This is a genomic window from Flavobacterium reichenbachii (genome assembly GCF_002217435.1).
Taxonomy (GTDB): Bacteria; Bacteroidota; Bacteroidia; order Flavobacteriales; family Flavobacteriaceae; genus Flavobacterium; species Flavobacterium reichenbachii.
This window is the reverse complement of sequence record NZ_MUHF01000037.1, coordinates 55980-112401: the sequence shown is the minus strand read 5'-3', so window position 1 is coordinate 112401 and position 56422 is coordinate 55980. Positions and strand designations below refer to the sequence as shown.

The window sequence follows — 56422 nt, the reverse complement described above, 5'->3', positions numbered from 1 at the left end:
GAGCAACTGGAGCAACCGGAGCAGATGGTAAATCAGCGTTTGATACTTGGAAAGAACTTCCGGGTAATAATGGAAAAGATGGAGCAGCCTTTATAGCAAGTATAACAGGAGCAACTGGAGCTACAGGAGCAGATGGTATTGCAGGAGCAACCGGAGCTACAGGAGCAGATGGTGAATCAGCGTTTGATACTTGGAAAGAACTTCCTGGTAATAATGGAAAAGACGGAGCGGCTTTTATAGCAAGCATAACAGGGGCAACCGGAGCTACAGGAGCAGATGGTATTGCAGGAGCAACTGGAGCTACAGGAGCAGATGGTATTGCAGGAGCAATTGGAGCAACCGGAGCAGATGGTAAATCAGCGTTTGATACTTGGAAAGAACTTCCTGGCAATAATGGAAAAGACGGAGCAGCCTTTATAGCAAGCATAACAGGAGCAACTGGAGCAACCGGAGCAGATGGTAAATCAGCGTTTGATACTTGGAAAGAACTTCCGGGTAATAATGGAAAAGATGGAGCAGCCTTTATAGCAAGTATAACAGGAGCAACCGGAGCTACAGGAGCAGATGGTATTGGCGGAAAAACTGAAGCTGGAACAAATGTAATTATTGATGGAACTGGTACTATTGCCGACCCATATAAAGTAAATGTTGCTATTCCACAGCAGGAAATAGATGAATTTACTGTGAATACAGCAGCGCAAAGTACTTTTACGTTAACATTTACACCATCATCACAATCTAAGGTGAAGTTATACATCAATGGAGTTCGCATAGATAAAGATGCAATTTCTGTAGTGGGCAAGGTAGTTACTTACATTTCAGCTAATAATGGATCTTATGATTTAATAGTTAATGATAATATAATAATAGATTATTTAAAATAGTATTTAATATAATGGGGGCTGAAAAATGCTGTGCAGCTATAGATAGTATGACGGCCCCTATAATTATGATTTTAATAAATAAATCTTTTTAAAATAAGTATAAAAATGAAAAAAATATTAGGTATGTTATTATTAATCCAAAGTGGATTCATGATGGCGCAAACAGAAACAGTGGTTACTTCAAATGGGAAAAAAATACCTTTTGATCCAACTCAGACTGAACCTTGGTTTAAATCAGGTTCAACTACTGGAGCAAACAGTTTAACTAACGACACAAATGGACAAATCTATTTTAGAGGCTGGGTTGGAATTGGCGGAGGTACTTTTACAGCACCATCTGCATTGCCAAATGAAAAATTAAGAGTGAACGGTGCCATAACAACAACAAATTCATACTACGCAGATTATGTTTTTGAAGATTATTTCCAAGGATTTTCTGACATAAAAGCTGATTACAAATTTAAATCATTGTCAGATGTTGATGCGTTTATTAAAGAAAATAAGCATTTACCAGGAATCACTCCAATAAATGAATTGGAAAAGACAAACGAAGGTTATATGTTTAATGTTTCTGAATTATCAGTTCAGCTATTAGAGAAAACGGAAGAACTTTACCTGCACGCAATTGAGCAGAAAAAACAATTAGAAATTAAAGATAATGAAATAAAATCTTTAAATGAGCGTCTTGAGAAATTGGAAAAATTAGTTTTAAATAAAAAGTAATCAAAATATCTTATTGACAATCTATTATCAACAGATTGCAGATAATAATTTCTCCATCCTAAAAGGAAACTTTAAGGATATTTAAATCATATTAAATTAATAAAAAATCCCGATAAGTTTTATCGGGATTTTTTTTGTACAAAAAAAAGGAAATTAAATTCTAAAAGCCGTCGCATAATAAACTTTTAACTTCTGTTTACTAACACTCTCAATAACATATACGTAAATATGAAAACCAAACTTTAGTATCGCAATATGTTGGTTTTTAGATTTTAACGCTGCTTATTCCAGTGAAATATACTTTCTGTAAATGACCTTATTTTAATATTCAAATGACTTTTAAGGGGTAATTGACTTTTATTATAGAGATAATTTTGCACTATAAATAGAACTAAAAATTTCTATAATTATGAAAAAAAACAACTTATATAAAACAGTAAAAAAGTCTGGTTTAGCTTTTGTTATTATGTTTTGCACATCGCAAAATACTCACGCTCAGTTTTCTAATGAAGGAGATGTGCAAGTGAATAAAGCTACTATATTATCTATAAACATGGATTATAATAATAAAACCACCGGGAAATTTATTAATGATGGATTGGTGTATGCTTTTGAAAACTGGAATAATGATGGTAAAGTTTCTTATGATTCGACATTAGTAGGAAAAACTTTTTTCGTTGGTAAAGAAGAACAAATAATTGAAGGTACAAAAATTTCAGATTTTCAAAATGTACTTTTTGAAAATGGTAAGAATAAAGTGCCATTTCATTTGGGAGGAAAAATTTCTGTCCATAGTGTGGCTGAATTTAATAAAGGAATTATAAACGCTGACAGCTATGATGGTAAAGTTATTTTTAAAGAGAATGCAACTCATTTAAAAGCAAGTGATTTAAGTTTTGTAGATGGTAAAGTAGAAAAGCAAGGACAGAAAGAATTTGAATTTCCTGTTGGTGATTCATTGTATTTCAGGCCTTCTTACCATGCGGCAAGAGATAGCAGTAAAGTATATACAACACAATATTTTTATAAAAATTCTGCAAAGATTCATGATCATAATCTTAAGGAGGAATCCATATTATTTATAAATGACAAAGAATATTGGAATGTAACAAAGGACAGTAAAGGTGAAGCCAATAAGATCGTATTAAGCCTAACTATGCGTGAAGGAGTAACGCCGTCAGATTTTTTTACTCCAGACACACAAGTAGCAATTGTGCGCTGGGACGAATCTAAAGGAAAATGGATAAACGAAGGAGGTCTTGTGAGTGATGCTGCGACGGGAGAAACTTATTCTAATTTATTAACTTCTCAAGTTAGCGGTTATGGAATTTTTACAATGGCTATAGTAAAGAAAACTCCACCACCACCTGATGACTTAATAGTGTATAATGGTATTTCTCCAAATGGAGATGGTAAAAATGATAGTTTTCTTATTAAAGGGATTGATAAATATCCGGATAATGAAGTTGAGATTTATAACCGCTGGGGTGTAAAAGTTTATAGTGCAAAATCATACAATGAAAGTGATGTAATGTTTAGAGGTTATTCAGATGGTCGTGCAACGATAAACAGAGGAGAAAAACTTCCTACAGGAACTTATTTCTATATTCTGAAATATAGCAATGGTACCAAAGGTTTTGAAAAATCAGGTTATCTATATATAAATAATCAATAACTATCAAAAATTTTATAATAATAAAATAAATAGAAATAATGAAAAATTCTTTATATATATTGATGATATTGTTTGTAGGAATCTTTGAAGCTTCCGCTCAGCAAGAATCTCAGTATACACAATACATGTACAATACCATGACGATAAATCCGGGGTATACCGGTACGCGTTCGATACCAAGTATTTTTGGACTGTACAGAACACAATGGGTAGGGCTTGATGGAGCTCCAAAAACAGCTAACCTTTCTATTGATACTCCTATAAGCCAAAACGGGCAGGGCATAGGTCTTTCCATAACCAATGATAAGATTGGTCCTTCTGAAGAAACAAATCTTATGTTGAGTTATTCTTATCCAATTCAGCTTTCTGCCACTACAAAATTATCGTTAGGAGTGAGTGGAGGATTAAATTTTATCAATGTTGATTACAATAAACTTAATACATACGATCAAGACGATCCATTTTTGACTGGGACACTGTCAAAAATATCTCCAAATGTAGGAGCTGGAGCTTATTTTCATTCCGATAAGTGGTATGCAGGTTTATCTGTACCAATGCTTTTAGAAACTAAATTTGATAATGACGTAAGGGTATCTGTAGCCTCACAAAGAATGCATTTTTATGCAATGGGTGGATATGTGTTTGACATAAATGACAATTTGAAATTTAAGCCTGCAGCTATGATCAAATTGACTAATGGTGCACCCTTAGCAGTTGATTTATCAGCTAACTTTTTAATCAATGATAAACTGACTTTAGGAGCCGCTTACAGATGGGATGCTGCAGTTAGCGCAATGGCTGGTTTTCAGGTTACACAAGGAATGAATGTTGGATATGCTTATGATTATGATACTCAGGAAATTGGTAACTATAATTCTGGTTCGCACGAAATCTTCCTTCGTTTTGATTTGTTTTCTAATACTAAATATAGATTAGTTACTCCAAGATTCTTCTAATAATGATTAATACAAAATATGATGCTATATAAAAAAATAAATATTGTTTTTATTTTGCTGATGATCACTATAATGAATATCGGTAAAATACAAGCACAAGATAAAAAAATAGAGAAAGCAAATGAAGCTTACCAAAAGTTTGCTTTTATTGAGGCTGCAAAATTATACGAAGAATTAATTGCTAAAGGCAATAATTCTATTGAAGTTTATACTAAATTAGGTGACTGTTATTATTATAATGGTAAGTATCCGGAAGCAGTAAAATGCTATTCAAAAATAGTAAATTCATCAGTGACCCCAGAGTATTACTTTAGATATGCTCAGGCTTTAAACAACAGTCAGCAATATAAAGAGTCTGAAGCAATAATAAAAAAGTATTATGCAAAATCAGACAAGAAAGATTTGAGCAATGATTGGAATGAACAAAAGCTGTTGGACGCTATTCAAAAACAGTCTGGCCGATATACTTTTAGTGCAGTAGGGATTAATTCTCCTTTTTCGGATTTTGGCTCTTCTTTTTATGGTAAAGATAAAGTAATTTATACATCAGCAAAAGACACAGGTGTAATTATTAAACGCAAACACAGCTGGAACGACAAATCATTTTTAAAGCTTTACACTGCTGATATTAGTACAGATGGCGGTCTTCAAAATCCGGTTCTTCTAAAAGGTGAGGTAAATACGAGATATCATCAAAGTACCCCAACAATTACGAAAGATGGTAAAACAATGTTTTTTACCCGAAATAATTATATTGAAGGTAAATTGGGAGAAGACAAAAAAGGAACTACTTATTTAAAAATTTACTCTGCTCAAAATATTGATGGAGAGTGGAAAAATGTAAAAGAGCTGGGATATCCTGTAAATAGTGATGGATTTTCTTCTGCACATCCAGCACTTAGTGCTGATGAAAGTGAACTATATTTTGTTTCTGATCGAAATAATTCATTTGGTAATTCAGATCTTTATGTCGTTAGTCTTAATAAAAACGGCTATGTCGGAAATGATATAACTAAACTGGGTGATGAAATAAATACTCCCGGCAGAGAAACATATCCATTTGTTGATTCATCCGGAATATTGTATTTTTCTTCAGACGGGCATCCTGGACTAGGAGGACTTGATGTCTTTGCAGCGGTTAAAGATGAGAAAGGAATATATCATGTCGTAAATTTAGGTGATGGTGTAAATACAAGTTCAGATGATTTTGCTTATGGCATTCAAGGTGATACCAAAAAAGGTTATTTCTCATCAAATAGAGATGGAAATGATGATATTTATGGTTTTACAGAAAATAAACCTGTAACTTTTGATTTTAATTATCACCCAATAGTTTTTGGTACTTTGAAATTTACAACTGGACAGCCAATTGAAGGTATAGCAGTAGAAATTTATAATGCAGCAGATGAAATTGTAAATACAGTTTATAGTGGAAAAGATGGGAAATATACTGCTGAATTAGAATCTTATAAAGATTACAAATTAGTTTACAAAAAAACTGGTATAGCAGATAAGATTCAAATTGCACCACCGTTTAAACCTGTAGAGAAAAGAGAATATTCATTTGAATTTGTAAATGAAAGAGAAGTGATGGTAGATGGAGATTTAGTTACACTTAAGAATCAAGACGATCTGGTTAAATCGTTAAACTTAAAACCAATTTATTTTGATTACAATGGTTACAAAATTAGAGAATCCTCTAAAGCAGAGCTTGATAAAGTAGTTGAATTAATGAGAACCCGTTCTACAATTTCGGTAGTAGTCAATTCTCATACAGATAGCAGAGGACGTGATGACTTTAATATGAAACTCTCTGAAAATAGAGCTAAAGCAACAGTTGATTATATTGTAAGTCATGGTATTAGTGCGGAACGCGTTACTGGAATAGGATATGGTGAAACGCAATTACTTAACAAATGTTCAAATGGTGTGAATTGTTCTGAAGCAGAACATCAGCTTAATAGACGTTCTGAGTTTATTATCCATTTTAGTAATTAGAATAAAAAATAAAAAAAGAGAATTCAGTACTGAATTCTCTTTTTTTATTTAAGACCTTTTTAAGTAAGTGTTTTTGCATAAAATTAGAAATATTGTCCTCACTAAAATAGGATTAAAAATTTTTGAAGGTGTATTTTGAAAAGTATCTATTTTACAGCTTTCGAATGAGAAATGAAATTATTTTTTTAAATTTAAAATCATTACTAATATCTTTTAAAATCTTTTAAAATTACGCAATTATACCTTATTCTGTTAGTTTATAGATGAATTGGGGTAGTTTTTATGTCTCTAATTTCATGATCTTTGTATAGGTTTTTTCATAAGCCTTTCTAAGGCAAGAAATTTTTTATAACAGTTCTTTTTTAAGAGGAAACTTCGGTTTCCTCTTATTTTTTTACTTCAAAAGGACTTATTCAAAAGCCAATTTTTACTCTTCCGAGCTTTAATACATTTTAATTTTGTAAAATGTTATTCCATTCTAAAAATAATTTCAGATGTCAAAAATTTTATTTTTGACATGGATTATTACTTTCGATAGAATAAAAAAAGATGATAATAATAAAAACTACATTATTAAGAATTTATGATATGAGAAAAAAAATAAATAAAATTCCTCTTAACATCTTTATTTTAAGGGTTTTTACAAAATAAATCAATAAAATTATTTTATTCATAAAACCAAAACAATTATTACAGCGTAAATGAGCTTATAACTTAAAAATATTAATTATGAAAACTAGAAAATTTTTAGCAGCAGCATTTTTAGCCTTAGGATTTGCATTTACCTCAAACGCACAAAAAACTGTAATGGTTGGTGGAGCAGCAATGTATCCAGACAAAAATATTATTGAGAACGCTGTAAATTCAAAAGACCATACAACTTTGGTAGCAGCTGTAAAAGCGGCTGGATTAGTTGAAACATTACAAGGAAAAGGACCTTTTACAGTTTTCGCTCCTACAAATGCTGCATTTGACAAACTTCCTGCAGGGACTGTGGAGACATTACTTAAACCAGAAAATAAAAAGATGCTTCAAACTATCTTAACATATCATGTTGTAGCTGGAAAAATGAATGCTTCTGATATTGCAAAAGCAATTAAAATTGGTAAAGGAAAAGCAATTCTTAAAACAGTTAGCGGAGGTACTCTAACAGCTTGGATGAAAGGAAAAGACTTGTACATAAGCGATGAGAATGGTAACAAATCTAAAGTGACAATTGCAGATGTAAATCAGTCAAATGGTGTGATTCATGTAATTGATGCAGTATTACTACCAAAAAAGTAATCAAAATTAAATATCCTGCGATCAAAAAAAAGTCCTGTATTGCACAGGACTTTTTTTATAATTATATAATTATTTTTTAGCTGTAAGTGTTGATCCTGCCGAAGCTGCAATTACACATATTACGGCTAATATCTCATAAAAATTAAGTTTTTCCTGCAAGAATATAAAGGCACAAATAGAAGCCGCTGCTGGCTCTAGACTCATTAAAATGCTAAATGTTCTTGGCGGTAGCTGTCCTAGTGCTTTCATTTCTAACGTAAACGGAATTGCACTAGATAAAAGCGCCAAAGCAATTCCTAAACCAAATAACTTAGGCGTAAGATTGATTAAACCGTTTTCGTAAAAGCCAAAAGGTAGAATTAAAAGTGCTGCAAAAACCATTCCTGTTGATACAGCCTGACCATCGTTCATAATCTTTGATATTTTTCCGCCTAAAATAATATAAGCAGCCCAAAGTGCTCCTGCTAGAAGTGCAAACAGAACACCTAATGAATCAATCCGGGTATTTGACCATGGCGCAATCAAGACAATTCCAGCAGCAGCCAGAATAACCCAGCAGTAATCTATAAGACGTTTTGAGCCAAATATTGCTACCAATAAAGGACCAACAAATTCTAATGTAACAGCAAGCCCAATAGGAATTCTTTCGATTGCAAAATAGAAAATGAGATTCATTGCGCCTAAAGAAAGTCCGTAAGGAATAACAATTTTCCATTGTTGTCTTGTAATTTTAGAAAAATTTGGACGATAAGCCAGCAGAAGTATTAAAGCAGATATTCCGATTCTGATAGAAGCGGTTCCGGCTGCACCAAGTGCAGGAAATAAAGTTTTAGCAATTGCTGCCCCGCACTGTACACTTAAAATGGATAATAATACTGCAGGAACAGGAGGGATATTGAATATTTTGTTTTTCATAAAAGTTTTGGCTGAGAAACAAAACTACAAATAAGTAATCATAATATGTTATTATGATTAAGTAAGATTAAATATTTATTAATGATTACATTTTTCATCTGTAATCATTAATAAAATTTTAGTCAAGAGCGCGTTTGGTTACATAAGCACGATATCCAATGATGGCCATCTGCCATTTTTTTGCTTTAGCAATATCAAGACCTTGTTTGGTGAAACTAGGCAGGAGAATCTTATTAATTTTGGCTAAAATTTTGAACATATCAGTTGATTTTTTTCAAAGATAAAAAAAAGACCTTGCATATTAAGCAAAGTCTTTTTAGTATTATATTTTCCTGCAAATCTAAATTACAATAATTAAATTTTGATCACCGCCTTTTTCTATGTTTGAGGCATTGTCTGGAGCCTTGACCCAGCCCGATTTATTAATGACAAATTTAAACATGTTAACCTTATCTTTGCTAAAATGACTTTTAGGTACTGACAATTCAAAAGTATTTTTATTTTTTCGAACCATCTGATATTTTTGATCTTCGGGATTCCAATTATCAAAAGTTCCAGCCAGAGAAACACTTTTAACCAAATCAGGATTTAGCGTAGTATCGTGTTTATAAGTAAAAATTACAGCATCAGAAGTTAGTTTGTAACCGTAGATTCCCTTCTTGAGTTTTTTCTCTGTTAAAATATCCGATGCTAAACTTACGATTGCCGCTCCCAATTCATTTGATGTTTTTTCGTCACTAATGTTTACAATAACCGATATTCCTATTTTACGTTCGGGATATATAAGCATCATATTTTGTGTGCCAAAAGCCCCGCCATGTTTCCAAAAATTTTCTCCATTACCGTCAACCTGAACATAATCCCAGAAATAACCGTTCCAGGTTTGGTCACTGTTTAAAACATTGCGTTGTGATTCTGTAACAATTTTGTTTTTAGAACATTCGTAAGTAATAAATTTAGTCAAATCTTTCAGCGTTGATTTTATGCAGCCCGCAGCTCCCCATAAATTATCTGATAAATTTGGCATCAAAACATTTCTTCCATCATATCCATTGGCAATTACTGTATTTGGTTTGGCGTTGAGAATGGTGGAATTTAGACTTAATTTAGAAAAGATATTTTCTTGCAGCAATGTTTCATAACTCTTATGGTAAACGTTTTCTAAAATATGTGCTGTAAGATGAAGACTTCCATTGCTGTATTTAAACTTAGTACCAGGTAAGGTGTCTAATTTCATTTTCTTGAGATCTTCAAAAAAAAACGCTCTGCTGTATGAGTCATCCATTTTTTTGAAAGCAAGATAACTAGAATCATTACGATTCTTTCTTAGCTCTTCATTGTCAGGAAGATCGTGGCTGAATCCCGTTCTAAAAGAAACTAAATCTTTTATACGGATTGGATTTCCTTGATATTCTAAGTTCGGATAAGAGCCGGTAATATACTTTCTGATATCATCCTCAGGATTAATTTTTCCTTCCACAACAGCTTGGGCAGTTAATAATCCAGTAAATAATTTTGTTATAGAAGCTACTTCAAAAAGAGTATTGTCCGTGGCTGTATTGCCTTTTCCTTTGTCTATTTCTCCGTAATGTCTGGTATATGTTTTTCCATCTTTAACAATGCCAATAGATACAGAATTAGCTTTTGATTTTTGCGACAAAGCAGCAGCATTTTTATCCATAGACGCTATAATTTCCTGATCTGTAAGAGATCCGTTTTTTTGCTGTGAAAAAGCAAAAAGCGAAAAGCAAAGTAATGGGATTAAAATTTTCGTTCTCATTAGAATATATTTAGTACAACACATTGTTTTAAGACTTTACAGCAAGCAGCTTATTAATCTTTTCAATCATTTCTTTTGCATTTTTATTTTCTGGCAAAAGTGTTAACGCTTTTTGATAATTCTGTTTAGAAAGTTCCAATTGATTGTTGTTAAAATATCCCTCAGCAAGACTATCAAAAGCATTTCCAGATGCAGGATTTTCTCTGGCATTAAGTTCGAAAATTTTGATTGCATCCTGTAATCTGCCATGATTCATAAGCGTATTACCGATTGCATTAAGTCTATATTCAAAATTCCAGTCCGGATGATTATTTTTTACTGCAAGATAATTTTGTGTTGCTTTTTGGATTTTCAATGTCAAAAAATCATAATTTATTTTTTCATTTTTTAGAAAACGGTCATCAGCAAAATTTTTATCGACAATTCCAGCCACATGATTAATGACCTGCGACTGTATGTAAAGGTCAGCGTATTTATGACCGTTTGATAAAAATATAATAGTCATATCTCTGCCTGCAAATTTTCTAAACGCAGTTTCATTACCACCAGTAAATCCGAAAGAAGGAAGATTATTCAGCGTGTAAATTTCCCATCCGTATGCAAAATTACCTTTATAGTTTTTATACTGAAAAGGTTTCCACATTTCATTTTTGGTTTCGTTATTTAGATAAAAATTTTTATCAAGATTTTCGTTCCAGCGAATAAACTCAGGAAGAGAAATTACTAATCCGTTAGCAGAGTGAGCGTCGATGCCAAAATTTAGTGTACCTTTTTCGTATTTTTTAGTTTTAATATTATAAGTATATCGGATGCCTCCATTAGAAAAGATATCATTCGCATCTGATGAAAAACGAATACCAGATTTAACATCGGAAAATTGATTCTGCAAAATGTAATTATCAAAACTCAAACCCGTTATTTTTTCTATAATCTTAGTCAAAAATAAATAATTGGTCTGATTATAACGATAATCATCTCCTGTTGTAAACTCCATTGGCTTTGTCGCTAAAATTTCAATTCTTTTCTCATAAGGAAGAGTAATCGGAATATCTTCAAATGCCACGATATTTGGTAATCCAGAGGAGTGGGAAAGTAAATTTTTAACTTTTATATGCTGCCATTGTTTTGGAAGATTAAAAAGATATTTTGAAATGGAATCTTCTAACGTTAGTTTACCATTTTCAATCAATTGGAAAATGCCAACATTGGTCACTATTTTAGTTGTAGAAAAAATTCTAAAACCAGTGTTTTTATCCACTGGTTTATTTTCTTCTAAAGAAGCTTTTCCATAATATTTTTCATAAATGACTTTTCCTTCTTTGATTACTGCTAGTGCGGCGCCGGGAATTTCATTTACTTTAATTACTTCTTTAAGATATATATCAATTTTTTGTTCAATTTCTTTATCGTCAGTACTTAAATTTTGACAAAGACATAAATTAGAAACTAAAAACAATAAAGCTGTAAGCGTGATGATTTTCATATACTTCTAGCTTCTGCGGTTTTCTTCTTTCTGTTTTTTAAGAACTTCTTTTTGATATTGAATTCTTTGTTTTTCGACTTCTTTCATTTTTATTTCCTGTTGTCTCATCTGTTTTTCCTGCTGTCTCATCTGATTTTCATACTTCCTCATTTCGATTTCGTATTTTTTCATGTTTTTTGAATATTCGCTGTCAGATCCAAATTTTTGCTCCATATCTTGACCGAATTTCTCCATATCAGCATTATATTTTTCCATGGCTATTTCGTATTTCTCCATTTCTTTATCAAAAATAGCAGAACGTTTTTCCATGATTTCTTCTATCTCTTTTTCAAAGGAAGCCATGTCTGGCTCATAGTTTTCCATTTTTTTCTCAAATTCGGCCATTTCCTTATCGTATTTTTTTACAGCCGCTTTATCATTTGGATTAGCGGGAGGAACTGGTGGTTTTGGCATATTAGCATATGCAGATACTGGAACTTGCGGCATTGGTCCTTGTGGAAATACAGGCGGAGCAGGTGGATTAGGAGGCGTAATAGAATTTGGTACGTTTGGAGGACTGCTTACAATTTCCATATCATTTTGTAAAGCCTCTGGTTCATCTGGCTGTCCTTCTGTAATTAAATTGATTTTTTTGCTTCCGTCATTTTCAGTAGTAATGATTATACTGCATTCTTTGATGGCATTATTCCCTTCGATCTGAATGGTTTGAGCTTCTCCAGAACCTTTTTGAATCTCTACCAGAATGTTGATTAATTCATTCTTTGAATTCCTCTTAACTTCAGAAATAACAACGTCTACATTATGATTGGTTTTTAAGTTTTTTACAATTGCACTTAATTCCTGATCAGTAGTCGAAGAGTTTATTTTATAAACATCCTGAGATTTGGTTTGTTTTTCTACAATTTCTTTCTGAGATTGTTTTTTTTCTTGTGCTATTGTTTCCATTTGAAACAATAAAATGAAGGCTCCAAGCGCTGGAATTATAGCGGTGTACTTCCAGTAATTGCTGTTTTTTGATTGATTTTTGTTTAACATGACAATTCGTTTTTTGATTAATGATTGATAAAAATGATTGGTGATTGCAACACAATTTTCATGTGTTGTTATTTTTAAAAGTGTGTACTGATATACTTTTTTGTCAGCGATTTTTTTAGATGCCTCGCTGTCGGCAATGAATTCAAGGTTTTGGAGTATTGCTTTTTTGTAAAGCCAAATGACAGGATTAAACCAAAATAAAATGCAGAATACTCTGGAAATCAATACATCTATAGTATGATACTGGTCGCTGTGTACTTTTTCATGTTCAAGAATACTTTCTAATTCTGCTTGAGTATACATTGATGAGTTGTATACGATGTAATCAAAATAAGAAAATGGAGCAATATTTTCATTTATATCTATAAATTTAAAATCGGCCTGCTGTTCTATTGTTTTACCTTTTAATACTGAATTTAAGCTGTAAAAGTCTATAGCAAATTTCAGCATAAAAGCGGCAAATCCAATTATATAAACTGCTAATGAAACCATATTCCAGTCGATTCGAAAACTTTGAGGCTCAAAAGTCTGCGGTAAATAAGCTGGATTATTGTTATAGTGAAATACTGTATCTGCAACAGGAGCGGGATCAATCCAGACAATCTGTGTGTACACCACAAACGGAAGCAGTACAGACGTTAATAATCCTGCTAATAAAAACCATCTGCTACTGTTAAAGAATGTTTCTTTGCGCAGTAAAAAATAATAAGCAAAATAAAACATGGCAATTAATCCTGTAGATTTTGCGATATAAATGAAAAATGCTTCCATAGAATGTTATTTTATTTCTTTTGGGTTTTCGATCATAGCCAGGATTTCACGTAATTCGTCTGCAGAGATTTTTTCTTCTTTAGCAAAAAATGAAACCATACTTTTATAAGAGCTGTTAAAATAATTATCAATTGCAGTACTCATAAAGCCTTTTCTATAATCTTCTATACTTACAGTTGGAAAGTATTGATGCGTGTTTCCAAATGCACTGTGGCCTACATATCCCTTTTCTTCTAAATTTCGTACAATAGTAGAAAGTGTATTGTAATGAGGCTGTTCTTCGATAATCTCTGCCTGAATTTCTTTTACAAATGCTTTTTTAAGCTTCCATAAAATGTGCATGATTTCTTCTTCTTTGTTCGTCAGCTTCTGCATAACTTGTTTATCTTTAATTGATTTTATTTTTTGGTTGTAATAACAATTACACCATTTTCCCCCTGTTCTCCGTACTTAACTACTGCATTTGAACTGCTTATGACATCCATTGAAGAAATATCAAGGGATTCAAGGTCATCCATACCTACAGAAGCAGGCATAACAACACCATCTACAATTACCAATTGTTTACTATTATTGCTGGACTTTACCACAATTTTAGAATTTGGTTTGCTTGAAACTGAAACAGAAGTTGTTTCATTAGAGTCGCTGCCGTTTTGTACACTCAATGTCGTTACATTATTTGAGTTAGAATTGCTGTAAGTAGTTGTGTAACTGTTTTTATTAGTAACATCATCAGTTTTAGTGTTTTTTACTTTTTTAGTTTTGTTAGATTTTACTATTTTAACTTTTTGATCACCTTCTGCGGAATCATTAGTATTAAAGTCGATTTTTTTAGAACCATCGTCTTTGGTAATTACTACAATACCGTAGTCTTTTATAGCTTTTGAGCCGCCTAACTGCATTGCTTGTGCTTGATCTTTACCATTTTTTACAGAAATTTTAATTGCAGTGATTTCGTTTGCATCATTTCTTTTTACATCAGAAATTAATACATCAAGATTATGGTTAGCCTTCAATTTTTCTATAACCTCGGTAAGCTCTTTATCTGTTGTAGTTTTTTTAATTTTGTAAACATCTACAGATTTAATGTTTTCTTCAGCAATTTCTTTTTTTGATAATTGTTTTTCACGGGCAATAACTTCAACCTGAAACAAAAGTACAAAAGCGACAAGTGCTGGTACTACAGTGTAAAACTTCCAAGAATTTCTCTTTTTTGATTGATTTTTGTTTAACATAACGATTCGTTTTTTGATTAATGATTGATAGAAATGATTGGTAATGGCAACACAATTTTCATGTGTTGTTATTTTTAAAAGTGTGTATTGATACGCTTTTTTGTCAGATAATTTTTTAGATGCTTCGCTGTCGGCAATAAATTCAAGATTTTGTGTAATTGCTTTTTTATAGAGCCAGCTAATTGGGTTGAACCAAAAAAGGATACAGAAAATTCTCGAAATTAATATATCTATAGTATGATTTTGATCACTGTGCACTTTTTCATGTTCGATAATGCTTTCTAATTCTGCCTCTGTGTACATTGATGAGTTGTAGACGATATAATCAAAATAGGAGAAAGGAGCAATATTTTCATTTACATCAACAAATTTAAAATCGGCCTGCTGTTTAATTTTTTTTCCTTTTAAAACTGAATTAAGATTATAAAAATCCAGTGCAAATTTTATAAGGAGTAACAATAAACCAAGAGCATAAACACCAGCAGCAATATAGAACCAATTAATTTGAAAGTGCTCTTTTTTAATAATTTGAGGAATTATAGACTGAAAATTGGAATTTGCTGATACAGAATCTACCCACACAATTTTCTTATAAACTAACAGAGGCATTATTACAGCTGTCACTAAACCTGTAAGGAGAAAATATCTATTACTATTAAAAAAAGTTTCTTTGCGGAGAAGAAAGTAATATGCAGAATAAAACAGCACTAACAATCCGCTTGATTTTACAATATAAATGAAAAGTGTTTCCATAAATAACTATTTTTCTTCTTTTGGATTTTCGATCATTGCCAGAATTTCACGTAATTCTGCAGCAGAAATTTTTTCTTCTTTAGCAAAAAAAGAAACCATTCCTTTATAAGAACTATTAAAATAATTATCAATAGCAGAATTCATAAATCCCTTTCTGTAGTCTTCTATACTTACAATAGGGTAGTACTGGTGCGTGTTGCCAAATGCATTATGACTTACATATCCTTTCTCTTCAAGATTGCGTATAATTGTAGAAAGTGTGTTATAATGAGGCTGGTCTTCTGTGATTTCGGCTTGAACTTCTTTTACGAATGCTTTTTTAAGCTTCCATAAAATGTGCATGATTTCTTCTTCCTTGTTCGTGAGCTTTTGCATGTTTTCTAATTTTAATTCAAACCTACAACTATTTTTCTAGTTACGCAACTATAAATGTAGTTTTGTAACTATTTTTTTAGTTTACATCGAATTTTATGCAAGCAGAAAGATACTTCAATTTAATTAATAAGCTGAAGTATAGAAAGTTAAATAATTTTATTGAAGTCTAAGAAACATTTTCTGCCGCCAAAGCATTCTTGATCCAAAAGCAGGAGAGAGTAGCAATAATTCCGATAAAGGCCATAAAAAACCAGTTGGTTTGATAACCGAGCTGTGCTATAATTTCGAAGCCTACTTTTGAACTTACGATATGAGCCAGACTAAAACTCATGGTATAAAGCGCCATATATTGGCCTTCCTGACCACGCGGAGCACGGCTTAAAGCAAAAGCATTAGAAAAAGGAAAGGTAAGGATTTCGCCAAGAGATATGCATATCATGCTGATAACCAATATTCCAGCCCAAATATTAATAAGAAGTAAAAAGAAACTCAAAGACATAATAAAGGATCCGAGAATAATAATTTTAATTTTAGGAAAACCCTTCCTTTCCATAAAACCAACGGTAGGCATCTCAAGAGAAAATACTATAAGACCGTTTAATGTCATTATTAATCCAGTTTGCAGTTCGGTCAATCCGAATTTTTCATTATGATATAAAGGTAAAGTTGTAAAAAGCTGAAAGAATATCATTGCAGTAACAAAACTGACAAACAAGAAAACCCAAAAGATTTTATCATGAAAAACTGATTTTACCGCGGCAGCATTTTCTATTTTATCGTCATGAATAATTTTCTTTTTCTCTTTAACTAACAGAGCAAAAATCAGAATTGAAATTATGCAAGAAGAACCGTCAACCCAAAATAAACCAGAATAACCAATTCCCATAATGATAAGACCCCCTAAAGCCGGACCTGCTGCAAAGCCAAGGTTTATGGCAAGGCGAACCAAAGTAAGTGCACGAGTTCTGTTTTCTGGTTTGGCATAAGCGCCAAGTGAAACAAACATAGCCGGGCGAAACATATCGGCAATCGCCATTAATAAAAACATTGAGACACACAACGCCTCAAAAGTGGTTACAAATTGTATTAAAAACATCGAAACGCCACTTGTAAATAAACTAAAAACCATTATTTTATAAAACCCAATTTTATCAGATAATTTTCCTCCAAGCCAGGAACCAAGCATTGATCCTAAACCAAAAGCAACCATAATCCATCCGACTTGATTGTAAGTAAAATGAAGATCTTCTTTTAAATACTTGGATAAAAAAGGAAGTACCATCGTACCGGCACGATTGATAAATGTAACGATTGTAAGAATCCAAATTTCTCGTGAGAATCCCTTGAAATTGTTTGTGTAATGGTTTAAAGCGGTTTTGAGCATTATAAAAAAGATATTTTGCTGCTAAGTTAGGAAACTTTGTACGGTTAAGTGGTTGTCGTTTTGTTACTTTTGAACTATTTTTGCAGAAATTTTTAAGGATGAAAACAGTTACCACTCTTGTTTTATTACTAGCTTTTAGTTTTTGCTTTGCACAAAAGAAATTTAAGAAAAGCGATGCTCAAAATTTTCAGAAGAAAATAAATTCTGAATATGCAGATCCCAAGACAAGTCCGCTGATGGAGGAGGACTTAAAAGTCTTTAAAACTTTAGAATTTTACCCTATCAATAAAACCTTTTTTGTAAATGCTGTTCTTGAACTGGCAGTAAATGAAAAGGAGTTTGAAATGAAAACTACAGGAACAAGAACTCCAAAATATATAAAATACGGAACTCTCACCTTTAAAATCAATGGCGTTCCGTATCATCTGAATGTGTATAGAAATATTGAACTTTCTAAAAAGGCAGAATATAAAAATCACTTGTTTCTTCCCTTTTCTGATTTAACAAGCGGAAAAGAAAGCTATATAGGAGGAAGGTATATTGATTTGGAAATTCCTGAAGGCAATACTATTGCAGTCGATTTTAATCAGGCTTATAACCCGTATTGTGCTTACAACCATAAATATTCCTGTCCGATTGTGCCATTGGAAAATGATTTAAAAGTAGAAATAAAAGCAGGAGTTAAAACTTTCCATTAATGGATTTTTTTAATTTTCATACACATTATTTCACAAATCAGCCTGATGTTTTAGAGCTGGTAAATCAGTATCCGGATAAATTTGATGATTCAGTTCCATTTTATTCAATAGGTATTCATCCTTGGTATATAGAAAAAAGCCGACTCGATTCTGATTTAAAAATTATCGAAGAAAAACTATCTCGTGAAAATTGTCTCGCTATTGGAGAATGTGGTTTGGATAAACGAATTGAAGTACCGCTGGAACTGCAAATTACTGTTTTTGAAAAGCAGTTAGCTTTAGCTGAAAAATTCAAAAAACCTGTTGTAATTCATTGCGTTGCTGCTTTTCAGGAAATAACAGCTGTCAAAAAGAAAATGAAAATATCTGTGCCAATGATAATTCATGGATTTTCAAAAAATAAACAATTGGCCGAGCAGCTTATAAAAGAAGGATTTTATCTTTCGTTTGGAAAATACCTGATCAAAAATCCAGATTTAAAGTCTGTTTTTCAAGATATTCCCAACGACCGCTTTTTTTTGGAAACGGATACTATGGAAGAAAAAATATCTGAAGTTTATGATAAAGCATTAGAATATAAAAATATTAATATGAAAGAGTTACAGAGTATTATTTCAAGTAATTATCAAACGGTATTCAAAAAATAAAAACATCTCAAAAACTCAAATACAATAAATAAACAAAAGAATATATATGGCAGAGTGGACAGAAAGAGCCGAGCTTTTATTTACAAAAGAAGGATTAGAAAATTTACAAAACTCGAATGTTTTGGTAGTTGGTTTAGGTGGTGTTGGATCATTTGCAGCCGAGTTTTTAGCAAGAGCCGGAGTAGGAAGTATGACAATTGTAGATGGGGATGTAGTAGATATTACCAATATTAACAGACAACTTCCAGCACTGCATTCGACCGTAGGCGAAGCAAAAATCAAAATTGTCGGCGATCGTTTAATGGATATTAACCCTGAATTAAAACTAACCCGAGTACAGGAATTTCTTTCTCCTGAGCGTGCCTTTGAAATCGTTTCTTCAGATTTTGATTATGTTTTGGACTGTATTGACAGTATTACGCCAAAATTGAATTTGATAATGGCCGCAAAACGAAAAAGAGTAAAAATTATAAGCAGTATGGGTGCGGGAGGCAAGATGCTGGCTTCTAAAGTAAAGGTTACAGATATTTCTAAAACTATAAACTGTTATTTTTCTAAAACAATTAGAAGACGTCTGAAAGAAGTAAAAATTAATAAACTGAAAGTGGTTTTTTCTTCTGAAATTCAAGATGAAAAAAGTTTAAAACTAACTGATGGAAAAAATTTCAAAAAGTCTTTTTACGGAACAAACAGTTATATGCCGGGTTTATTTGGACTTCATGTCGCTGAAACTGTAATCCGTCACCTACTTAAGAAATAATGTTGTTTCAGGTTTACTTTATTTCAGGTTTCAAGTTCTGAAATTGTGTAAACAAAAAAGCACGAACTAACACACCTCTACAGAAAACCTTTGATCTTTGAGCCTTAAAACCTTAGTACCTTAAAAAAAATGATTAAAACAGTAATTTTTGATATGGACGGCGTTATTGTCGATACAGAACCCGTTCATCGTTATGCATATTACCTCCAATTTTCGGAATTAAATATTGAAGTTCCTGAAGAAATGTACACTTCCTTTACAGGATTTTCTACTCGAAATACTTTTCAGGCACTCAAAGGTTTTTTTCCTTCTGTAGAACAAGAAGTTGAAGATTTGATTCAGCGTAAGCGAAATATTTTTAATGATGCTTTTGATACCAAAGCGGACTTATATTTATTAGAAGGTGTCGAGGATTTGATTAAAGATTTATATGCTAGCGGTATACAGTTAATTTTAGCTTCTTCTGCATCAAAAGTAACAATTGAGCGTGTCTTTACACGTTTTAATCTGCATCAGTATTTTACAGATATTGTAAGCGGAGAAGATTTTCCTCAGTCCAAACCAAATCCCGCAATATTTCTGCATGCAGCTTCACTTTCAAAAGCACCAAAAGAAAATTGTATTGTTATCGAAGACAGCACCAATGGCGTTAAAGCGGCCAAAGCTGCCGGTATTTTTTGCATAGGATATAACAGTCATCATTCTAAATTGCAAGACTTGTCAGCCGCAGATTTGATAATTAATCATTTTAATGAGCTAAATGCTGAAAAAATATCACAGTTAGGTGTCTGAATTATATAAAAATTAACATTTGTTCGGTATTTGAATTTGTAATTTTGACAAAAAACAAAACAAACTGAGAGTATGAAAAAACTATTTATCGCATTAGCCATCATTTTGGCTTCTTATACTGTAGAAGCGCAAATAAAAACACCACAGGCGAGTCCTAAAGCTTATATAAAACAAACTGTTGGTTTAACAGATGTAGAAGTTACTTATTCCAGACCAGGTGCAAGAGGAAGAGCAGTTTTTGGAAATTTAGTTCCGTTTGGTAAATTATGGAGAACAGGTGCTAACGAAAATACAATCATTAATTTTAGTGATGACGTTATCATTGATGGTAAAACGTTAAAGAAAGGAAAATATTCAATTTATACTATCCCTAAAATTGAAAGCTGGGAAGTGATTTTTTATCTTTCTACTGACAATTGGGGATTACCAGAAAGCTGGAATGATGCTTATGTAGCTTTAAGAACTACTGTAAAAGAAGATGCTTTACCAACACCATTAGAGACATTTACTATAGGAATTAATGGTTTGGATCCAAATTTTGCTTATTTGGAAATGGCTTGGGAAAACTCTCATGTTTCTTTAAAATTTGAGGTTCCTACAGCAAAAACGGCAACAGCAAGTATTCAAAAGACTTTGGGAGGACCAACATCTAATGATTATTATGCAGCAGCACAATATTTATTTCAATCAAACGGGAATATCGAAACGGCTCGAATTTATGTAGATAAAGCATTAGATATGAGTACAGATAAACCTTATTTTATATCAAGATTAAAATCGTTGATTCAGGCAAAACAAGGTGATAAAAAAGGAGCTATAGAAACTGCAAAAGCTTCATTAGCCGCTTCTGAAGCAGCCAATAATCAGGATTATGTAAAAATGAACAAAGACAGTATTGCTGAGTGGAGCAGATAAGGTTTCAATTCTCAATAAAAAATACAAATTCCAAAGCTTTCGGCTTTGGATTTTTTTTTGCTTTGACTTGAATCAATTTATAAATAAATAGACAGACCTGTCTGTTTGTTTATTTAAATTAGTTATATTTGCTTTTATAATTATTGAGTTATGCAGCCAAAAGAGAGAATTTTAGAGAAGACATTTATTTTATTTCATAAGCAGGGTTATAACGCTACAGGCATTAATCAAATTATTGAAGAGGCAAAAGTTGCTAAAGCGAGTTTCTATCAGCATTTTAAATCGAAGGAAGATTTGTGTGTTGCCTTTTTAAACCAGCGTCACTTTTTTTGGTTTGAAGAACTGAAGAAATTTACAGATCATGAAGAAGACTTAAAATCAAAAGTTTTAGCATCGTTTGACTTCTTAATTTATATGAATAAAAATGAAAATTTCAGAGGATGCAGTTTTCTAAATATTCTATCAGAAATTCAATCGGATAACATCAAAATTCTAAATGTAATTCAAAGCCATAAAGGCGATCTGCGTTCATACTTTACCGATATTTTAAAAGATATTCTTTTATCGGATCATGTGTATTTACTTTTTGAAAGCTGTATTATCGAAAGCCAGCTTTTTAAATCGAATCAACTTATTGAACAAACAAAAAAAATTATTCAAACTTTAAATTTCTAATTATGGAACAAAAACTGCCACTGCCGCCTTTTACGTATGAAACAGCAATAGAAAAAATTCAATTAGCAGAAGATGCCTGGAACAGTCAGGATCCCGAGCGAGTTTCAAAAGCTTATACTCCAGACAGTGAATGGAGAAATAGAAATCAATTTGTAAACGGAAGGAAAGAAATTGTCTTGTTTTTGACTGAAAAATGGAAAAAAGAGAAAAATTATATACTAAAAAAAGAATATTGGGCACATACCGAAAATAGAATTGCAGTTCGATTTGAATATGAATATCAGGATATTGACGGAAATTGGTTTAGAGCTTACGGAAATGAAAACTGGGAATTTGACTCAAACGGTTTATTGCAAAAAAGATTTGCAAGCATAAATGATCTTTCGATAAAGGAAGAAGAAAGAAAGCTGCGATAGAATTTTGCAAAAATTATCAATTTAAACTAGGGGGTTCCGGTATTCTGATTGTCTTCTTTTTCTTTATAATTAATAAGTAAAAGGTAATGCCCCCTAAAATAATTAATAGAGCAATCTGAAGCTTCCCTAAACCATTATTGCCACTGTACATTGAATTGGCGATGGCAACTTTTGATTTCCCTTCGTTAACCTGAATTGCAGATAACAATTCTAAAGTTATCAAAGCGTTTTCACTGGACTGTGAGATCTCTTTCCAATTTTTATTTTTTGCATGTTTGTTAATTTCACGGCAGGAATTTAAGAAGGCTTCAAAATATAGTTTTTCTTTTGGTGTTAAAACAGTTTTAGAATATAGATTGTCAATAGTATGAATGATTTTTAAGGTACTTATAATTTCTTCTTTTTTAACAGTATCGCTCAAATCCAGTCTTTCTGCTTCTGCTTTAATGAAATGAAGTTCTTTAGAATATTGAAAAATATACTGGGTGACTACCAAACGGTCTTTGTAAATCGCATTAATATTTTCGTTGACGTTTTTAGAATTCTGCAGCGTATTAAAATTTGTCAAAATAATAATCAGCATTACAATCAGTAATATGAAAGCAGCTTTTGTTTTATTACTGTATTTTTTATGATCTTTCATTTTTTTAAGCTGTATAGCAGGTAGTTAAATCAAAGATAAATATTTTAGTGAATTGTAAATATATTTATTAAGCCGAGATTTTAATCCAGAATTATTTTATGAAATCTAAAATAATTCTTAAGGTTTCAGATTGCTGTTTTTCACGGGAAATTCTGGCAGAATTATCTCCAAACTGAAAACCATAATATCCAAATTGAGCATGGTTTGCACCATCTATTTTTACAAATTTTGCTGTATCAGGAAGTTTAGATTTATTTTTAAAAATTGTATGTTCATCAGCAACGCCATCATCGGAACCGTAGATTTTTAAAATCGGAGTTTTACTTTCGGCAAGAGAAAAATCTCTGGGATGTGTTGTTCCAATTAGGATCAATTTATTAATTAGTGAGGGATTTTCGTAAACAAATTGAGCGGCCATTTTTGCACCCTGCGAATGACCTGCTAAAATATAAGTTTTGGTTTTATCTGATAATAATTTAAGCTCAATAGGAAGTTTGTAGCCATTAGCAGCAAGCCTCCAGGGCATCTTAATTAAATATACTTTGATATTATTTTTTGAAATTTTCCTGCATAAAGGCACATATGCTTTTGGATCAACCATCGCGCCCGGATAGAAAATTAATACTTTAGAATAGGATATAGAAGGTTCGAATAAAAAGTAATTTTTGTCATTGTAAACTTTTATTCTATCGTCACTCTTAAAATTAAAGTCGGCAACTCCTTTTGACTGATAAGAATAAATTAACCACGCAGTAAAAGACATTGCTAAAAAGAACCAGACTCTTTTTAGTATTTTTATGATTCTATTTTTTTTTACCATTATCAATAATTAAATTAGAATTAAAAATAAAAGTAATTAAAATTTTGATAAATTATTGAATTGTAGGTGTTTAATTGTTTTTAGCTATTTCCTTGTTGTATAAATAAAAGACACATAAAAAAAGCTGTCAAAAATTAAATTTAAAATAGTACAGTAGAGTTTAGTGGGATTATTAAAATGACTTTTTATGCTGCTTTATTAATTTCAGCGTTTCTTCGTTAATAATTTTTGCAGCTCTTGATAAGAAAAACGGACTTACACATTCTGCATAATTTATATAAACCAGATGATCATCATCTTCTAAATTTTTATTTTCTTTAGCTGCTCTTTCATAGCTTTCCATTCCATCAATCATATAAACAGGATTTCCTTCCCTATAAAGTTGTGTTGCAATACCTCTTAATAAATCTTCACCTGCGGTTTGTACTTCTTTTTCGGGAAATGATAAAAGCAGCATACAATGGCTTAAATCACACACATCGGTTCTTTTGAATTTAGGATATTTTTCAAAAAAAATCGCACCTTGATTCAAATTTTCAAAACATTTAGTGTACAGCTTCTCTGAGATTGAATTACCCTGAAATATTGAATCTTGAGCATTTTGGCTATATACATGCAGGCAAAAACTAAATAGCAAAATTAAAACAAACCTTTGATTCATAAAATTACAGATTTTAATGAAAAATTAGAATAGATTGATTTAAAGAAAAATCTACGCTATTCTGCAATATCAACTTTTTGTTTCCTGAAAAATAATAACTGCATCAGTAAAGACAAAACAATAGTAAGGATGGCACCAATAAAATTAAGCCATAAATATCCTAGTTTTTCTTGTTCGTAAATCATATAATAATAAATACCAAAAATAGTAAGCTGACTAATTATAGCACTATAAAACATTGGTTTTGCCTGAACTCTGCGAAGATAAAATCCGACTAGAAAGATTCCCAAAACGGTTCCGTAGAAAATAGATCCAATAATATTTACAAGCTGAATTAAATTCTCAAATAATGTACCTACACATGCAAAAAGTATGGCTATAATTCCCCAGAAAAGAGTGAAAAATTTAGTAGCATTCAGATAATGTTTCTCTGATTTCTCTGTTTTTAGGTTTCTTTTATAAATATCAATTGCTGTAGTAGAGGCCAGCGCATTTAATCCAGAAGCTGTTGAAGACATTGCAGCCGAAAGAATAACAGCAAGCAGCAGTCCAATTAATCCTTTTGGCAAATAATGCAGGATAAAATGAAAAAAGACATAATCTTTGTCATTGGTTTCACTTGTACTGTCGGCTTTTGAGATAATTTCTTTGGCACGATCTCGTAAATCTTTTTCTTTATTAGACAAAGCAACCAATTCTTTGCGCAAGATAGGATTGTCATAATCCTGATTTAACTGATCAATATACAACAGGTTAATTACTTTTTTATCTTCAGAAAGTGTATTTAATTTTTTTTCTAAAGCATGATATTCTTCTTTAAAAGCAGATTTTTCTATTACAAGCTTATTATTTGGATTAAAATTTAAAGGAACCGGATTGAATTGAAAAAATACAAATACCATAACTCCCGTCAATAAAATAAAGAATTGCATAGGTACTTTTAAAAGTCCGTTCATAATAAGTCCCATCTGGCTTTCTCGAACTGATTTTCCAGATAAATAGCGCCCAACCTGTGATTGATCTGTTCCAAAATAAGCAAGAGCCAGAAAGAATCCTCCGGTAATACCACTCCAAAAAGTGTATTTTTCTTCTGGATCAAAAGAAAAATTTACAATATTCATTTTATCATTTGCACCAGCGATATGCAGAGCACTTGTAAAAGTCATATCGTTTGGGAGGTAATGTAAAATAAGGAAAAACGTAATGAGCATTCCAGACATAATAACAAACATCTGCTGCTTTTGTGTCACGTTTACTGCCTTTGTTCCCCCGGAAAAAGTATAAACAATAACCATTAATCCGATTATGATATTCATTATGGTAAGATTCCATCCCAAAAGAGCCGATAAAATAATAGCAGGAGCATAGATTGTCAATCCTGTTCCTAAACCTCTTTGAACCAAAAATAATATGGCAGCAAGTGATCGTGTTTTAACATCAAAACGTTTTTCCAGAAATTCATAAGCTGTAAATACTTTGTTTTTATGATAAAGCGGAATAAAAGTTACACAGATCACAATCATGGCAATCGGCAGTCCAAAATAGAATTGCACAAAACCCATTCCGTCATGATATGCCTGCCCGGGAGTTGATAAGAAAGTTATAGCACTGGCTTGTGTTGCCATTACAGAAAGTCCGACGGTATACCAAGGAGTTTCGTTATTTCCTAAAATAAAATCTTCGACGTTTTTGCTTCCCTTTGTTTTCCAAGATCCGTAGCCAACAATAAATAAAAGCGTGACAATTAATACGATCCAATCAAATAACTGCATAGGTTAAGAATATAATTGCATGATTAAGAAAAAAATCAGAATGTAAACTGCGTTGGCTACTAAAACATAAGTGTAGCTTTTTTTCCATTTTTTTGTTTTTTTTGCTTCCATTTTTATTGCTTTATTTCTTGTTTGGGAGCTTCAATTGGCTGTTTTAACGAGATCATATTTGATAACAATCTATAAGCACCAACAACACCTTCAGGAAGTTCTCTAAAAAAACTTAAACCAGTGTAAATGTAATATCCTTTTCCGTATGGTGCGACCAATAAAGCACCATTTTTTGCAGATTCTCCTTTGTCATGAGATGAGATAATAGGAGTGAAGGCAGAATCGTATTCATTTGGGTAATACAAACCCTGTTCTTGTGTCCATCCTTCAAAATCCTTTGAGGTAATTTTATTAGGAGTATTTAAAACCGGGTGATTTGGCGCCAGAAAAGTAACTTTTGCATTTTCTTCTGTTACACGATCATTTGAAATTTTTAAAGGATACGGCGCTAATTGATTCGTTACTGTTTTACCAAATGTATTGTACTGCACAATCATGTTTTTACCGCTTTTCACAAAATTAAAAAGTATATTTTGTTTGTTTGCAAGTGCGTTTACAGTGTTGTACGCACGAATTCCCGTAATTACTACGTTAAACGAATCTAATTTTTCGGGTGTAATTTCTTCTGGTTTTAAAATGGTTACTTTATATCCCATTTGCGCTAGACTTTCCGGAACTTCGTCACCAGCTCCCATAATATATGCAATGGCATCTCCAGAGGTTTTTAGATCAATTCTTATTGCTTTTGATTCCGCTGGTTTTAGCACCATTTGTTTGGTAATATGAGAGAAATCAATAACAGTTTCATCTTTGTCAAAACGTTTGTTATCAACTGTTGCAACCGCTCTTAAAACTGTTTCTTCTGGATTGACCGGCGGTGTAACTTCAAAATAAAAAATTTGATCATTTCCTTTTTTTGCCAAAGAAAATGCAATTTGTTTTGGAGATACCAGCCAGTTTTTTGGAACTTCAAGCTGTAAATTTCCTTCTACCGCATCTTTTCCTGCACGAACTTTTACAGGAACCATTTTACTTTTGATATCTCTGAATATTAAAACTTTTTCTAAAACAGAAGTAGTAACTTCGGGTACAATATCCAGAAAATTATACATTTCGCCTTTTACACCATCATTATATTTATAGACCACTGTACGCTCAAACGGAATTTCTATTGTATTAATCTTTACATTAAAAACAACTTTTACTTCTCTTATAATGTCTGGAATTCCGATGTTTTCCTGATTTAAAACAGTATACATTCCAACTGCTGCTTTTTCTTTTAACCAATAAGGCTGCGTATATTCGATATTTGCCGGAAGTTGTACTTGTAAGCTTATTTTTTGATCATCATTGTTTTTTAAAACAATATTCTGAGGTGTTTTTTTATTATCCGGTAAAGTAATCACGCTGGCCAGCTGCATTTCTATAGAAGTCCTGTTAATCGCTTCTAGGCTTAATTTAATTGTACTTCCGGGTGTAGCTTCTTGCTCGCTTGCCACCGCTTCCAGATATAAACCAGAACAAGAAGCAATAATATTTCTTACGGCTTCAGATTTTAAATTTTTCCAATGATCATCTTGCAAAGCTTCTATCATAGCATAAGCTTTTGCTAAATCTGGAATACTTGCAGACGGATCATTAAAGTTGTATTTTTCTATAATTTTATTGATTAAATCACCAATTGGTTTTCCGTTTTTAACACGGTTCCAACTGGTATCAATACCATCAAATAGATTATCACGGTCGTTTGGCTTATCACCATTGATTAATTCTAAAAATTCAGTTTCCAGACCTCTTACTCCTGTACTTCCAAAACCCTGCGATTGATGACGGCTTCTGCTTAAAGCTGCAATTTCCTGATTAGATTTTCCAATTCCGGTATAATAAACTCCGGTTTCCAATTTTGTAAATTTAGATTTATTGGCAGCATCAAATTTTTCCTGACTTCCATAAAACCACCACGAAGGATTAAAAAACTGGCGTTTTACCTGCCATGGTGTAACATACTTTAATTGTTCCGGATATATTTTAGGATCATTTGTCAAATTAAAACTCTCTATACTCAGCATAGCAGATGACGTGTGATGCCCGTGAGTAGTGCCGGGAGAACGATGATCAAATCGATTGATAATTACATCGGGCTGAAATTTTCTGATTGTCCAAACCACATCGGCTAGAACTTTATCTTTATCCCATATTTGTAAAGTTTCGTTTGGAGTTTTAGAAAAACCAAAATCATTGGCTCGAGAAAAAAATTGCTCGCCTCCATCTATTTTCCTTGCTTCAATAAGTTCCTGAGTTCTTATAACACCTAATAATTCACGCAATTGAGGACCAATTAAATTCTGCCCTCCGTCACCACGCGTAAGAGATAGATATCCCGTTCTAGCATTCATTTCGTTTGCGAGATAAGAAATCAAACGCGTATTTTCGTCGTCAGGATGAGCTGCAACATATAATACAGAACCCAAAAAATTTAATTTTTTTATCTGATTGTAAATTTCTACAGAACTTGGTTTAAGCGGCTGCTGTGCATAAGAAATAGAAATACCAATAAGAAATAGAAGAAAAGTTTTGATTTGATTTTTTCGCATAGGATTAACAAATATTTTTGAAAGAGGCTCAAAAATACTAATTAAATCCTTGAAGAGTATTTAAATGAATTGTTAATGTTTGTTAACAGCATATTTTAATAGAAAAAATAAAAAAAGCTGTCTCAAGGGACAGCTTTTTTTTAAGTGTGGTATTTCTTAGGATTACAGAATTATTTGTTTTTCTGTATTTTATATTTTTTAGAATAATATGTTCTTAAATATTTATAGCAAAAGTATTTTTGTAAGAAATTGGATGCAAATATAAGACATATTTATATTAAATTAAGGTAAAATTATTTTTTATTTTAATTTATTTTCTGTGTCTTTATAAGTACCTGTAATCGTAACATTACTATTTTTAATTACTTTACCATATATTGTTATAGAAGAATCATTTCCAATAAAGTTGATTTTTGCACCGCTGTTCAATCTCAAATCTCCCCAAATTACAACAGAACCTTCAACTTGAAGTGTTGCATTGTTTATGATAAGTTCTGTTGGATTTGCCAATTGGAATTTACCTTGAGAAAAACTTCCTCTCATATTAAAAGTACCACCGCTGTTTAAAGTCAGATTGTTCACGATCGCAATAGAACCGCAATGTGTTAAAACTGCACCAGAATTTACGATAGCCGAATTAATAGCAGTAGCTCCCTGGTATGATTTTACTTCATTAGAATTCAAAATTAAATCTCTGCCCTGATTGTATAATCCGTAAGATAAACAACTTGCAAATGTAGTATTTGGTTTTTCCATCTTAATGATTTTCAAACCACCTGTTCCGCTCGCTACATAAATGTAGTCACCGCTAGATTTTACATAGTTAGAAGAACCAGCAATTCCTAATGCTCCTAATAAGCTCAATTGAGAACCCGTTTGGTAAACATTCAAGCCTAATGCTCCGTTTGCCACAAATGCATAACCATCATTTACAGATACTGCATTTGTTACATTATCTTCTCCTGCAGCAGATACCGAAATTGTTTGTAATTTAGATCCGCTGTTGATGTCATAAATTCCTAATCCATTAGATCCTTCTGATACTAATAATTTTGTACCATCAACATCCATAGTTCTTTTAGCGCCGCTTACATCCGTAGAAGTTGTAAAACTTTTTTGTAATGCAAGTGTAGACTGGTTGTAAACATTAACTCCTTTTGTACCGCTTAAAGTCACAACTTTATCGCTTGTTAATGCAATTGAGCGTAAATCTGCAACAGCTGTTTTTGCTGAAGTTGTTTTGGTAGAAGTGTTCAATTTAAACAAACTTCCGTTATCACCTGTTACTGCAAAATAAGAAGAAGAGTTGGCAGCAACATCTGTTGTAACTCTGCTTTCTAAGTAATTGATTTTATATTTATCTGTAAGAAGACCAGAGCTTAACTCCATATTTATTACAATTGCGGGACTTGTAAGTAAAGGATCTTTATCTACATCTTTTGCAGCTCCTATAATTAAATTCCCGTTAGAGTAGGTAAGAGATGCTATATCTGTATTGGCAATTAAAGCCGAAGTAACTAATTTTGGTTTATAAGGATCAGAAACATCAATTACATCGATAGCTCCTGAGTAAACGTCTCCTCTCATGATATAAGATACATAAGCGTAATTTCCGTTTACCGCCACATGACTTGCCTGCAATGTTTTTCCGTTACTGTCTACCGGTGGTTTTATTTCGGCAATTTGAACTAAAGGAAAAGAAGTAGGAGCATTTGAAGCCGCTAACTTTTGAGTCGAAGAGTTATTTTCTATTGCAATTACTCCAGAATTTGTATAGTCAAGTCTTTGGTTTAAAGAAACTTGGTCTGTCGAAATTGTAATCCCGTTTATTGACTGATTATCAGTCGCATTATCATCGTTATTATCACAGCCTATTAATAAAGACAAAGCTAAAAATGAAAATAAATAAACACTTTTTCTCATGATATAATTTTTTGGTTTTAAAATTCGGTGCAAATGTAAGTTATTTTTATATTAAAAAAAGACATTTTTTGTTAATTGCAAAATAGAACTGATTGTTGTACAGTAACTTACATTATATTCATCGTTTTAACAGATTTTGCCAAAAATTTAGTAATAAAAAAAGAGAGTACCAAATATTTGATACTCTCTCTGCGTCGATAATATGCCCCCAAGCAAATTATCTTCTTCCATGATGATCACGATCGTGATGATCGTGACGATCGTCATGTCGATCGTGTTTGTTATGATGTCTGTTATCATAACGCTTATTATCTCTATGATCCCTGCGATGATCATTATATCCATATGCAGGTCTTGCTCTATAAGGTCTTTGCGGCGCACCGTGATATCCTTTATAATATGTTACTCTATGACGGTCAAAGTTTGCGTAAGGAGTTCTACCGTGATAATCGGTCAAGACTACTTTGTAACCTCCATACAAATCGTAATTTCTATATGGTCTTGGTAAGTATGTTGTTCTTACCCATCTTCCTCCTCCAAAATAAATAAACTGAGAGGCTCTTACATCATAATAAGCTTCAATATCCGGCAGGTAATAGTATTCCATATCAGAATATCCAGAAGGTCCCCAAGCTGGAGGTGTTCCTATATTAACGTTTACAGATACTTGAGCTTGTGTGGCGTTTGCAACCATCAGAAATAATCCTATAATTGCTATTTTTAGTGTTTTCATTTTTTTTGGATTTTAAATGTTAATCTGTTTCTTGTTTGTAGATATTCATATACTGTGCCAAAAAAAATAAAACTGTGTTTTTTGTCGAATAATCGATGTGTTTTGACGACAAAATTCAATGTAATGTTTTTGTAAACTTTTGGTTTTTAATTCATTTGTTAAATTGGTATATTCTAAGAAAAAAGATTATTTTTTTTCTATTGATAGTTGACAACTCTTGGTTTTGCAAGCTCAAAACTCTGCAAACCGTAGTCTGTGGTCTCAAAAGTATTTGTTTTAAAAAGATTATCTCCTTGCTGCGGAATACTTGGATAGTATGAAATTGAAAGCTGAAAGGAACTGAATACTAAATAATCATTACTTATTAATAATCCTAAAGTGACTTTAGAATACGCTTTATCCTTAAACATTGCATTATCCGGACCTCCTAATACAGCAATAGAATAATTAAAAAACGGATTCATACGGAAACCCCAAAGCGCGTGAGGTGCGTATGTTTGGGTCTGCAGCGACAAAACCATTTTACTGGTTCCGTACAAAGCACTATTAAATCCTGCAAGACCATTCTGCTCGTTAATATTCAATTCGTCTCCGATAATATTTTCTCGATTCATACCAACCACTACCTTCGGATTAATAAACTGTCTCAATTTCCATTTACCAATAGAAAATAGCTTTGTAAAGTAATTTGATTCAAGTAAAAAAGAAGTTTCATACGTTTTTGATTGATGAAAAAAGGTACCGCCTTCTAAATTAAAACTCAAAAATCCCCACCTGTAGTAGTTTCCAAAAGAAAACTGTCCGCCCACGTATGGCCGCCAAAAAGTGTTTTTATATTGATATCCGAAGGTGATACCATAAATTCTTCCTACAGGTACATCTTCTGTCTGTCCATTTCTAAAAATATAAGAATCTTTGATAAACTTTCGCGAATTAAGTCCAACACCGCTCAAAATCAATTTTTCATCAGAATAAAAGTGAGTAGGGTCGTAGAGTTCATCGGGCATTTCCGTATAATCTTTATTTAAGAAACGAGCAGTTACTACCAAATTGGTAATTCCCATTCTGTTATCTTCAAAAACTTTAGTCGCCTTTCCTGCCCAAAAATCCTGAAAATTATGTTTAAAAGGCTGAAATGAATAAGATGAATCCGGAGCCTGCAGACTGTCTCTTCTAAAAACCTGTCCAGCAGCTGCACCGCCGGCCCATTTAGTTAATGGAGAGTAAAAATCGCGCTCTATTTCTATACTTTTAGTATAGTTATTATCCAAATCCATTTCATAATGAAGTACCGCTCCTATATAAGTGTTTTTAATATTAGGAACCGTATACGTAACGTTATTACCATTTGCTCCATCACTAAAACGATTGGTAAAGCGGTATTCCAGTTGTTGACCCGAACCAAAGAAATCTTTCTCTTTGATTCCGGTAGAAATCCTGCTGCCAGACACAGAAAATCGCGGAATTGTACTCCAGGAATCCAAAACACGTATAGTAACATCTACAGAATCAGCATTTTTTCCTACTGATTCATTAGAAATTCTAACAGCAGTTACATACCTCTGAGAACGTATTAAACGTTCAGATTCCTGAACTTTGTAACTGTCGTAAGGCACATTTCTTTTAAATAATAACAAATTATAAATAGCAATCTTTTTTGTTTTTAAATGAAGTCGATTTCCTGTGCGTTCTCCCCAATTCCTAGGCTGCAGCGTAGAATCTGTAACAGATTGCCCAAACGGATCGAGTGTAATAATATTTATTTTTCTAATTATTTTACCATCGTAACGTGTAGCATCTGTAGGTACAATAACTTCCTTTTTTTTGGGTTTGGCAGATCTAAAAAGAAGCTTATGAAGTGTCTGCGTAAATTTACTTTTCTTAGAATAATTTTTTATTTTGGTATAAACTGCCGCACTGTCTTTCTTTACAGGTTCTTTTTTTGTTTTTTTTACCTGCGCGGTAATACCTTGCAGACAAAAGCAGAGCAAAATCAAAATAAATATTTTTTTGTTAACACACATGGATAATATTTCTTCTAAGATGTTTTTTATTTAAGATATACAGATTAAACGGAATTTCTTGCAAATTGTTTTTAATTTTCAGCCTTTGCTCTACGGATTCTCCATGTAAATTTCCGGGGAACATGATTTCCCATCAAATAACCCCAGGCTTCGAGAGATTCAATACGATCAAATATAATTTTAAGAATGGCCAGCAGTGGAATTGCTAAAAACATTCCCGAAATTCCAGCAGCGGCTCCTCCTACAATTATTCCGATTATAGAAACAAACGCATTGATTTCTACTTTAGAATTAATAATCAGCGGTACAAGTAAATTATTATCTATAAGTTGTACGATCACATTTACAATTAGAATACTTATTATTATGGAAGTTTCTCCCGTGCCGGTCAGAGAGGCAAATAACGTAATAACACCAGCAATTGCAATTCCGATGTAAGGTATCAAATTAAGAATTCCTGTTATTAAACCTAACAATATAAAATATTTAACGCCTACAATATAAAGACCTAAACCTGTTAGAACTGAGACAATAATCATTTCTAAAATCAAACTTACGATATAGTTGTTTATAGAAACTTTTATTTGAGATAAAATGTCTTTTAACTTTGTGTGATCCTCCTTATTGACCAATTTTGCCAGAAAAAGTATAAAATGATCTTTATATATAAGGAACAAGAAAGTGTAGATTGGTATTATAGTACAATCTAAAAGCAAATCCGACAATGAAATGATAAATGATCCGATAGAAGCGTTAGAGTTTTTTACAGAATCTTTAGTTACTGTGTCCAGGTATTTTTTCTGTTCGCCAATACTTACATGAAAATTTTCATTTATAAATTTGTGAATTTCAATTATAAAAGCGTTGATATTTTTCTTGATTGTGTCAAAATCACTGGCAATATCTTTGACCTGATAGGATATAAATACTAATATGCCAACAATAAATGCTGCAAATAATAAAACACAAAATGCGGCTGCAATGTGGCGGGGAAATTTAAGTTTTACTTTTAAAAAAGAAAATATTGGAAGTAATAAAACAGCAAATAGAAATGCCATCAATACTGGAGTAATTATATCCTTTCCTAAACAGAAAATAAATGCAAAACAAATTAAAATTAATAAAGAAAAGCAAAGTTTTGCATAAAAAGGTAATTGTATAGGTCTTATCATTTCTTGAAGATTTTAGCTCAAATTATAAAACAAATATTACACTTTTTAGGAATATTTTTGTTTTAGCTTTTCTTCAATACTTTATAAAATTCCCATTCACTAGTCAAAAAACTCGCGATCTTCAAATTTAGAAGGCATTATGGAGATACCTTTTTGCAATAATAAGTTGTTAGGAAAAATTGTTTTTTCTCCTTCTTTTGTTCTCAAAGTTACATGAAATGCACTAATGTCTTCAATTTCAGCTTCTATAGGAAAATCTTTGTCGTAGATTTTTATCGTATCACCAATCCTAAAAGGAAAAGAAAAAAATAAAATCATTCCAGACGTAATATTGCTCAAAATAGACCATTGAGCAAACATTGCAACACCAATTACAGTAGCAATAGAAGAAATGGTGATAAATATATCTTTAGTATCAACTCCCCAGATTACAATTAAACTAATAATCACCAGTATGTTCATAAATACATGAATGTACTTAATTACCAGATTAGTACGATGTTCAAATAAGTGACTGGATTTGGCAAAACTGCGAATCAATTTTGCAACGATCATTCTTAAAAACACTAATGCAATGAGTAGTATTATCGTTGCTAAAATTTCCTGACTGTATTGTTTAAAAGAAAACATAAATTATTTTTTTACACTAAAGTACTCAAATATTCATAAACTTTGGCAGTCGGAAGTCCCATAACATTGGTATAAGAGCCTTCTACTTTTGTAACAGCCATAAAACCAAACCATTCCTGAATTCCGTAAGCACCAGCTTTATCATAAGGTTTATAATTTTCTATATAATATAAAATAGCTTCATCAGATAAATTCCCGAAGGTAACTTTAGTAACATCATTTATAATAGTAGAGGAGGAGTTTGTTTTAAAACATACCGATGTAAAAACTTCATGAGTAGAATTAGACATCGATTGAATCATATTAAAAGCGTCTTCAGCATTTTTAGGCTTTCCAAGTGCTTTGTTCTGATGCCACACAATTGTGTCGCTGGTTACTAAGATTTCGTTTTCCTGCAATTCACCCTCAAAAGCGTCTGCCTTAAGCTGTGCCAGAAAATCTGTTATTTCAACCGCTTTTAAATCTGGCGGATATATTTCTTCAATATCTTTTAAGCGAATTTCAAAATCAAGATCTAAATCCTTAAAAAATTGCTGTCTGCGAGGAGATCCCGAAGCTAAGATTAATGTATATTTTTGGAGCTTTTGTTTAAGCATTGTATTTAATATTTAAAGTAATCACTAAAATAGATAAAATTCCGAATAACAAAATTAGTTTTAAAACAGTACTTAAATGATGAAAATCCTTTTGTGATTTTGCAGTAAAAATTTTGACTATAAAATATAACAAAGGCGCCAAAACAAAAGCAAAAGCATAAAAAGTAACAATAAGAAGATTGTTTTTAAAAAAGTAAGTATTGATATAAAGTAATGATACTATAAATGAAATTATTGCAAATCCCAAAGCAATTTTTGCAGCTCTGTTTTTTCCGATTGCAATTGGTAATGTATTCATTCCTTGGTTGTAATCTCCATCTACATCTTCAATATCTTTAACTATTTCTCTAATAAAATTTATCATAAAAGCAAAAAGTGCATAATCTAATAATATAGAGAAAAGTGCCGCCATCTGCGTTTGATTTTCTGAACTTGTTGCCGGAAAAATGTCAAAAATTCCAATAATCAAAACACTTATAGAAAGTAATGCTGCCACCACAAAATTACCCAGCACCATAATTTGTTTTAAGGTTGTGGAATAAAAATACAATAGAGCTGCTATTAAAATAAACAGCGAAGCAAAAGTTGGTCTTAAAATAATGTTTGATAAAACAAAACCAAGAGCAACTCCTGTTACATTTAGACCAATATAAATGTTGTAAGCCGTAGTTTCAGATATTCCTTTTCCTACTACAACATCATTTGGTTTATTGATAGAATCTGTTGCAACATCATAGATATTATTGATTACATAACCCGCAGCCGCAAGAAAAACAGTGCTGAGTACTAATAATCCGTATTGCCAATCGGCCAGCGCCAGAGGTACGTTTTGCTGTTTAAAAAAAGCATAACGAAATAAAAGCTGCATAAAAGCAAGCATTAATAAGTTCTTATATCTAATGAGTTTGAGGAATTTCATTTTTTTGAGGTTCTATAAATTAAGAAAATTTACAATTCACAATTAATAATTATCTAATCGTGTTTTCCATTAAAATACTCCATCCATTTTCCCTGTACTTTCATTACTTGTTCAATAACATCTCTTACAGCGCCTTTTCCGCCTTTTACATGCGAAATATAACGAGAGATATTTTTAATTTCCGGACTTGCATCTTGCGGACAGGTTGGCAGACCAACTAATTTCATTACATGATAATCGGGTATATCATCGCCCATATACAGTACATTTTCAGGCTTAATAGTATGAAGATCTGTATATTCATTAAAAGTTTTAACTTTATCAGGAGTTCCTAAATGGATATCTTTAATCCCTAAATTACGCAGACGAACACGCACACCTTCATTGCTTCCGCCAGAAATAACACATACATTATAACCACTTTCTATTGCAGCTTTCATGGCATAACCATCACGAATGTTCATTGTGCGAAGCATTTCTCCTTCGGTGGTTATAAAAACAGAACTGTCTGTAAGTACGCCGTCAACATCAAAAATAAAAGTGTTGATTTCATTCATTATTTCCTTATAACTTTTTGCCATTATGCTGTATAGATTGTGTTAGTATTTTATAAATATTTTTTTGATTTTCATCTTCCAAAAAATCCAAATGAGCTTCTATTGTGCTGCTGTCTTTACGAATAGCAGGTCCAGTCTGAGCCTCTGCAGGATCTAAAGTGTTGATTTTATCTGCAGTTTCCTGAATTAAAGGTTTTAAGACATCAAAAGGGACCTGGTTATCTGCGCAGATTTCCTGTCCAATATGATAAAGGTGATTGGTGAAATTATTCACGAAAACGGCCGCAACATGCAGTGCTTTACGCTGCTGCGAATTGATAGAGAAAACAGCCGTCGAAATACTTTTAGCAGCGGTTTCTAAAATTTTATAATCTGCCGTATTTTCAGCCTCCAGACAAATCGGAATAACAGAAAAATCAATATTTTTACTTTTAGAAAATGTCTGAAGCGGATAAAAAACACCACGGCGGTTTTTACTGTCCAGAATATCTATAGATGAAGTCCCTGAGGTATGCACAACCAATTGATTATTAAACGGAAGCTGCGATGCAACTTCGGCAATAGCATTGTCAGAAACCGCTATAATATATAAATCAGAAGGTTCTAAATTCTCGTATTGTGTTACGATTTTTTCCGGATCTGCTAAATAAAGCGGAATATCTTTCTTTCTCGAAAAAATCTGTTTAATCTCAACAAATTTACTTGCAGAAAAAGCTTTAATTAAATGCTGTCCTACATTTCCGGAACCAATAATTGTTATTTGAATCATACTCGCAAAATTAGCATTTTTTTTTAATGATGACAGACTTTGCGGTTAACTTGCATTTTATTATTATAAACGGATTGTTTTATTAAATTATAAAAAAACATTTCCTTTTTTAGTTTTTATTAACAAAAGACAAATATTGGAACTCAACATTTTTAAGTACTTTTGTGCCACTTTTATACAATGTAATTCCTCAAAAATGGATAAAAAAATATTCTCTTTTTTGTTTTCTACAAGATTAATGGCCGTTCTTTTTTTAACATTTGCTATAGCGATGGGTATTGGAACTTTTATCGAAAGCAAATACAATACTGATACTGCCAGAATCTTAATTTATAATACCAAGTGGTTCGAAGCGATAATGTTTATTTTTATGATTAATTTCTTCGGAAATATCAAACGTTATCAATTACTTAAAAAAGAAAAATGGGCTACTTTATTACTTCACCTTTCCTTTGTTTTTATCATTTTAGGAGCTTTTATTACACGTTATATTAGTTATGAAGGAATGATGCCGATTCGTGAAGGTATGGCAGAAAACCAAATTTATTCTGATAAAACATTTTTGACTGTTTTTGTAGATGGAGAATATAAAGGTGAAATGAAAAGGAGAGTTTTTGAAGAAAGCCTTTTAATGTCGCCTGTTACAAATAACGATTTTTCTATTTCAGGAAAATTTGACGAAACTCCTTTTGAAGTTACCTATTCTAATTATATAATGGGAGCCAAAGAAGTGGTAAAACAAGATCCAAACGGTACCGTTTATCTAAAACTGGTTGAAGCTGGTTCTGGCGGTCGTGAGGAACATTTCTTAAAAGATGGTGAAGTGCAAAATATTCATAATGTTTTATTTGCCCTAAATAAACAAACCGACGGAGCTATTAATATTAATACAACCGGCGAAAAATACACGATTCAGACTCCGTTCGAAGGGAATTTTATGAGAATGGCGGATAAATTTGAAGGAAAAGTTACCAAAGACAATGTACAGCCTCTTATGATGCGTTCTCTTTACAGCATTGGAGATATCAGAATCGTTTTTCCAGATCCTGCTATGAAAGGAAGCATAACTTATGAGTCCAGCAATGATTTTAAAGCTAAAAGTCACAGCGATGCTTTAGTTGTAAAAGTAAAAGCCGAAGGACAAGAAAAAGAAGTAACGCTTTTGGGATCAAAAGGTACTGTTGGAGAAGCTAAAACTGTAAAAATCGGGAATATCGAATATTCTTTATTCTACGGAAGTAAAGCGTACACGCTGCCATTTAAAGTAAAATTGAATGATTTTATTGCTGACAAATATCCGGGAACAGAAAAAAGTTATTCTGCTTTTAAAAGTAAAGTAACCGTTCAGGATTCTACAGAGACTTTTGATGCAGATATCTTTATGAATCACGTTTTAGATCATAAAGGATATCGTTTTTTCCAATCTTCATTTGATCCTGACGAAAAAGGTACTGTATTATCTGTAAACCATGATTTCTGGGGAACCAATATTACTTATTTGGGATATTTCTTGCTGTATATTGGCTTGATGGCTATTATGTTTACTAAACATTCTCGTTTTGGAGATTTGAAAAAGAAATTAGAAGGTATTCAGAAGAAAAAAGAAAAACTAATTACCATTTTAATTTTATTGATTGGTTTAAATGGTTTTGCACAGCAGACACCTCATGTACACGAACACGATCATGCACATACTGCAGATCCAAATGATCATACTAATCACGTTACAGCGCCGCCAAGTAAGAAACAATTAGATTCTTTACTAACTATTTATAAAGCACCAGAAGCGCACGCAGCAAAATTTGGACGTTTGATTATTCAGGATGCTGGAGGAAGAATGAAACCAATTAATACGTTTTCATCTGAATTACTTAGAAAAGTAAGCCATACTGATACTTATAATGGAATGAATTCTGATCAGGTTTTCTTATCCATGACGCAATATGCACAGGTTTGGATTCAGGTTCCATTAATTTATATCAATACTAAAAATGATAGTATTCGTAAAATTATCGGAATTGATTCTAAAGATAAATTTGCGCCGTTTGTAAAATTCTTTGATGAAAATGGAAACTATAAACTTTCACCTTATTTAGATACAGCTTATAAAGCTGCAAATCCAAATAGTTTTGAAAAAGATTTTATCGATACAGATAAAAAAGTAAACTTAATGGAATCTGCTTTAAGCGGAAGCATTTTGAAAATATTTCCGGTTCCAAATGATCCAAATAATAAATGGGTTTCTTATTTAGAGCGCGAAAATGTTGGATTTAAAGGAATGGATTCTACCTACGTAAAGCAAATTTTACCGCTATATTTTAGTGCTTTAAACAACGGTTCTATTTCTAAAGATTTTAGTACTGCAGATAATTTAGTAGAAAGTATCAACGGTTTCCAAAAGAAATTTGGAAGTAAAGTGCGTCCAAGTGAGCGAAAAATTGATCTTGAGATTGCTTACAATACGTATGATATTCTACCAAAGATGTCGTATTGGTATTCTATGGCAGGAATTTTTATGCTGATTTTTACATTATTCAATATTTTCTTTGATAAAAAGTTTTTACGCATAACAGTTAACGGTTTTCATATATTAATAGGAGTAATATTTGCATTTCATACCGTTGCCTTAATTGCACGCTGGTATATTTCGGGTCACGCACCTTGGAGTAATGCGTACGAAGCTATTGTTTATGTAGCTTGGGCAACTATGTTCTTTGGTTTAGCATTTGATAGAAAATCAAAACTAACCGTAGCTTCAGCGGCTTTTGTAACCTCTATGATTTTTATGGCTGCAAATTTAAACTGGATTGATCCCGAAATAGCAAATTTACAACCCGTTCTTAATTCTTATTGGTTAATGATTCACGTTGCAGTAATTGTAGCAAGTTATGGCCCAACTGCTTTAGGAATGATTCTAGGTTTTGTTGCTTTGATATTGATTTTCTTTACAAATGATAAAAACAAAGCTAAAATGGAGTTACATATAAAAGAAGTAACTTATATCAACGAAATGTCATTAACAATAGGTCTTATCATGCTGACTATTGGTAACTTCCTTGGAGGACAGTGGGCAAACGAAAGCTGGGGACGTTACTGGGGATGGGATCCAAAAGAAACCTGGGCATTAATCTCTATCATGGTTTATGCATTTGTAATTCACGCTCGTTTTGTTCCGGCTTTAAGAGGAAAATGGTTCTTTAATTTAATGAGTATGTTTGCTTTTATTTCAATTTTGTTCACTTATTATGGAGTAAATTTCCACTTAGTAGGTCTGCATTCTTACGCAAGCGGTGAAGCACATTCTCTTAATTGGATTTGGTATTCTTTAGGAACAATCGCTGTAATTGGTGCAATTACTTATCCGAGTTATCATAAACATTATAAAAAGAAAAAATAATAAAATTCATTTCAAAAAAAGGTTCCGCTTATGTTGAACCTTTTTTTTATTGATAGTATTTAGGAAATAAATTTAATTTTTGGGTGCAGATTTTTTAAAACCATTAGGATACATAATGGCTAGTAAAACACAAATTAATAAAAAATTGTATTCAACGCCATTTCTGCCGCCGCCAACTACAAACCACCCTTCCTTAAAATGTACCAAAGCAATTCCCATGATAAGAACAAAAATGGTCACAAATCCAGCTAATTTAATATACCTGTCAGCCAGGAGAAGAATTGCTGCTATTACGTGCGAAATTTTTATAGACCAGGCTAAAAAAACTCCAAAAGGAGCAAAGCCAATCTGATTGAGAAATAAATTTCCAAAGTCATTAATTCCGTTATTAAACATTCCGATGACCGAATGAGTAAGAAGAATAATCGCAGTTGCAATTCTTAATAGTAATGTTCCGTTCATAATATAACAGCTTTTATTTCGATTAAAAATAATAAAAAAACGCACATTAGCAATATAATGTGCGTTTTAAGAACTTGATTATTAAGTTTTAAACTTTTCCTAAAGTATATAATTGTTCCATTGTCGGAGTTAAACTTCCACCGGCAGGCTCAAGTGTAATTCCAAAAGCTTCTGCAGAATCCGTTTGACTTACAGCAAATATTTTTTGGGAATTTCCTTCAAAATTATCCAATAAACCAATGCTTGTTGGTGTAAGAACAGGACTCAGCTTTAAAGACCAAACCTGATAAACCATCCCTTTTGGCGGCGTCGGAAGTCCGGCAGCATCAATATAAGTCGTTTTGGTTTCTTTATTCCAATATACTTTTGCAAAAGACGTTGGAGAAACTGTCTGTCCACCAAGAGTTACACCAGTATTTTTGATATCTCTTACGATGCTTAAACTTTTTTCTGTTTGTTTATTCTGCTGTTGTAAATACGCAAAATTTCTTTCGGCTTTATTCTTTTCAGAACCAACAGTTGCAATCGCATCTTTTGTCTTAGTTAATTCCAGAGTTTGGTATCCAAGACCCAAAAGCAATAGCACAGCTGCAGCCCAGCCCACGTATTGTGATCTGTTAGATACTGGTTTCAGTTCTACTACTTTTCCGTGTTTAAGCTCTAGTCGGGCTTTAATTTTTTCAAAATTAGCTACTGAATGAAAAGGAGAGAAACTAGAAGATAAAGCGACAATTGCCTTCTCTATAGAAATAATTTCCTGATCAACCTCGGTGTTGTTTTTTGCTAATTCAGCTATTTCCAGATTTTCTTTTTCGGTTAATAAACCGTAAACGTACAATTCTAGAATTCCTGATTCTATATATTCGTTTGCTTCCATTAGATTTTTAAATAATTACGTAAATCGTTAATACAGTTTCTGTTTTGTGTTTTGATAGTTCCCAACGGAATTGCTAATTCTTCTGAAGCTTCTTGTTGGGTATATCCTTTAAAAAATAATAAATCAATTATCTCAATACATTTTGGTTTTAGTTTTTTTACAAATTCTTGAATTCCAATTGTATCAATTCTATTCGTCAACTTATTACTGTCATCTAACAGATTTACGAAATTATCTGAGGAAAGGTTTTTTTGGCTGTTATTAAAATTTTTAGATCTAAGCTTATCAATTGATGTATTCCTAGCAATATTAAGGATCCATGTATAAAATCTTCCTTTACTTTCATTATACGAATCGATATTTTTCCAGATTTTGACAAAAACTTCCTGCAAAACATCTTCTGCTTCTTCACGATTTTTAATCAATACATTGATAACTGAAAACAAACTTTTAGAGTACATATCGTACAAATGTGTAAAGGCTCTTTCGTCTTTTTTGTAAATTAAGACCAGTAATTCTTCTTGACTCATATATTAGGATTTAAGTTTTGAATAATTTTTGTTAAACATATTTTATTACCTGAGATAAAGATAATTTATTTTTTTGTGAAATTAACAAAATTTTTAACAGCCTTAAGCCTAGTAAAATAAGGCTTTTGAAAAAAAAGTATATTTTTTTTCATTTTTTTAAAACCGTAAGTAATTCTCTTACGTATATGACATTATAAGATAAAAGCTAATTTTTTGAAGAAGGCAGATGCCAAAAATGATTGTTAAACAATTCATCATTAAATTGAAATGTCATGAAATACATAAAAAGTTTAATATTAATTATTGGTTTAACAGGAGTGTTGGCCTTAACTAATTTTAATGAGAGCGATTTTATAAAATGTATTGAACAGAATCAATCATTCTTTCTGGAATAATAGATAAAATTTGAAATAATGAAATAGTTGATGTCCTCGGACTTCCAGCCAAAAATTTAATAAAGCTGCACAATCTAACGCGAGTTAAAGTTACACCATATAAAAGCCAATTGAAATTATAAAGAGTTAGTGTTAATTGTGTACTGGGGTAAAAAGAATTTTTGGCATAACCGAGGCGTCAGCTATAATTAAAAAATAAATGAGTCTAAAAAATTGAATATCTATTATAGGACTCACAATGATATAAAGCAGTATGCATAAAAATTAATTCATGGTTTGATTTGTTTGTATGGGGGGAAGCCTAACGTCTGATTAACGTTAGGCTTCATTTTTTTAACTAATCATTAATACAAAATAAAATAATCAAATGGGTTTTGTAAAACAGATTTTAACTAATTTTATAAAAAATTAAACAATGAAAAATATAGCAATTTTAGTTTGCAGCGCGTTATTTATGATCGCCTCGCAAGTTCAGGCTCAAACGAGTCATAAACCTAAAACAGAAGTCATGGCAAAACAAAACATTTACCAATTTAAAGTAGAAGATTTATCAGGAGACACTTTTGATTTTGCGTCTCTAAAAGGAAAAAAAATAATGATTGTAAATACGGCTTCTAAATGTGGCTTAACACCGCAGTACAAAGATCTTGAAGCTATATATAAAGAATATAAAGATAAGAATTTTGTAATAGTGGGTTTTCCAGCAAATAATTTTGCTTCTCAGGAACCTGGAACAAATGCAGAAATCGGAGCTTTCTGCCAGCAGAACTACGGAGTTAGTTTCCCTATGATGGGGAAGGTTTCTGTAAAAGGTGCCGATATGAGCGAAGTTTATAAATTTCTGACACAAAAATCAAAAAATGGTTTGGAAGATTCCGAAGTACAATGGAATTTTCAGAAATACCTAATCAACGAAAAAGGAGAATTAGTAAAAGTAATTCACCCAAAAACTTTGCCGACAGATCCGGAAATTATCAATTGGATCAAAAGCTAAACTTAGAACTGTCTAAACCAAAAAATCCACAATTGTATTTCAATTTGTGGATTTTTTTATTTATTGAATATCAAAATCTTATAAGTGCGATGATTCGAATTTACTTCAAGATTAATTGCATAAAAACCAAATCCAGCCAATGATCAAATTTATAACCAACCTCGCGAATAGTTCCTGTAGCCACAAATCCAAATTTTTCATGAAAAGCGATACTTCCGGCATTTTCTGCATCTATAGCACCAATCATAACGTGAAATCCTTGCTCTTTTGCCAAACGAATTAATTCTGTCAATAATTTTGATCCAATTCCCTTTCCAATTACATTATCCACTACATAAACAGAATGTTCTACTGTAAATTGATAGCCTATTTTTTCTCTAAATTGACCATAACTTCCAAATCCAACTACTTCGCCATCTAAATCGGCCACAACAATCGGTAAGTTTTTAGATTTTTTATCTTCAAACCATTTTGTCTGTACTTCAAGCGTCTGAATATCATAGCTGTAATTTGCCGTTGTATGTAGAATAGAATGATTTACAATTTCGAGTATTTTTTGCAAATCGTTTGTTGTTGCTGATCTAAGTATAAAGTTCATTTTTTTTATTGTTTTCTGCGAATTAATTAAATTGAAATTTAGGAATGGCCGTCAATAAAAATTTATTTTGCCAATTCTGAAAGTAAAGCATCTGCATCTTTTGTGTTCCAACCCATTTCTTTTCCAATTCCTTTAGCATCTTTAGCATATTTCAATGCTGTTTTTTTGTCTTTAATTTTATTGTAAAGTTTCGCCGTTAATAAATTTCCATCATAAGAATCATTTAACTCCAAAGAATGTTTAACCCACAAAATCGATTTTTTTAAACTTTCGGTATCACTAATATGTTTTAGATAAGTCTGACCAATGTCTTTTAGGAAACTAGCATCGTTCCAAACTAATTTTTCAGTGCCTTCTAGTGTAACTTTTTTATAAAACTGCCATTTTTCGGTTCTTTCTGCCAAAGTTAAATCAAATTTAAAAACCAAAGAATCAGTTTTCTGCAAACGAATTGATTTTGCAACTTCTCTTTGTTTATAATAGTTTATCGTATCCAGATTATCAACCAAAGGACGAAGTAGCTCATTTACAATACTTTCAATTTTGCGATCAATACGACTTTGCGAAGCCACAGCAGCAAATTCTTTCTGATGATTTAAAACGTATTGAAATTCTCTTGATTTTATATCCGTCACACCATTTGAAATTACGCGCCAATTGGCTTCGCTCACCAATTGTGCCTCAGATTGTGTATTAAGATAAATATGTGCTGCAGGCGATAAATCGGTTCTGTCTTTTCCTTTTTTAAGCGTATTCAGATAATTAAAAAATTGAGTCGAATTACTCGGATCTGCAAGAAATTGTTTTTCTAAATAGGGCAGCTGCAGTTTTGGATTGAGCGCATATTTAGCTTCATTCATGAATTCTGCTTTTTTCATTTCTCCTTTCAGAGCATATAAAAGTGTTTCATTAGAATCTAAAAATAAAAATGTCGGCAGCGATTTAGTGTTAAATTTATTCTTAAGGGCAATTCCTTCTTCTTTTTCAATATTTTTCCAAGTGCAGATATAGTTTTTATTGAGAAAATCAATTACAGCAGGATCACTAAAAACCTCGCTTTTCATCAAATTGCAATGCGGGCACCAATCTGCATAGAGCATTATAAAAATTGGTTTTCCTTGCAATTTTGCATTTTCTAAAACAGTTTTATAAGGAACATCAACTGGAGTAAATTGATTTTGAGCGTTTACGGTTTGTAATGACAGGATAAAAAACAAGAAATATAGAAAACGCATGCAAAGTGTATTTTTATTAATAATTCGCTTTTACAAATATATCTCCTTTTTCTAAAAACTCACTTAATATCTTGCCATTTATAAGTTAAATCAAGTCCGAAGTTTGTAACTTTGTAAGATAGAAAAGAAAATCTCAAATTTAGGATTTTCTTTAAAAAAAGTAATACTCATACGAATGGTTTACCCCAAAATACAGCTTGCACAAAGCATTATCGAAATTTTTTCAGCCCAAGGCATTACAAATATTATCATTTCTCCAGGATCAAGAAACGCACCATTAACAATAGGTTTTGCTCAAAATCCAAACTTTACCTGTTACAGTATTGCAGACGAAAGATGTGCTGCTTTCTTTGCTTTAGGAATTGCACAGCAGACCAAAAAGCCAACTGCAATTGTATGTACCTCGGGATCAGCATTGTTAAATTATTATCCTGCTGTTGCTGAAGCATTTTACAGCGAGATTCCGTTAATTGTAGTTTCTGCAGATCGTCCGCAGAGCAAAATTGACATTGGCGACGGACAAACAATCCGTCAGCAGAATGTTTATGAAAATCATTCTGTTTTCAATGCAAATTTAACCGAAGAAGCTTCTATTGAAAATGATTTAAAAATAAACAAAGCAATAGAAACCGCTGTTCTTAAAAAAGGTCCGGTACATATCAATGCGCCTTTTGAAGAACCTTTATATGAAACTGTTGATACACTTTCTGTAACTTCAAAAATTATTAATATAGAGGTTCCATTAGAAATAAAAACAATAGAAAACAGCGAAAAATTTGTTTCGCTTTGGAATACTGCAAAACGCAAATTGATTCTGGTTGGCGTAAATGAAGCCAATTCGATAGAACAGAAAATTATAGAATCTTTTGCTTCAGATCCATCTGTAGTAGTGCTTACAGAAACGACTTCAAATTTACATCATCCAAGTTTTATTAGCAGTATTGATACTTTAATTACTCCTTTTGAAGATCTTGATTTTAAAGACTTTCAGCCGGATATTTTAATCACTTTTGGTGGCATGATTGTTTCTAAAAGAATTAAGGCATTTTTGAGAAAGTATAAACCTGCAAATCATTGGCATATAGACACATTACGTGCTTATGATACATTTGGAGCTTTAAGTGAGCATTTTATTATGAAACCAAATGATTTTTTCAATGATTTACTGGCAAAAACTACTTTAACAGCAAGCGATTATTTTTCTAAAACTAATGCAGTTTACGATTTAAGAAAAGCAAGAAAACAAGAATATATCAATAAAATTCCTTTTTCAGATTTTAAGGTTTTTGAGAAAGTAATCGAATCACTGCCTAAAAATACCCAGCTGCAGATTAGCAACAGTTCGGCTATTCGTTATGCACAATTAATAGACATTGACGCTTCGATTGAAGTTTTTTGCAATCGTGGCACAAGCGGTATTGATGGAAGTACATCGACAGCAGTCGGATCAGCAACAGCAAGCTTAAAACAAAATATTTTTATAACTGGCGATATAAGCTTTTTGTACGACAGCAATGCCTTATGGAATTCTTATATTCCTAAAAATTTCAAAATCATTATAATTAATAATGGAGGAGGAGGAATCTTCAGAATTTTGCCCGGACACGAAGAAAAGCCCGTTTTTAATACTTATTTTGAAACTTCTCATGGCTTAACAGCAGAGCATTTGGCAAAAATGTATCAAATGAACTATTTCTCATCGTCTGATTTGATATCACTTGAAGAAAATCTTATAAACTTTTATAATACAAATGATGCACCATGCATTCTGGAAATTTTCACACCTACTTTTGAAAATGATGTGATCTTAAAGCAATATTTTAAAGAATTAGTCTAAATAAAGAGAAGGAAAAATACTGTTAAATTTTTGTAATTATCTTGAAGTTATTTAAATAAATTTCTAAGTTTGGTTAAAATATAAAACAACCAATGAAATTTTATTATGAGTAAAAGAGAAGAGTTAATTGAAAAGTATGCAGCAGATTTAAAGGACAAATGCGGTGTAACTCCTAATATGGATTTACTGACAAAAGTAACTATTGGCTGCGGTCCTGCAGTTTACAATCAGGATGCGTCTACTATTGCAGGTTCGCAGAAATCAGAACTGGACACGGTTAAAAATAATTTTTTAATCAAAAAACTAGGTTTAAAGGATAGTCCGGAATTAGATACTGCAATTGATGAAGCATTAGAGAAGTATGGTAAATCTAATAAGCACAAATACAGAGCAGTTGTATACTATTTATTGACAGTGCACTTTAAAAAAGAAAGTGTTTACAAATAAATTTTTGTAAAATTAAAAAGAAAAAGCGCCTAATTAGGCGCTTTTTTTGTTTGATAAATTATCTAATCGGAATAGGAAAAACCGGTAAACTTGCGTGTCCTAAAGCATCTACGGCTTGTACGGCAAAAAAGTAGTTATCTTTTGAGTACGGAATTTCGGCTTTGGTTTCCTTTACAAAAAAAACTTTTTCCCAATGTGATGATGACGTTTCTCTCATTAAAACCTGATATCCATATGTTTCTTTTCCTTCTGGAGCTTTCCATGAAATTGTAGAAGAGTTTGAAAGATTTTTAACTTCAATACCAACACTTTGAGGCGATTTTGGCGACCAGGCTAAATTGGACAAAACAGCCAAATTGGAACAGGTGTTTTTTCTTAGATAATCAAAATCCATAAATTCTGGAAGGTCTCCATATACAATGCCGTTCTCTGTTCTCAAATCCTGATGCTGCTGATTAAAGTTTTCATTCATTTCGCAAAAACGAACAGCGGTAAATCCGTTTTGACTGAAAGGAGTATGATCACCACCTCTTAAAAAACGATCATTTCTGTAAACCAATTTAACTTTCAACTGATCAACGTATTGCTCTGTAACGGTTTTAATATAACGCGCCAGCAATCTTGAAGGGCTGTCATTGTCACGGTTTATTGCTTTACGCATTTTGGCTTCGTCTTCTGTTTCTAAATAAGGAGTTGTCTCACTGAAAATTCTGATTTGTGTATTATCTCTTAAATTAGTGCCACTCGATAAACTATTGCCAATCATGTCATTATTAAGCATGGCAATAATATTCCATTTAGACTCTTTTGCAGTTTCTGCAAGATGTCTTGCTCCGTAAAGACCTTGTTCTTCTCCAGTTACAGCAACAAAAATAATTGTTGCAGGAAAAGATCTTTTACTCATGATTTTTGCCAATTCTATAACTGCCGCCACGCCAGAACCATCGTCATTGGCACCTGGAGCATCAGATTTTGTATTCATGACATCAGAAACGCGAGAATCCAAATGTCCGCTGATGATCAGTATTCGGTCATCATTAGGATCGGTTCCTTTTAAGGTTGCCATAACGTTTGCAACCTGGCTGTCTGCCGGAATTCTTTTACCATCTGCTTTTACGGTAAAATAATCAATTTTAGAAGTCAATCGTCCGTTAGACTCTAACGCATATTTATCAAATTCAGATTTTATCCATTCTTGTGCTGCACTTATTCCTCTTTTTTTATTTTTAGGATCACTTAAGGTATGTCTGGTTCCAAAAGAAACCAGTTTTCTTACGGTTGCTTCTAGGTTTTCGGATTTTACTTCGCTGATCATTTTCTTTATTTCTGGATCTTCACTTACCTGAGCAAAAGAAAATTGTGTAAAAAGCGAAATCAAAAAAATGGAATAAAAAATATATTTCTTCATTGGTTTTGGGTTAATTATATGTTCTCAAATTTAATCAAAAAATATCCATTTTTTTAAAATGAAAATTGCTCTTTTTTATATAAAACATTTTTTCTCTGACATTTTCAAACTTCGTACCTTTGCAGCTTAGAAACTAAGAAGCTTTTTTAAGCTTAGAAACTCGAAAGAATGATTGAAATAGGAAAATACAATAATCTAACTATATTACGTGATACCAAAGTTGGTTTGTTTTTAGGAAATCCGGAACAAGATCCAGAAGGGATTCACGACATTTTATTACCCAATAAATACGTCCCGAATGAATTTGAAATAGGCGAAGAACTAGTCGTATTTGTTTACTTAGACCACGAGCAGCGCCCAGTTGCAACAACCCTTGAACCTTATATTTTATTGAATGAATTTGCTCTTTTGCGAGTAAATTACATCAATCAGGTTGGTGCTTTTATGGATTGGGGAATGGAAAAAGATATTCTTGTTCCGTTTAAAGAACAGGCTCGCCCAATGGAAAAAGGAAAGCGTTATCTGGTTTACCTATATAAAGACGAAAAGACAAATCGTTTGGTGGCATCAAGTAAAACCAATCAGTTTTTAAACAATGATAATTTAACTGTCGAAAAAGGAGAAGAAGTAGATTTGATTGTTTCTCATATTACAGAAATCGGAATTAACGTAATTATCAACGAACAGCACAAAGGGCTTTTATATAAAGATGAAGTGTATGACGATGCGATAAGAACCGGTGACAGAATGCGTGGTTATATCAAAACTATTCGTCCTGATAATAAAATAGATGTTGCTTTGCAGATTCAAGGTTATCAAAGTATTGAGCCTAACGCAGAGAAGATTTTAGATGAATTAAGAGCCAATCGCGGTTTCCTTCGTTTAAATGATAATTCGCATCCTGAAGATATTAAAACCGTTTTAAAAATGAGTAAAAAGACTTTTAAAAAGGCAATTGGAGCTTTATACAAAGATAAACTCATTGAAATTAAAGAAGATGGAATTTATTTGGTAAAAGAAAATTAAATAAAAAACTCGTTAGCTGTCTAACGAGTTTTTTTGTGTAAATAATAATCTGCATTTTATTCTTGTTTTTGTCTATATATTTGAATTCGTCAATTATATTAAAATTGAAAAATGACAAAAAATCAAAAGAAATTAAAATCTGGTAAAAACATAATATTATGAGAAAAATAATCTTTTTAAGTTTCTTTCTTTTTACCGTATTGTCATGCACTAAAGATGAAAAAGATTTAAAACTTGAATTACTAACTAATGAAATTGTCTGTGTTGAAAATATAAATAAACACGATTATTTTGAAGCTTTTTATCAGCCAAATAAAGTGTATGACAGTCTTTCTAAAAACATTATTCATTATAAAATAACGAATATTTCAGATAAAAAATATTTCATAATGTTAAACCAAAATAACTTAGGAACTGTAGAGCGTGATTTTTATCGCGAAAGCTTGGGTAAAAAGAAATTTAGCACAAATGAAATTGGCTTTAGTTTATATAAAAATGATTCTGTTTTAGACGGTAATTCTACAAAAGTCGAAAATATGTGCGGCAATGGTTTGGAATTACTGAAAGTTGAAGAGTTGAATCACATTATAAAAGATTTTTTAGTAAAAAACAAAATCAACAATACATACGAATTAAGTATATAGACGACGTTTATGACTCTTCGCAAGGTTATTTTTTACAGCCGGGAGAAACTAAATATTTTACTTCTATTGTCAATTTACCTTATAGAACAGATCAAAAATGGTTTTCAAACATAGACAAGAAAAAGCCTAATCTAGGTTCGCTTTCTTTACGAAATGATTCCGTTTTTACAAAAAAGTGGATGAATGACGATGATAGAAAAAATTTAAAAGAGAACGGATATGTTTTATTTGATGGGATTGTTTATTCAAATAAAGTTTCAGTTAAATTAATACCAATTAAAAAATAACAAGAAAGGCTGCTCATTACAAGCAGCCTTTCTCTTTTTATTCTAGTTTTAAAAAAAATTGTAATTAAAAAAAAACAGAAATAAAATAATTCGAATCCATACAAGACGCAATAGCGTTAAAAATTTTTGAGATTACATCCTGATCTGGTATGTCTTTAAACAATTCATACATTCATTTCAAAAGCAAAAAATCAATCTCACGGCTGATCCATTGGTTTTATAAAATAACTTTTAGAAAGCTTCGTTAGGTATTTTTTTTCTCTTTTCCGTATTCATTCTGATACCAATTACAGAAACAATTCTAACATTTAACCTTAGGTGTTACTATCTCCTTTTTGAAGTTTTAACAAATGCATAAATCATTTGCTCATTATTAATAGGTTTACTAATAAAAACCGTAAAAAAATGAGCGACAAATTTTTTAAATTTTCTCAAAAAAAATCATTTTTTAGGTTAATAAATCAGTGAAAGAAAATCAATCTAAACCAACAAAATAAAATGTATATCGTTGATTTCTAGGATGTAAAATTACTTATTATTTTTTAAAACGAATGTTAAAAAATGTTATTTTTTGCCGCCATATGCCATTTGTTAACATTGGAGGTTATTTTCGTGCTGACTAAAATTAATTTAAGTAGGTAAAAATGTAAAAATGGTTTATTTTTACACTATAATTATTAAAATAAACAAATAGAAATGGATTGGATTACTGCCAGAGAATTTGAAGATATAACCTATAAAAAATGTAATGGAGTTGCCAGAATTGCATTTAACAGACCAAATGTTAGAAATGCTTTCCGCCCTAAAACAACATCCGAATTGTACCAGGCCTTTTACGATGCGCAAGAAGATACTTCTATTGGAGTAGTATTGCTTTCTGCAGAAGGACCGTCTACAAAAGATGGCGTTTATTCATTTTGCAGCGGCGGTGATCAAAATGCCCGCGGACATCAAGGTTATGTTGGAGAAGATGGTCAGCACCGTTTAAACATTCTCGAAGTACAGCGATTAATTCGTTTTATGCCAAAAGTGGTTATAGCAGTAGTTCCCGGATGGGCCGTTGGTGGCGGACATAGCCTGCACGTAGTCTGCGATATGACTTTAGCAAGTAAAGAACATGCAATTTTTAAACAAACTGATGCAGATGTAACAAGCTTTGACGGTGGTTACGGATCAGCTTATCTTGCTAAAATGGTAGGTCAGAAAAAAGCACGTGAGATTTTCTTTTTAGGTAGAAATTATTCCGCTCAAGAAGCAATGGATATGGGAATGGTAAATGCAGTAATTCCTCACGATGAACTAGAAGATACAGCTTACGAATGGGCACAGGAAATTCTTCAAAAATCGCCAACTTCTATAAAAATGCTAAAATTTGCCATGAATTTAACAGATGACGGAATGGTGGGGCAGCAAGTATTTGCGGGAGAAGCAACACGTTTGGCTTATATGACAGAAGAAGCAAAAGAAGGAAGAAATGCTTTTTTAGAAAAAAGAAAACCAAACTTCGGCGAAAACAAATGGCTGCCATAAAAAAGTTATAAAAATAGTTTCTAGTTTCAGGTTTCAAGTTACGAACCTGAAACTAGAAACCTGAAACAAAGATTAACTAAACAAAATATAATGAAACATTGGATTGAAGCCGCAAGATTGCGCACATTGCCTTTATCAGTTTCCGGAATTATAGTAGGAAGTATTTACGCACTTTCAAACCCAACAGAAGCCATCAATACACCCACCGAAGTATTCAGCTGGAAAATTTTTGGTTTTGCACTTTTAACAACATTAGGACTTCAGGTCTTATCAAATTTTGCCAACGATTACGGCGATGGCGTAAAAGGAACAGATAATGCAGATCGAGTAGGGCCGCAACGCGCTATTCAGAGTGGTGCAATCACACCGCAGGCAATGAAAAAAGCAATTATAATTACCTCTATTCTAACACTTTTATCAGCTGTAATACTAATTTACTTTGCATTTGGAAAAGATAATTTTGGTTATTCTATATTCTTTTTATTACTTGGAATTGCAGCAATTGCTTCAGCTATTCGTTACACGGTTGGAAATTCAGCTTACGGATATAGAGGATTTGGTGATATTTTTGTATTCGTATTCTTCGGATTAGTAAGTGTATTGGGAGTGAACTTTTTATATGCAAAAGAAATAGATCCACTTTTGATTTTGCCGGCAGTTTCTATTGGTTTGTTAAGCGTTGGAGTTTTAAACCTAAACAATATGCGCGACGAAGAATCAGATAGAAAATCTGGTAAAAACACAATCGTAGTGCAAATGGGAGGTGCTAAGGCTAAAATTTATCATTTTTCTCTAATCATTACAGCAATGATTTTAGTGGTAATTTTTGCCGTTTTAAGCGATTATAATTTTGACCAATATTTATTTTTATTGGCCTATATTCCGTTGACAAAACATTTAATTACAGTTTATAAAAACCAAAATCCTAAGCTTTTAGATCCAGAATTAAAAAAACTGGCTCTTAGCACATTTTTGCTTTCTATATTATTAACGGTATGTATGATTTCATTGATATCAGACATAATTGTTAATCTTTTTTTAGGCGGAAGATAAACTTACTTTAAACTTTAAAAATTTTAAAAAATGAAAATTACATTTTACGGACACGCATCTTTAGGGATTGAAGTTGGAGGGAAACACATTATTGTTGACCCATTTATTTCTGGAAATCCACAAGCAGCATCGATTGATATAAATACTTTAAAAGCAGATTATATTTTACTGACTCATGCACATGGAGATCACGTTTTAGACGTTGAAGCTATCGCTGAACGCACAAACGCTGTAATTGTTTCTAATGCTGAAATTACGAGCTATTACGCAAAAAAAGGTTTTAATGCACATCCTATGAATCATGGCGGAAGCTGGAAATTCGACTTCGGAAAAGTAAAATATGTAAATGCAATCCATTCAAGTTCGTTTCCTGATGGAACTTATGGCGGAAATCCTGGTGGATTTGTCATTGAAGGGGAACACAAAAACATCTATATCGCCGGTGATACAGCGCTTACAATGGATTTAAAATTAATTCCGCTCCGTACAAAACTAGACTTGGCCATTCTGCCTATTGGTAATAATTTTACGATGGATGTTGAGGATGCTATTATTGCGTCTGATTTTGTAGAATGTGATAAAATCCTTGGATATCATTTTGATACTTTTGGATACATAGAAATCAATCACGAAGAATCTATCCGTAAATTTTTTGATAAAGGAAAAGACTTAATGCTTCTTAAAATCGGAGAATCAATAGAATTGTAATTTATTTTAGAAGCTGATCCCGCTTTCGGCTATATCTTTTTTGAGGCGTTACCCCGAAAATTCGGGACGCCTCAAAAAAGGATACCGCCTCTATCGGGGCTATGAATTAAGTTTGCATAATATATTTAATATAATGAACGATACAAAATACATTTGTGAATGCTGTAATCAGGAACATTCAGAGTGGCCGGCTTTAACTTATATTTCACCCAATAATTATTCTTCCCTTTCAGATGAAGATAAAGAAGAAATTGCCGTAATCGACGAAGATTTTTGTGTTATCAAATATCCAGAAGCAACAGCTAGATTTATACGCTGCGTTCTAATTCAGGAAGTAAATGATCATTGCGAAGATTTAGAATACGGGCTATGGGTTTCTCTTAGTGAAAAAAGTTTTAATGATTATCTGGAAAATTTTGATAATGAAAATCACGAAACTCAGTATTTTGGATGGCTCAACAATAATGTCAGTGAATATAATTTTTCAGAAAGCATTCCGACAACAGTAGTAACTCAGAAAGGAAACAGCAGACCTGTCATTTTTCCTCATAAGGATTTTGATCATCCTTTTGTTAAAGATTTTTACGAAGGAATTACAAAAGCTGAAGCTGAAAAAAGAATTCAAAGTATGATTAGCGGAATTGAAAATAAATCATAAAATATGACTTTCAAAAAAATATTTTTATTCTTTTCTTTTATTTCTTTTTGCAGTTCATTTGCTCAAAAAGATGGTTATTGGGACAAAGAACGTTCAACAACAAAAGAAATTATTGTTTCTGCACGAGATCGAATTACCGTTTATACCGAAGATCTGCCAGTTGGAACAACAGAAATAGTTTATAGAATTACACTTTTAGACGAAAATCAGCAAATGTCAAACAGCTTGGTTTCTGTCCTTAAAGCTATTCCGGATCCTACAGGAATTAGTCAGGGTTCTGCCGGTGCTGTTTTTTTAATGTCAAAAATTTCCGGAGAT

Annotated in this window: 52 protein-coding genes and 1 pseudogene (1 of these 53 running past the window's edge); 24 read left to right on the top strand and 29 right to left on the bottom strand. The window is 32.1% G+C overall.

The genetic code is table 11. The annotated features are described in order from the left end of the window. From B0A68_RS24585 to B0A68_RS23525, 6 genes and pseudogenes are all read left to right on the top strand, one after another. A pseudogene (locus tag B0A68_RS24585) lies at nt 1-884 on the top strand (hypothetical protein); the annotation flags it as partial. 105 nt (nt 885-989) lie between these two features. Further along, nucleotides 990-1607, top strand: a complete 618-nt coding sequence (locus tag B0A68_RS23545) for a hypothetical protein (RefSeq protein WP_207763286.1) — start codon at nt 990-992, stop codon at nt 1605-1607. Between the two features lie 409 nt (nt 1608-2016). Continuing rightward, nucleotides 2017-3282, top strand: coding sequence for a gliding motility-associated C-terminal domain-containing protein (locus B0A68_RS23540; RefSeq protein ID WP_089069798.1), 1266 nt, complete (start codon nt 2017-2019; stop codon nt 3280-3282). Between the two features lie 38 nt (nt 3283-3320). Next, nucleotides 3321-4238, top strand: a complete 918-nt coding sequence (locus B0A68_RS23535) for a PorP/SprF family type IX secretion system membrane protein (RefSeq protein ID WP_089069797.1) — start codon at nt 3321-3323, stop codon at nt 4236-4238. 18 nt (nt 4239-4256) lie between these two features. Next, the gene (locus B0A68_RS23530; RefSeq protein ID WP_089069796.1) at nt 4257-6236 is read left to right on the top strand and encodes an OmpA family protein; all 1980 of its coding nucleotides are present in this window, start codon (nt 4257-4259) and stop codon (nt 6234-6236) included. Nucleotides 6237-6965: 729 nt separating this feature from the next. Further along, nucleotides 6966-7520: a fasciclin domain-containing protein gene (locus tag B0A68_RS23525; protein WP_089069795.1), complete on the top strand. Its 555-nt coding sequence runs from the start codon at nt 6966-6968 to the stop codon at nt 7518-7520. A gap of 69 nt (nt 7521-7589) precedes the next feature. Here the strand turns inward: B0A68_RS23525 and B0A68_RS23520 are convergent, their stop codons facing one another. From B0A68_RS23520 to B0A68_RS23480, 9 genes are all read right to left on the bottom strand, one after another. After that, nucleotides 7590-8435, bottom strand: a complete 846-nt coding sequence (locus B0A68_RS23520; RefSeq protein ID WP_089069794.1) for an EamA family transporter — start codon at nt 8433-8435, stop codon at nt 7590-7592. 118 nt (nt 8436-8553) lie between these two features. After that, a complete protein-coding gene (locus tag B0A68_RS23515) occupies nt 8554-8694 on the bottom strand; it encodes a hypothetical protein (RefSeq protein WP_035681328.1) in 141 nt (46 codons plus the stop codon). Between the two features lie 81 nt (nt 8695-8775). Then, nucleotides 8776-10215: a serine hydrolase gene (locus B0A68_RS23510; RefSeq protein ID WP_051892440.1), complete on the bottom strand. Its 1440-nt coding sequence runs from the start codon at nt 10213-10215 to the stop codon at nt 8776-8778. A gap of 28 nt (nt 10216-10243) precedes the next feature. Continuing rightward, on the bottom strand, nt 10244-11698 hold the full coding sequence (locus tag B0A68_RS23505) for a serine hydrolase domain-containing protein (protein ID WP_035681326.1): 1455 nt from the start codon (nt 11696-11698) through the stop codon (nt 10244-10246). Between the two features lie 6 nt (nt 11699-11704). Further along, nucleotides 11705-13504, bottom strand: a complete 1800-nt coding sequence (locus tag B0A68_RS23500) for a M56 family metallopeptidase (protein WP_035681323.1) — start codon at nt 13502-13504, stop codon at nt 11705-11707. A gap of 6 nt (nt 13505-13510) precedes the next feature. Continuing rightward, complete coding sequence (locus B0A68_RS23495) at nt 13511-13879, bottom strand: BlaI/MecI/CopY family transcriptional regulator (RefSeq protein ID WP_035681321.1); 369 nt, start codon at nt 13877-13879, stop codon at nt 13511-13513. Between the two features lie 23 nt (nt 13880-13902). Then, nucleotides 13903-15492, bottom strand: a complete 1590-nt coding sequence (locus tag B0A68_RS23490; protein WP_035681319.1) for a M56 family metallopeptidase — start codon at nt 15490-15492, stop codon at nt 13903-13905. Nucleotides 15493-15498: 6 nt separating this feature from the next. Beyond that, nucleotides 15499-15867 carry a BlaI/MecI/CopY family transcriptional regulator gene (locus tag B0A68_RS23485; RefSeq protein WP_035681317.1) on the bottom strand — a complete coding sequence of 123 codons (369 nt, stop codon included), beginning with the start codon at nt 15865-15867 and terminating at the stop codon, nt 15499-15501. Between the two features lie 166 nt (nt 15868-16033). Beyond that, nucleotides 16034-17251: an MDR family MFS transporter gene (locus B0A68_RS23480; RefSeq protein WP_035681314.1), complete on the bottom strand. Its 1218-nt coding sequence runs from the start codon at nt 17249-17251 to the stop codon at nt 16034-16036. A gap of 98 nt (nt 17252-17349) precedes the next feature. Between B0A68_RS23480 and B0A68_RS23475 the strand changes: the two genes are divergently transcribed. The 7 genes from B0A68_RS23475 to B0A68_RS23445 all read left to right on the top strand — a co-directional run bounded on the left by B0A68_RS23475 (nt 17350) and on the right by B0A68_RS23445 (nt 22154). Next, the gene (locus tag B0A68_RS23475) at nt 17350-17949 is read left to right on the top strand and encodes a DUF1684 domain-containing protein (RefSeq protein ID WP_035681312.1); all 600 of its coding nucleotides are present in this window, start codon (nt 17350-17352) and stop codon (nt 17947-17949) included. After that, a complete protein-coding gene (locus B0A68_RS23470; protein WP_035681310.1) occupies nt 17949-18596 on the top strand; it encodes a TatD family hydrolase in 648 nt (215 codons plus the stop codon). The genes B0A68_RS23475 and B0A68_RS23470 overlap by 1 nt, the downstream gene beginning before the upstream one ends. Nucleotides 18597-18642: 46 nt before the next feature. Further along, on the top strand, nt 18643-19356 hold the full coding sequence (locus B0A68_RS23465) for a tRNA threonylcarbamoyladenosine dehydratase (protein WP_035681307.1): 714 nt from the start codon (nt 18643-18645) through the stop codon (nt 19354-19356). 129 nt (nt 19357-19485) lie between these two features. Beyond that, the gene (locus tag B0A68_RS23460; protein ID WP_035681305.1) at nt 19486-20148 is read left to right on the top strand and encodes an HAD family hydrolase; all 663 of its coding nucleotides are present in this window, start codon (nt 19486-19488) and stop codon (nt 20146-20148) included. 72 nt (nt 20149-20220) lie between these two features. After that, nucleotides 20221-21063, top strand: coding sequence for a DUF2911 domain-containing protein (locus B0A68_RS23455; protein WP_035681303.1), 843 nt, complete (start codon nt 20221-20223; stop codon nt 21061-21063). A 150-nt stretch (nt 21064-21213) separates the two neighbouring features. Beyond that, nucleotides 21214-21738 carry a TetR/AcrR family transcriptional regulator gene (locus B0A68_RS23450; protein ID WP_035681300.1) on the top strand — a complete coding sequence of 175 codons (525 nt, stop codon included), beginning with the start codon at nt 21214-21216 and terminating at the stop codon, nt 21736-21738. Between the two features lie 2 nt (nt 21739-21740). After that, complete coding sequence (locus tag B0A68_RS23445) at nt 21741-22154, top strand: nuclear transport factor 2 family protein (protein ID WP_035681298.1); 414 nt, start codon at nt 21741-21743, stop codon at nt 22152-22154. Between the two features lie 16 nt (nt 22155-22170). On the opposite strand, the gene B0A68_RS23440 is transcribed toward B0A68_RS23445, so the two are convergent. The 14 genes from B0A68_RS23440 to B0A68_RS23375 all read right to left on the bottom strand — a co-directional run bounded on the left by B0A68_RS23440 (nt 22171) and on the right by B0A68_RS23375 (nt 38018). Further along, on the bottom strand, nt 22171-22797 hold the full coding sequence (locus tag B0A68_RS23440; RefSeq protein WP_035681296.1) for an MCP four helix bundle domain-containing protein: 627 nt from the start codon (nt 22795-22797) through the stop codon (nt 22171-22173). Between the two features lie 91 nt (nt 22798-22888). Then, on the bottom strand, nt 22889-23617 hold the full coding sequence (locus B0A68_RS23435) for an alpha/beta hydrolase (protein WP_051892439.1): 729 nt from the start codon (nt 23615-23617) through the stop codon (nt 22889-22891). 172 nt (nt 23618-23789) lie between these two features. Beyond that, a complete protein-coding gene (locus B0A68_RS23430; RefSeq protein WP_035681293.1) occupies nt 23790-24278 on the bottom strand; it encodes a hypothetical protein in 489 nt (162 codons plus the stop codon). A gap of 56 nt (nt 24279-24334) precedes the next feature. Further along, on the bottom strand, nt 24335-26050 hold the full coding sequence (locus B0A68_RS23425; RefSeq protein WP_035681292.1) for a sodium:solute symporter: 1716 nt from the start codon (nt 26048-26050) through the stop codon (nt 24335-24337). A 113-nt stretch (nt 26051-26163) separates the two neighbouring features. Further along, on the bottom strand, nt 26164-28695 hold the full coding sequence (locus B0A68_RS23420; RefSeq protein WP_035681291.1) for a PIG-L family deacetylase: 2532 nt from the start codon (nt 28693-28695) through the stop codon (nt 26164-26166). Nucleotides 28696-28995: 300 nt separating this feature from the next. Continuing rightward, nucleotides 28996-30618 (bottom strand): LVIVD repeat-containing protein, encoded by a 1623-nt coding sequence (locus B0A68_RS23415; RefSeq protein WP_035681290.1) that lies wholly within the window; start codon nt 30616-30618, stop codon nt 28996-28998. 217 nt (nt 30619-30835) lie between these two features. Next, on the bottom strand, nt 30836-31351 hold the full coding sequence (locus B0A68_RS23410) for a hypothetical protein (RefSeq protein ID WP_035681288.1): 516 nt from the start codon (nt 31349-31351) through the stop codon (nt 30836-30838). Between the two features lie 197 nt (nt 31352-31548). After that, on the bottom strand, nt 31549-33348 hold the full coding sequence (locus B0A68_RS23405) for a hypothetical protein (protein ID WP_316930959.1): 1800 nt from the start codon (nt 33346-33348) through the stop codon (nt 31549-31551). 98 nt (nt 33349-33446) lie between these two features. Further along, on the bottom strand, nt 33447-34547 hold the full coding sequence (locus B0A68_RS23400; RefSeq protein WP_035681284.1) for an AI-2E family transporter: 1101 nt from the start codon (nt 34545-34547) through the stop codon (nt 33447-33449). Between the two features lie 99 nt (nt 34548-34646). Then, nucleotides 34647-35177, bottom strand: coding sequence for a mechanosensitive ion channel domain-containing protein (locus B0A68_RS23395; RefSeq protein WP_035681283.1), 531 nt, complete (start codon nt 35175-35177; stop codon nt 34647-34649). Nucleotides 35178-35188: 11 nt separating this feature from the next. Then, the gene (locus B0A68_RS23390) at nt 35189-35773 is read right to left on the bottom strand and encodes a Maf-like protein (protein ID WP_035681281.1); all 585 of its coding nucleotides are present in this window, start codon (nt 35771-35773) and stop codon (nt 35189-35191) included. Further along, nucleotides 35766-36692: a geranylgeranylglycerol-phosphate geranylgeranyltransferase gene (locus tag B0A68_RS23385; protein ID WP_084678975.1), complete on the bottom strand. Its 927-nt coding sequence runs from the start codon at nt 36690-36692 to the stop codon at nt 35766-35768. The genes B0A68_RS23390 and B0A68_RS23385 overlap by 8 nt, the downstream gene beginning before the upstream one ends. 53 nt (nt 36693-36745) lie before the next feature. Further along, on the bottom strand, nt 36746-37273 hold the full coding sequence (locus B0A68_RS23380) for a KdsC family phosphatase (RefSeq protein WP_035681274.1): 528 nt from the start codon (nt 37271-37273) through the stop codon (nt 36746-36748). Next, nucleotides 37257-38018, bottom strand: a complete 762-nt coding sequence (locus tag B0A68_RS23375) for a Rossmann-like and DUF2520 domain-containing protein (protein WP_035681272.1) — start codon at nt 38016-38018, stop codon at nt 37257-37259. Before B0A68_RS23375 ends, B0A68_RS23380 begins: the two co-directional genes overlap by 17 nt. Nucleotides 38019-38214: 196 nt before the next feature. On the opposite strand from B0A68_RS23375, the gene ccsA reads away from it, so the two are divergent. Continuing rightward, nucleotides 38215-41415, top strand: a complete 3201-nt coding sequence (gene ccsA, locus B0A68_RS23370; RefSeq protein WP_035681270.1) for a cytochrome c biogenesis protein — start codon at nt 38215-38217, stop codon at nt 41413-41415. 72 nt (nt 41416-41487) lie between these two features. Here the strand turns inward: ccsA and B0A68_RS23365 are convergent, their stop codons facing one another. The 3 genes from B0A68_RS23365 to B0A68_RS23355 form a co-directional block, all read right to left on the bottom strand. Further along, nucleotides 41488-41877: a DoxX family protein gene (locus B0A68_RS23365; RefSeq protein ID WP_035681268.1), complete on the bottom strand. Its 390-nt coding sequence runs from the start codon at nt 41875-41877 to the stop codon at nt 41488-41490. A gap of 88 nt (nt 41878-41965) precedes the next feature. Next, nucleotides 41966-42754: an anti-sigma factor gene (locus B0A68_RS23360; RefSeq protein ID WP_035681266.1), complete on the bottom strand. Its 789-nt coding sequence runs from the start codon at nt 42752-42754 to the stop codon at nt 41966-41968. Then, a complete protein-coding gene (locus B0A68_RS23355) occupies nt 42754-43284 on the bottom strand; it encodes an RNA polymerase sigma factor (RefSeq protein ID WP_035681264.1) in 531 nt (176 codons plus the stop codon). The genes B0A68_RS23360 and B0A68_RS23355 overlap by 1 nt, the downstream gene beginning before the upstream one ends. A gap of 810 nt (nt 43285-44094) precedes the next feature. Here B0A68_RS23355 and B0A68_RS23350 point away from each other — a divergent pair. Beyond that, nucleotides 44095-44673, top strand: coding sequence for a glutathione peroxidase (locus B0A68_RS23350; protein ID WP_035681262.1), 579 nt, complete (start codon nt 44095-44097; stop codon nt 44671-44673). A gap of 100 nt (nt 44674-44773) precedes the next feature. Here the strand turns inward: B0A68_RS23350 and B0A68_RS23345 are convergent, their stop codons facing one another. Then, nucleotides 44774-45271, bottom strand: a complete 498-nt coding sequence (locus tag B0A68_RS23345; RefSeq protein ID WP_035681258.1) for a GNAT family N-acetyltransferase — start codon at nt 45269-45271, stop codon at nt 44774-44776. Between the two features lie 62 nt (nt 45272-45333). Beyond that, the gene (locus B0A68_RS23340; protein ID WP_035681256.1) at nt 45334-46506 is read right to left on the bottom strand and encodes a thioredoxin family protein; all 1173 of its coding nucleotides are present in this window, start codon (nt 46504-46506) and stop codon (nt 45334-45336) included. A 175-nt stretch (nt 46507-46681) separates the two neighbouring features. Here B0A68_RS23340 and menD point away from each other — a divergent pair, with 175 nt between their 5' ends. Both menD and B0A68_RS23330 read left to right on the top strand, forming a co-directional pair. After that, nucleotides 46682-48343 (top strand): 2-succinyl-5-enolpyruvyl-6-hydroxy-3-cyclohexene-1-carboxylic-acid synthase, encoded by a 1662-nt coding sequence (gene menD, locus B0A68_RS23335; protein WP_035681254.1) that lies wholly within the window; start codon nt 46682-46684, stop codon nt 48341-48343. A gap of 105 nt (nt 48344-48448) precedes the next feature. Next, entirely contained in the window at nt 48449-48790 is a 342-nt protein-coding gene (locus B0A68_RS23330; protein ID WP_035681251.1) for a DUF2853 family protein, read from the top strand. Between the two features lie 58 nt (nt 48791-48848). Here the strand turns inward: B0A68_RS23330 and B0A68_RS23325 are convergent, their stop codons facing one another. Further along, nucleotides 48849-50198: a M28 family metallopeptidase gene (locus B0A68_RS23325; RefSeq protein ID WP_035681248.1), complete on the bottom strand. Its 1350-nt coding sequence runs from the start codon at nt 50196-50198 to the stop codon at nt 48849-48851. Between the two features lie 168 nt (nt 50199-50366). On the opposite strand from B0A68_RS23325, the gene B0A68_RS23320 reads away from it, so the two are divergent. From B0A68_RS23320 to B0A68_RS23290, 7 genes are all read left to right on the top strand, one after another. Continuing rightward, a complete protein-coding gene (locus B0A68_RS23320) occupies nt 50367-51224 on the top strand; it encodes a CvfB family protein (protein ID WP_035681245.1) in 858 nt (285 codons plus the stop codon). 158 nt (nt 51225-51382) lie between these two features. After that, a complete protein-coding gene (locus tag B0A68_RS23315) occupies nt 51383-51868 on the top strand; it encodes a hypothetical protein (protein ID WP_035681242.1) in 486 nt (161 codons plus the stop codon). A gap of 983 nt (nt 51869-52851) precedes the next feature. Then, nucleotides 52852-53685, top strand: a complete 834-nt coding sequence (locus tag B0A68_RS23310; RefSeq protein WP_035681238.1) for a 1,4-dihydroxy-2-naphthoyl-CoA synthase — start codon at nt 52852-52854, stop codon at nt 53683-53685. Nucleotides 53686-53775: 90 nt separating this feature from the next. Continuing rightward, the gene (menA, locus tag B0A68_RS23305) at nt 53776-54738 is read left to right on the top strand and encodes a 1,4-dihydroxy-2-naphthoate octaprenyltransferase (RefSeq protein WP_035681236.1); all 963 of its coding nucleotides are present in this window, start codon (nt 53776-53778) and stop codon (nt 54736-54738) included. Nucleotides 54739-54768: 30 nt separating this feature from the next. After that, nucleotides 54769-55446, top strand: coding sequence for a metal-dependent hydrolase (locus tag B0A68_RS23300; RefSeq protein ID WP_035681233.1), 678 nt, complete (start codon nt 54769-54771; stop codon nt 55444-55446). 133 nt (nt 55447-55579) lie between these two features. Then, nucleotides 55580-56104 carry a DUF2199 domain-containing protein gene (locus B0A68_RS23295; protein ID WP_035681231.1) on the top strand — a complete coding sequence of 175 codons (525 nt, stop codon included), beginning with the start codon at nt 55580-55582 and terminating at the stop codon, nt 56102-56104. Nucleotides 56105-56107: 3 nt separating this feature from the next. Next, on the top strand, nt 56108-56422 hold the beginning of the coding sequence (locus tag B0A68_RS23290) for a tetratricopeptide repeat protein (RefSeq protein ID WP_035681228.1). It continues 885 nt past the right edge of the window; only the first 315 of its 1200 coding nucleotides appear in the window; its start codon is at nt 56108-56110; its stop codon lies off the right edge, out of view.

Bases quoted from the DNA above. Each gene is read 5' to 3' on its own strand.
- B0A68_RS23545 (WP_207763286.1), top strand. From the start codon at position 990: ATGAAAAAAATATTAGGTATGTTATTATTAATCCAAAGTGGATTCATG.
- B0A68_RS23540 (WP_089069798.1), top strand. From the start codon at position 2,017: ATGAAAAAAAACAACTTATATAAAACAGTAAAAAAGTCTGGTTTAGCT.
- B0A68_RS23535 (WP_089069797.1), top strand. From the start codon at position 3,321: ATGAAAAATTCTTTATATATATTGATGATATTGTTTGTAGGAATCTTT.
- B0A68_RS23530 (WP_089069796.1), top strand. From the start codon at position 4,257: ATGATGCTATATAAAAAAATAAATATTGTTTTTATTTTGCTGATGATC.
- B0A68_RS23525 (WP_089069795.1), top strand. From the start codon at position 6,966: ATGAAAACTAGAAAATTTTTAGCAGCAGCATTTTTAGCCTTAGGATTT.
- B0A68_RS23520 (WP_089069794.1), bottom strand. From the start codon at position 8,435: ATGAAAAACAAAATATTCAATATCCCTCCTGTTCCTGCAGTATTATTA.
- B0A68_RS23515 (WP_035681328.1), bottom strand. From the start codon at position 8,694: ATGTTCAAAATTTTAGCCAAAATTAATAAGATTCTCCTGCCTAGTTTC.
- B0A68_RS23510 (WP_051892440.1), bottom strand. From the start codon at position 10,215: ATGAGAACGAAAATTTTAATCCCATTACTTTGCTTTTCGCTTTTTGCT.
- B0A68_RS23505 (WP_035681326.1), bottom strand. From the start codon at position 11,698: ATGAAAATCATCACGCTTACAGCTTTATTGTTTTTAGTTTCTAATTTA.
- B0A68_RS23500 (WP_035681323.1), bottom strand. From the start codon at position 13,504: ATGGAAGCATTTTTCATTTATATCGCAAAATCTACAGGATTAATTGCC.
- B0A68_RS23495 (WP_035681321.1), bottom strand. From the start codon at position 13,879: ATGCAGAAGCTGACGAACAAAGAAGAAGAAATCATGCACATTTTATGG.
- B0A68_RS23490 (WP_035681319.1), bottom strand. From the start codon at position 15,492: ATGGAAACACTTTTCATTTATATTGTAAAATCAAGCGGATTGTTAGTG.
- B0A68_RS23485 (WP_035681317.1), bottom strand. From the start codon at position 15,867: ATGCAAAAGCTCACGAACAAGGAAGAAGAAATCATGCACATTTTATGG.
- B0A68_RS23480 (WP_035681314.1), bottom strand. From the start codon at position 17,251: ATGCTCAAAACCGCTTTAAACCATTACACAAACAATTTCAAGGGATTC.
- B0A68_RS23475 (WP_035681312.1), top strand. From the start codon at position 17,350: ATGAAAACAGTTACCACTCTTGTTTTATTACTAGCTTTTAGTTTTTGC.
- B0A68_RS23470 (WP_035681310.1), top strand. From the start codon at position 17,949: ATGGATTTTTTTAATTTTCATACACATTATTTCACAAATCAGCCTGAT.
- B0A68_RS23465 (WP_035681307.1), top strand. From the start codon at position 18,643: ATGGCAGAGTGGACAGAAAGAGCCGAGCTTTTATTTACAAAAGAAGGA.
- B0A68_RS23460 (WP_035681305.1), top strand. From the start codon at position 19,486: ATGATTAAAACAGTAATTTTTGATATGGACGGCGTTATTGTCGATACA.
- B0A68_RS23455 (WP_035681303.1), top strand. From the start codon at position 20,221: ATGAAAAAACTATTTATCGCATTAGCCATCATTTTGGCTTCTTATACT.
- B0A68_RS23450 (WP_035681300.1), top strand. From the start codon at position 21,214: ATGCAGCCAAAAGAGAGAATTTTAGAGAAGACATTTATTTTATTTCAT.
- B0A68_RS23445 (WP_035681298.1), top strand. From the start codon at position 21,741: ATGGAACAAAAACTGCCACTGCCGCCTTTTACGTATGAAACAGCAATA.
- B0A68_RS23440 (WP_035681296.1), bottom strand. From the start codon at position 22,797: ATGAAAGATCATAAAAAATACAGTAATAAAACAAAAGCTGCTTTCATA.
- B0A68_RS23435 (WP_051892439.1), bottom strand. From the start codon at position 23,617: ATGGTAAAAAAAAATAGAATCATAAAAATACTAAAAAGAGTCTGGTTC.
- B0A68_RS23430 (WP_035681293.1), bottom strand. From the start codon at position 24,278: ATGAATCAAAGGTTTGTTTTAATTTTGCTATTTAGTTTTTGCCTGCAT.
- B0A68_RS23425 (WP_035681292.1), bottom strand. From the start codon at position 26,050: ATGCAGTTATTTGATTGGATCGTATTAATTGTCACGCTTTTATTTATT.
- B0A68_RS23420 (WP_035681291.1), bottom strand. From the start codon at position 28,695: ATGCGAAAAAATCAAATCAAAACTTTTCTTCTATTTCTTATTGGTATT.
- B0A68_RS23415 (WP_035681290.1), bottom strand. From the start codon at position 30,618: ATGAGAAAAAGTGTTTATTTATTTTCATTTTTAGCTTTGTCTTTATTA.
- B0A68_RS23410 (WP_035681288.1), bottom strand. From the start codon at position 31,351: ATGAAAACACTAAAAATAGCAATTATAGGATTATTTCTGATGGTTGCA.
- B0A68_RS23400 (WP_035681284.1), bottom strand. From the start codon at position 34,547: ATGATAAGACCTATACAATTACCTTTTTATGCAAAACTTTGCTTTTCT.
- B0A68_RS23395 (WP_035681283.1), bottom strand. From the start codon at position 35,177: ATGTTTTCTTTTAAACAATACAGTCAGGAAATTTTAGCAACGATAATA.
- B0A68_RS23390 (WP_035681281.1), bottom strand. From the start codon at position 35,773: ATGCTTAAACAAAAGCTCCAAAAATATACATTAATCTTAGCTTCGGGA.
- B0A68_RS23385 (WP_084678975.1), bottom strand. From the start codon at position 36,692: ATGAAATTCCTCAAACTCATTAGATATAAGAACTTATTAATGCTTGCT.
- B0A68_RS23380 (WP_035681274.1), bottom strand. From the start codon at position 37,273: ATGGCAAAAAGTTATAAGGAAATAATGAATGAAATCAACACTTTTATT.
- B0A68_RS23375 (WP_035681272.1), bottom strand. From the start codon at position 38,018: ATGATTCAAATAACAATTATTGGTTCCGGAAATGTAGGACAGCATTTA.
- ccsA (WP_035681270.1), top strand. From the start codon at position 38,215: ATGGATAAAAAAATATTCTCTTTTTTGTTTTCTACAAGATTAATGGCC.
- B0A68_RS23365 (WP_035681268.1), bottom strand. From the start codon at position 41,877: ATGAACGGAACATTACTATTAAGAATTGCAACTGCGATTATTCTTCTT.
- B0A68_RS23360 (WP_035681266.1), bottom strand. From the start codon at position 42,754: ATGGAAGCAAACGAATATATAGAATCAGGAATTCTAGAATTGTACGTT.
- B0A68_RS23355 (WP_035681264.1), bottom strand. From the start codon at position 43,284: ATGAGTCAAGAAGAATTACTGGTCTTAATTTACAAAAAAGACGAAAGA.
- B0A68_RS23350 (WP_035681262.1), top strand. From the start codon at position 44,095: ATGAAAAATATAGCAATTTTAGTTTGCAGCGCGTTATTTATGATCGCC.
- B0A68_RS23345 (WP_035681258.1), bottom strand. From the start codon at position 45,271: ATGAACTTTATACTTAGATCAGCAACAACAAACGATTTGCAAAAAATA.
- B0A68_RS23340 (WP_035681256.1), bottom strand. From the start codon at position 46,506: ATGCGTTTTCTATATTTCTTGTTTTTTATCCTGTCATTACAAACCGTA.
- menD (WP_035681254.1), top strand. From the start codon at position 46,682: ATGGTTTACCCCAAAATACAGCTTGCACAAAGCATTATCGAAATTTTT.
- B0A68_RS23330 (WP_035681251.1), top strand. From the start codon at position 48,449: ATGAGTAAAAGAGAAGAGTTAATTGAAAAGTATGCAGCAGATTTAAAG.
- B0A68_RS23325 (WP_035681248.1), bottom strand. From the start codon at position 50,198: ATGAAGAAATATATTTTTTATTCCATTTTTTTGATTTCGCTTTTTACA.
- B0A68_RS23320 (WP_035681245.1), top strand. From the start codon at position 50,367: ATGATTGAAATAGGAAAATACAATAATCTAACTATATTACGTGATACC.
- B0A68_RS23315 (WP_035681242.1), top strand. From the start codon at position 51,383: ATGAGAAAAATAATCTTTTTAAGTTTCTTTCTTTTTACCGTATTGTCA.
- B0A68_RS23310 (WP_035681238.1), top strand. From the start codon at position 52,852: ATGGATTGGATTACTGCCAGAGAATTTGAAGATATAACCTATAAAAAA.
- menA (WP_035681236.1), top strand. From the start codon at position 53,776: ATGAAACATTGGATTGAAGCCGCAAGATTGCGCACATTGCCTTTATCA.
- B0A68_RS23300 (WP_035681233.1), top strand. From the start codon at position 54,769: ATGAAAATTACATTTTACGGACACGCATCTTTAGGGATTGAAGTTGGA.
- B0A68_RS23295 (WP_035681231.1), top strand. From the start codon at position 55,580: ATGAACGATACAAAATACATTTGTGAATGCTGTAATCAGGAACATTCA.